Source organism: Azospira sp. MPR-LB4 (assembly GCF_058809525.1).
This window is the reverse complement of the sequence record NZ_CM179521.1, coordinates 1,126,887-1,181,345: the sequence shown is the minus strand read 5'-3', so window position 1 is coordinate 1,181,345 and position 54,459 is coordinate 1,126,887. Positions and strand designations below refer to the sequence as shown.

Annotated in this window: 55 protein-coding genes (1 of these 55 cut by a window edge); 35 read left to right on the top strand and 20 right to left on the bottom strand. The window is 66.9% G+C overall.

Annotation, left to right across the window (positions count from 1 at the left end):
- Nucleotides 1–388: the 3' portion of a dihydrodipicolinate reductase C-terminal domain-containing protein gene (locus AC3QLZ_RS05365; protein WP_287873817.1), read on the top strand. The gene continues 284 nt to the left of window position 1, outside the view; only the last 388 of its 672 coding nucleotides appear in the window; its start codon lies beyond the left edge, outside the window; the stop codon is at nt 386–388.
- 195 nt (nt 389–583) lie between these two features.
- On the top strand, nt 584–1,219 hold the full coding sequence (locus tag AC3QLZ_RS05360) for a carbonic anhydrase (RefSeq protein WP_014238285.1): 636 nt from the start codon (nt 584–586) through the stop codon (nt 1,217–1,219).
- Between the two features lie 81 nt (nt 1,220–1,300).
- Here AC3QLZ_RS05360 and leuE read toward each other — a convergent pair whose 3' ends face one another.
- The 5 genes from leuE to xseA all read right to left on the bottom strand — a co-directional run bounded on the left by leuE (nt 1,301) and on the right by xseA (nt 5,877).
- Complete coding sequence (gene leuE / locus AC3QLZ_RS05355) at nt 1,301–1,948, bottom strand: leucine efflux protein LeuE (protein ID WP_152088832.1); 648 nt, start codon at nt 1,946–1,948, stop codon at nt 1,301–1,303.
- A gap of 17 nt (nt 1,949–1,965) precedes the next feature.
- Nucleotides 1,966–3,081: an ATP-dependent Clp protease ATP-binding subunit ClpX gene (gene clpX / locus AC3QLZ_RS05350; RefSeq protein WP_287873816.1), complete on the bottom strand. Its 1,116-nt coding sequence runs from the start codon at nt 3,079–3,081 to the stop codon at nt 1,966–1,968.
- Entirely contained in the window at nt 3,038–3,715 is a 678-nt protein-coding gene (locus tag AC3QLZ_RS05345; RefSeq protein ID WP_492783453.1) for a 2'-5' RNA ligase family protein, read from the bottom strand. The genes clpX and AC3QLZ_RS05345 overlap by 44 nt, the downstream gene beginning before the upstream one ends.
- 71 nt (nt 3,716–3,786) lie before the next feature.
- Nucleotides 3,787–4,374, bottom strand: a complete 588-nt coding sequence (locus AC3QLZ_RS05340) for a superoxide dismutase (protein ID WP_130458889.1) — start codon at nt 4,372–4,374, stop codon at nt 3,787–3,789.
- Between the two features lie 102 nt (nt 4,375–4,476).
- A complete protein-coding gene (gene xseA / locus AC3QLZ_RS05335; RefSeq protein ID WP_287873814.1) occupies nt 4,477–5,877 on the bottom strand; it encodes an exodeoxyribonuclease VII large subunit in 1,401 nt (466 codons plus the stop codon).
- Nucleotides 5,878–6,274: 397 nt separating this feature from the next.
- Between xseA and AC3QLZ_RS05330 the strand changes: the two genes are divergently transcribed.
- The 8 genes from AC3QLZ_RS05330 to AC3QLZ_RS05295 all read left to right on the top strand — a co-directional run bounded on the left by AC3QLZ_RS05330 (nt 6,275) and on the right by AC3QLZ_RS05295 (nt 13,609).
- Nucleotides 6,275–6,880, top strand: coding sequence for a MotA/TolQ/ExbB proton channel family protein (locus AC3QLZ_RS05330; protein WP_014238279.1), 606 nt, complete (start codon nt 6,275–6,277; stop codon nt 6,878–6,880).
- A gap of 14 nt (nt 6,881–6,894) precedes the next feature.
- Nucleotides 6,895–7,314 (top strand): ExbD/TolR family protein, encoded by a 420-nt coding sequence (locus AC3QLZ_RS05325; protein ID WP_014238278.1) that lies wholly within the window; start codon nt 6,895–6,897, stop codon nt 7,312–7,314.
- A 3-nt stretch (nt 7,315–7,317) separates the two neighbouring features.
- Complete coding sequence (gene lpxK / locus AC3QLZ_RS05320; RefSeq protein ID WP_492783452.1) at nt 7,318–8,409, top strand: tetraacyldisaccharide 4'-kinase; 1,092 nt, start codon at nt 7,318–7,320, stop codon at nt 8,407–8,409.
- Nucleotides 8,360–8,536 (top strand): Trm112 family protein, encoded by a 177-nt coding sequence (locus AC3QLZ_RS05315; RefSeq protein ID WP_014238276.1) that lies wholly within the window; start codon nt 8,360–8,362, stop codon nt 8,534–8,536. Before lpxK ends, AC3QLZ_RS05315 begins: the two co-directional genes overlap by 50 nt.
- 20 nt (nt 8,537–8,556) lie before the next feature.
- Nucleotides 8,557–9,336 carry a 3-deoxy-manno-octulosonate cytidylyltransferase gene (kdsB, locus tag AC3QLZ_RS05310; RefSeq protein ID WP_492783451.1) on the top strand — a complete coding sequence of 260 codons (780 nt, stop codon included), beginning with the start codon at nt 8,557–8,559 and terminating at the stop codon, nt 9,334–9,336.
- A 148-nt stretch (nt 9,337–9,484) separates the two neighbouring features.
- The gene (gene adk, locus AC3QLZ_RS05305) at nt 9,485–10,138 is read left to right on the top strand and encodes an adenylate kinase (protein ID WP_014238274.1); all 654 of its coding nucleotides are present in this window, start codon (nt 9,485–9,487) and stop codon (nt 10,136–10,138) included.
- Between the two features lie 16 nt (nt 10,139–10,154).
- Entirely contained in the window at nt 10,155–11,423 is a 1,269-nt protein-coding gene (locus tag AC3QLZ_RS05300; RefSeq protein ID WP_287873811.1) for a 6-phosphofructokinase, read from the top strand.
- A 116-nt stretch (nt 11,424–11,539) separates the two neighbouring features.
- Nucleotides 11,540–13,609 (top strand): sodium-translocating pyrophosphatase, encoded by a 2,070-nt coding sequence (locus tag AC3QLZ_RS05295; RefSeq protein ID WP_287873810.1) that lies wholly within the window; start codon nt 11,540–11,542, stop codon nt 13,607–13,609.
- Nucleotides 13,610–13,674: 65 nt separating this feature from the next.
- Here the strand turns inward: AC3QLZ_RS05295 and AC3QLZ_RS05290 are convergent, their stop codons facing one another.
- Nucleotides 13,675–14,445 (bottom strand): SDR family oxidoreductase, encoded by a 771-nt coding sequence (locus tag AC3QLZ_RS05290; RefSeq protein WP_287873809.1) that lies wholly within the window; start codon nt 14,443–14,445, stop codon nt 13,675–13,677.
- A 138-nt stretch (nt 14,446–14,583) separates the two neighbouring features.
- Between AC3QLZ_RS05290 and AC3QLZ_RS05285 the strand changes: the two genes are divergently transcribed.
- Together AC3QLZ_RS05285 and AC3QLZ_RS05280 are read left to right on the top strand one after the other, a co-directional pair.
- Nucleotides 14,584–14,976 carry a cupin domain-containing protein gene (locus tag AC3QLZ_RS05285; RefSeq protein WP_287873808.1) on the top strand — a complete coding sequence of 131 codons (393 nt, stop codon included), beginning with the start codon at nt 14,584–14,586 and terminating at the stop codon, nt 14,974–14,976.
- 2 nt (nt 14,977–14,978) lie between these two features.
- Complete coding sequence (locus AC3QLZ_RS05280; RefSeq protein ID WP_287873807.1) at nt 14,979–16,124, top strand: MalY/PatB family protein; 1,146 nt, start codon at nt 14,979–14,981, stop codon at nt 16,122–16,124.
- On the opposite strand, the gene AC3QLZ_RS05275 is transcribed toward AC3QLZ_RS05280, so the two are convergent.
- Nucleotides 16,114–16,743 (bottom strand): YbhB/YbcL family Raf kinase inhibitor-like protein, encoded by a 630-nt coding sequence (locus AC3QLZ_RS05275; RefSeq protein WP_014238268.1) that lies wholly within the window; start codon nt 16,741–16,743, stop codon nt 16,114–16,116. The genes AC3QLZ_RS05280 and AC3QLZ_RS05275 overlap by 11 nt on opposite strands.
- 35 nt (nt 16,744–16,778) lie before the next feature.
- Complete coding sequence (murJ, locus tag AC3QLZ_RS05270) at nt 16,779–18,323, bottom strand: murein biosynthesis integral membrane protein MurJ (RefSeq protein ID WP_287873806.1); 1,545 nt, start codon at nt 18,321–18,323, stop codon at nt 16,779–16,781.
- 171 nt (nt 18,324–18,494) lie between these two features.
- Between murJ and rpsT the strand changes: the two genes are divergently transcribed.
- Nucleotides 18,495–18,761 carry a 30S ribosomal protein S20 gene (gene rpsT, locus AC3QLZ_RS05265; RefSeq protein WP_014238266.1) on the top strand — a complete coding sequence of 89 codons (267 nt, stop codon included), beginning with the start codon at nt 18,495–18,497 and terminating at the stop codon, nt 18,759–18,761.
- Nucleotides 18,762–18,907: 146 nt separating this feature from the next.
- Here rpsT and AC3QLZ_RS05260 read toward each other — a convergent pair whose 3' ends face one another.
- On the bottom strand, nt 18,908–19,201 hold the full coding sequence (locus tag AC3QLZ_RS05260; RefSeq protein ID WP_014238265.1) for a DUF3579 domain-containing protein: 294 nt from the start codon (nt 19,199–19,201) through the stop codon (nt 18,908–18,910).
- A gap of 290 nt (nt 19,202–19,491) precedes the next feature.
- On the opposite strand from AC3QLZ_RS05260, the gene AC3QLZ_RS05255 reads away from it, so the two are divergent.
- Entirely contained in the window at nt 19,492–19,710 is a 219-nt protein-coding gene (locus AC3QLZ_RS05255) for a hypothetical protein (RefSeq protein WP_014238264.1), read from the top strand.
- A 48-nt stretch (nt 19,711–19,758) separates the two neighbouring features.
- On the opposite strand, the gene AC3QLZ_RS05250 is transcribed toward AC3QLZ_RS05255, so the two are convergent.
- Nucleotides 19,759–20,523, bottom strand: coding sequence for a ParA family protein (locus AC3QLZ_RS05250; protein WP_416244059.1), 765 nt, complete (start codon nt 20,521–20,523; stop codon nt 19,759–19,761).
- Between the two features lie 214 nt (nt 20,524–20,737).
- Between AC3QLZ_RS05250 and AC3QLZ_RS05245 the strand changes: the two genes are divergently transcribed.
- Genes AC3QLZ_RS05245 through AC3QLZ_RS05220 form a run of 6 tightly spaced genes read left to right on the top strand, consistent with a single transcriptional unit; the run spans nt 20,738 to nt 25,161 of the window.
- The gene (locus AC3QLZ_RS05245; RefSeq protein ID WP_014238262.1) at nt 20,738–21,910 is read left to right on the top strand and encodes an aspartate aminotransferase family protein; all 1,173 of its coding nucleotides are present in this window, start codon (nt 20,738–20,740) and stop codon (nt 21,908–21,910) included.
- Nucleotides 21,911–21,934: 24 nt separating this feature from the next.
- Nucleotides 21,935–22,858, top strand: a complete 924-nt coding sequence (argF, locus tag AC3QLZ_RS05240; protein ID WP_014238261.1) for an ornithine carbamoyltransferase — start codon at nt 21,935–21,937, stop codon at nt 22,856–22,858.
- A gap of 18 nt (nt 22,859–22,876) precedes the next feature.
- Entirely contained in the window at nt 22,877–24,106 is a 1,230-nt protein-coding gene (locus AC3QLZ_RS05235) for an argininosuccinate synthase (RefSeq protein ID WP_130458878.1), read from the top strand.
- Between the two features lie 12 nt (nt 24,107–24,118).
- Nucleotides 24,119–24,340 (top strand): DUF2788 domain-containing protein, encoded by a 222-nt coding sequence (locus tag AC3QLZ_RS05230; protein WP_014238259.1) that lies wholly within the window; start codon nt 24,119–24,121, stop codon nt 24,338–24,340.
- Complete coding sequence (gene ppnP / locus AC3QLZ_RS05225) at nt 24,340–24,654, top strand: pyrimidine/purine nucleoside phosphorylase (protein WP_014238258.1); 315 nt, start codon at nt 24,340–24,342, stop codon at nt 24,652–24,654. Before AC3QLZ_RS05230 ends, ppnP begins: the two co-directional genes overlap by 1 nt.
- A gap of 12 nt (nt 24,655–24,666) precedes the next feature.
- Nucleotides 24,667–25,161 carry a YajQ family cyclic di-GMP-binding protein gene (locus AC3QLZ_RS05220; protein WP_130458877.1) on the top strand — a complete coding sequence of 165 codons (495 nt, stop codon included), beginning with the start codon at nt 24,667–24,669 and terminating at the stop codon, nt 25,159–25,161.
- Nucleotides 25,162–25,227: 66 nt separating this feature from the next.
- Here the strand turns inward: AC3QLZ_RS05220 and AC3QLZ_RS05215 are convergent, their stop codons facing one another.
- Nucleotides 25,228–25,938, bottom strand: a complete 711-nt coding sequence (locus tag AC3QLZ_RS05215; RefSeq protein ID WP_416244060.1) for a type 1 glutamine amidotransferase — start codon at nt 25,936–25,938, stop codon at nt 25,228–25,230.
- A 70-nt stretch (nt 25,939–26,008) separates the two neighbouring features.
- Between AC3QLZ_RS05215 and AC3QLZ_RS05210 the strand changes: the two genes are divergently transcribed.
- The 6 genes from AC3QLZ_RS05210 (at nt 26,009) to AC3QLZ_RS05185 (ending at nt 31,591) form a co-directional block, all read left to right on the top strand.
- A complete protein-coding gene (locus tag AC3QLZ_RS05210) occupies nt 26,009–26,611 on the top strand; it encodes a retropepsin-like aspartic protease family protein (RefSeq protein WP_492783450.1) in 603 nt (200 codons plus the stop codon).
- Nucleotides 26,612–26,632: 21 nt separating this feature from the next.
- Complete coding sequence (locus AC3QLZ_RS05205) at nt 26,633–26,893, top strand: hypothetical protein (protein WP_014238254.1); 261 nt, start codon at nt 26,633–26,635, stop codon at nt 26,891–26,893.
- Nucleotides 26,877–27,503, top strand: coding sequence for a CoA pyrophosphatase (locus AC3QLZ_RS05200; RefSeq protein WP_014238253.1), 627 nt, complete (start codon nt 26,877–26,879; stop codon nt 27,501–27,503). Before AC3QLZ_RS05205 ends, AC3QLZ_RS05200 begins: the two co-directional genes overlap by 17 nt.
- 168 nt (nt 27,504–27,671) lie before the next feature.
- A complete protein-coding gene (locus AC3QLZ_RS05195; protein WP_014238252.1) occupies nt 27,672–28,592 on the top strand; it encodes a CobD/CbiB family protein in 921 nt (306 codons plus the stop codon).
- A gap of 27 nt (nt 28,593–28,619) precedes the next feature.
- Complete coding sequence (locus tag AC3QLZ_RS05190) at nt 28,620–29,798, top strand: acetyl-CoA C-acyltransferase family protein (protein ID WP_014238251.1); 1,179 nt, start codon at nt 28,620–28,622, stop codon at nt 29,796–29,798.
- Between the two features lie 164 nt (nt 29,799–29,962).
- Nucleotides 29,963–31,591, top strand: a complete 1,629-nt coding sequence (locus AC3QLZ_RS05185) for a methyl-accepting chemotaxis protein (protein WP_492783449.1) — start codon at nt 29,963–29,965, stop codon at nt 31,589–31,591.
- 73 nt (nt 31,592–31,664) lie between these two features.
- Here AC3QLZ_RS05185 and AC3QLZ_RS05180 read toward each other — a convergent pair whose 3' ends face one another.
- On the bottom strand, nt 31,665–33,308 hold the full coding sequence (locus AC3QLZ_RS05180) for a methyl-accepting chemotaxis protein (RefSeq protein ID WP_014238249.1): 1,644 nt from the start codon (nt 33,306–33,308) through the stop codon (nt 31,665–31,667).
- Between the two features lie 244 nt (nt 33,309–33,552).
- On the opposite strand from AC3QLZ_RS05180, the gene AC3QLZ_RS05175 reads away from it, so the two are divergent.
- The 3 genes from AC3QLZ_RS05175 to AC3QLZ_RS05165 all read left to right on the top strand — a co-directional run bounded on the left by AC3QLZ_RS05175 (nt 33,553) and on the right by AC3QLZ_RS05165 (nt 36,863).
- A complete protein-coding gene (locus AC3QLZ_RS05175; protein ID WP_172974662.1) occupies nt 33,553–34,968 on the top strand; it encodes a circularly permuted type 2 ATP-grasp protein in 1,416 nt (471 codons plus the stop codon).
- Between the two features lie 145 nt (nt 34,969–35,113).
- A complete protein-coding gene (locus tag AC3QLZ_RS05170; RefSeq protein WP_014238247.1) occupies nt 35,114–36,058 on the top strand; it encodes an alpha-E domain-containing protein in 945 nt (314 codons plus the stop codon).
- Nucleotides 36,059–36,134: 76 nt separating this feature from the next.
- The gene (locus AC3QLZ_RS05165) at nt 36,135–36,863 is read left to right on the top strand and encodes a proteasome-type protease (protein WP_130458871.1); all 729 of its coding nucleotides are present in this window, start codon (nt 36,135–36,137) and stop codon (nt 36,861–36,863) included.
- A 70-nt stretch (nt 36,864–36,933) separates the two neighbouring features.
- Here AC3QLZ_RS05165 and AC3QLZ_RS05160 read toward each other — a convergent pair whose 3' ends face one another.
- Both AC3QLZ_RS05160 and AC3QLZ_RS05155 read right to left on the bottom strand, forming a co-directional pair.
- Complete coding sequence (locus tag AC3QLZ_RS05160) at nt 36,934–37,401, bottom strand: hypothetical protein (protein ID WP_287873803.1); 468 nt, start codon at nt 37,399–37,401, stop codon at nt 36,934–36,936.
- Nucleotides 37,402–37,415: 14 nt separating this feature from the next.
- The gene (locus AC3QLZ_RS05155) at nt 37,416–37,838 is read right to left on the bottom strand and encodes a ProQ/FINO family protein (RefSeq protein ID WP_152088854.1); all 423 of its coding nucleotides are present in this window, start codon (nt 37,836–37,838) and stop codon (nt 37,416–37,418) included.
- Between the two features lie 253 nt (nt 37,839–38,091).
- Here AC3QLZ_RS05155 and AC3QLZ_RS05150 point away from each other — a divergent pair, with 253 nt between their 5' ends.
- The 3 genes from AC3QLZ_RS05150 to AC3QLZ_RS05140 all read left to right on the top strand — a co-directional run bounded on the left by AC3QLZ_RS05150 (nt 38,092) and on the right by AC3QLZ_RS05140 (nt 45,035).
- Nucleotides 38,092–41,445 (top strand): transglutaminase family protein, encoded by a 3,354-nt coding sequence (locus AC3QLZ_RS05150; RefSeq protein ID WP_492783448.1) that lies wholly within the window; start codon nt 38,092–38,094, stop codon nt 41,443–41,445.
- Between the two features lie 66 nt (nt 41,446–41,511).
- Complete coding sequence (locus tag AC3QLZ_RS05145) at nt 41,512–44,091, top strand: circularly permuted type 2 ATP-grasp protein (RefSeq protein ID WP_014238242.1); 2,580 nt, start codon at nt 41,512–41,514, stop codon at nt 44,089–44,091.
- 2 nt (nt 44,092–44,093) lie between these two features.
- Nucleotides 44,094–45,035 carry a transglutaminase family protein gene (locus tag AC3QLZ_RS05140; protein WP_287873800.1) on the top strand — a complete coding sequence of 314 codons (942 nt, stop codon included), beginning with the start codon at nt 44,094–44,096 and terminating at the stop codon, nt 45,033–45,035.
- A 73-nt stretch (nt 45,036–45,108) separates the two neighbouring features.
- Here the strand turns inward: AC3QLZ_RS05140 and AC3QLZ_RS05135 are convergent, their stop codons facing one another.
- The gene (locus AC3QLZ_RS05135) at nt 45,109–45,576 is read right to left on the bottom strand and encodes an Lrp/AsnC family transcriptional regulator (protein ID WP_014238240.1); all 468 of its coding nucleotides are present in this window, start codon (nt 45,574–45,576) and stop codon (nt 45,109–45,111) included.
- Between the two features lie 163 nt (nt 45,577–45,739).
- On the opposite strand from AC3QLZ_RS05135, the gene leuA reads away from it, so the two are divergent.
- Nucleotides 45,740–47,422: a 2-isopropylmalate synthase gene (gene leuA, locus AC3QLZ_RS05130; RefSeq protein ID WP_205229953.1), complete on the top strand. Its 1,683-nt coding sequence runs from the start codon at nt 45,740–45,742 to the stop codon at nt 47,420–47,422.
- A 75-nt stretch (nt 47,423–47,497) separates the two neighbouring features.
- Here leuA and rlmF read toward each other — a convergent pair whose 3' ends face one another.
- The 4 genes from rlmF to AC3QLZ_RS05110 form a co-directional block, all read right to left on the bottom strand.
- Nucleotides 47,498–48,457 (bottom strand): 23S rRNA (adenine(1618)-N(6))-methyltransferase RlmF, encoded by a 960-nt coding sequence (gene rlmF, locus AC3QLZ_RS05125; RefSeq protein ID WP_287873799.1) that lies wholly within the window; start codon nt 48,455–48,457, stop codon nt 47,498–47,500.
- Nucleotides 48,458–48,714: 257 nt separating this feature from the next.
- Nucleotides 48,715–49,602: a ribosome small subunit-dependent GTPase A gene (gene rsgA, locus AC3QLZ_RS05120; protein WP_287873798.1), complete on the bottom strand. Its 888-nt coding sequence runs from the start codon at nt 49,600–49,602 to the stop codon at nt 48,715–48,717.
- On the bottom strand, nt 49,599–49,934 hold the full coding sequence (locus AC3QLZ_RS05115; RefSeq protein ID WP_014238236.1) for a 4a-hydroxytetrahydrobiopterin dehydratase: 336 nt from the start codon (nt 49,932–49,934) through the stop codon (nt 49,599–49,601). Before AC3QLZ_RS05115 ends, rsgA begins: the two co-directional genes overlap by 4 nt.
- 11 nt (nt 49,935–49,945) lie before the next feature.
- Entirely contained in the window at nt 49,946–51,217 is a 1,272-nt protein-coding gene (locus tag AC3QLZ_RS05110; RefSeq protein WP_130458860.1) for a M48 family metallopeptidase, read from the bottom strand.
- 140 nt (nt 51,218–51,357) lie between these two features.
- On the opposite strand from AC3QLZ_RS05110, the gene orn reads away from it, so the two are divergent.
- Both orn and AC3QLZ_RS05100 read left to right on the top strand, forming a co-directional pair.
- On the top strand, nt 51,358–51,903 hold the full coding sequence (orn, locus tag AC3QLZ_RS05105) for an oligoribonuclease (protein ID WP_287873797.1): 546 nt from the start codon (nt 51,358–51,360) through the stop codon (nt 51,901–51,903).
- Between the two features lie 57 nt (nt 51,904–51,960).
- Entirely contained in the window at nt 51,961–52,629 is a 669-nt protein-coding gene (locus AC3QLZ_RS05100) for a c-type cytochrome (RefSeq protein ID WP_232058827.1), read from the top strand.
- Nucleotides 52,630–52,739: 110 nt separating this feature from the next.
- Here AC3QLZ_RS05100 and AC3QLZ_RS05095 read toward each other — a convergent pair whose 3' ends face one another.
- On the bottom strand, nt 52,740–54,383 hold the full coding sequence (locus AC3QLZ_RS05095; RefSeq protein ID WP_287873796.1) for an ArnT family glycosyltransferase: 1,644 nt from the start codon (nt 54,381–54,383) through the stop codon (nt 52,740–52,742).
- Nucleotides 54,384–54,459: the final 76 nt, after the last annotated feature.

The following is a 54,459-nucleotide window of genomic DNA, read 5'->3' as shown; positions in this document are numbered from 1 at the left end:
CATGGCCATGCTGGAGGCCAGCGGCTATTTCTTCCGCGGCTACGAGATGGAACTGGTGGAGTCCCACCAGGCGAGCAAAAGCTCGGTGCCGGGGACGGCGGTGAATCTGGCGGCTTCCGTCGGCCTGGGTCCGGAGGCGATCCGCTCGGTGCGGGACCCCCGGGAGCAGCGGGAGGAACTGGGCATTCCCGAGGCCGACCTGCCGCGCCATGCCTTCCACCGCCTCAGCATCAGCGACGGTGCCTGCAGCCTGCGCCTGGAAACCCGGGTCCAGGGGGAGGCGCCCTACGCCGCCGGGGTGTCGCGCATCGTCGAGGCGGTGCATGGCAAGGCGCTGGAAAAGCGCCTCTACCCGATCATGGAATTCATCAACCGGGGCTGGCTGTAGTGCCTGCCAACCGGGCGGGGTGGCGGGGCCTACAGGCCTGAACTCCCCGTCGGGCGGCGCGGTCGAAGCGCCGCCGCCATTGCCGCCGCCAACATTGCCGGAGGCGTCGGGCCTGTGGCCCCTGCCTTGTTCCTCCGGCGGCATGGGGGATAATGGCGGCGGTCCCACATTCCCTCAGTTCATGGGTGCTTCCAAGTGCAAAAGATCATTGATGGTTTTCTCAAGTTCCAGAAAGAGGTCTTCCCGGCCCGTTCGGAACTGTTCCGCCATCTGGCCGACGGCCAGAGTCCCAAGGTGCTCTTCGTCACCTGCTCCGACAGCCGGGTGGTGCCCGAGCTGCTGACCCAGCAGGAGCCGGGCGATCTTTTCGTCATCCGCAACGCGGGCAACATCGTGCCCTCCTACGGGCCCGAGCCCGGCGGCGTTTCCGCCACCGTGGAATACGCCGTCTCCGTGCTCAAGGTGACCGACGTGGTCATCTGCGGCCACTCCAACTGTGGCGCCATGGCGGCCATCTCCAGCTGCCAGTGCCTCGACCACCTGCCGGCCGTGGCCCACTGGCTGCGCTATGCGGATGCGGCCAAGGCCATCATCTCCGCCCGGGAATACGCCACGCCCCGGGAGCGGGCCGACGACCTGGTGCGGGAGAACGTCATCGCCCAGCTGGCCAACATCCGCACCCATCCGGCGGTGGCCCTGGCCCTGGCCCAGCGCAAGCTGAACCTGCACGGCTGGATCTACGACATCGAGAACGGCGCCATCGACGCCCTCGACGGTCGTACCATGTCTTTCGTCTCCCTCTCCGACAATCCCGAGGTTAATGCCACCTGAGACCGGCCCTCGGCAGGGAACGAAAAAGGCGCCCGCGGGCGCCTTTTTTCGTGGTGGTGGCGGTCTGCCGGCCCGGCACCGTCAGCGCAGGCTGGCGCCCGCCAGCTTCACTCCGAAGCCGATGAAGAGGCCGCCGACGGCGCCGGTGGCCCCGGCGGAGAGACGGCGGCGCCGGCGGAAGGCATCGGCCAGATAGCTGCCGCCGAAGATCAGGGCGGAGAGGTAGAGGGCGCTGCAGAACTGGACGATGGCGCCGAGGATGAGGAAGGACAGGGCCGGGTGGGGGTAGTCCGGGGAGACGAACTGGATGAAGAAGGAGACGAAGAAGAGGATGGCCTTGGGGTTCATCAGGCTGATGACGAGGGCGGTGCGGAAGGGCTGGCGGGCGTCGCCTTCGCTCAGGCGGCTGGCGGGCGCCTCGATGCCGCGCCAGCGCTGCACCGCGGCCCGCAGCAGGCCGATGCCGAGCCACACCAGGTAGGCGCCGCCGGCGTACTTGAGCACCATGAACAGGGCCGGCACCGCCACCAGCAGGGAGGCGACGCCGGAGGCGGCCAGGGTCATCAGGATCAGGTCGCCGAGGAAGATGCCGCAGGCGCCCCGGTAGCCGGCGGCGATGCCCCAGCGGGAGGCCACCAGGGTGACGTACATGGAATTGGGCCCGGGCAGCAGGACGATGAAGATGGTGCCGAGGATGAAGGTGGCCAGGTCGGTGATGCCGTAGGTCATGGTGGAGCCTTTTGCGCTTACTTGTAGTAGCTGGGGTCTTCGAAGAGGGACTTGATGACCACCTTCTTCACTTCCTTGTGGTCGGGCACGGCGTAGAGCACCGGGGTCAGCAGTTCCTCGAAGATGCCCCGCAGGCTGCGGGCGCCGGTCTTGTACTCGAAGGCGATTTCGGCGATCTGCTGGAACACCGCCGGCTCGATCTGCAGTTCCACCCCCTCGCTTTGCAGCAGCAGGCGGAACTGGTTGTAGAGGGAGTTCTTCGGCTCGGTCATGATCCGCACCAGCATGGCCTTGGAGAGGTCCTGGAAGCGGGCCACCACCGGCAGGCGGCCGGTGAATTCGGGGATCAGGCCGAATTCGAAGAGGTCGGTGGGCTTCACCCGGCTGTTGAGGCGGTCCAGGATGTTCTGGTTGTCGTCCTCGCCGGTGCCGATGTAGCCGAAGCTGTGGCTCTTCTCCATGATCTGCTCCAGGCCGACGAAGGCGCCGCCGCAGATGAAGAGGATGCCCGAGGTGTCGATGCTGCGGTTGTCCGGCAGCCGCACCGGATAGCCTTCCATGATCTTCAGCAGGGCGTGCTGCACGCTCTCGCCGGAAGTGGCCTGGACCCGGGCCGCTTCCCCGGGGCGGGCCTTGAGCTTGTCGATCTCGTCGATGAAGACGATGCCGCGCCCGGCCCGCTCCGTGTCGCCGCCGGCCTTTTCCAGCAGGCGCAGCAGGATGGCCTCGATCTCCTCGCCGACGTACTTGGTCTGGGCCAAGGAGGTGGCGTCGGTGGTGACGAAAGGCACCTGCAGGAAGCGGGAGAGGGTCTCGCACAGCAGGGTCTTGCCGGTGCCGGTGGGGCCGATGATGAGGACGTTGCTCTTGTCCAGGCGCACCGTCTCGCCGGCGGCGGTGAGCTTGCGGTAGTGGGCGTAGACCGCCACCGCCAGCACGCGCTTGGCCTCTTCCTGGCCGATGACGTACTGGTTGAGGTATTTGACGATGGCGCTGGGAGTGGCGTTCTCGGGCAGCACGGTGGTATCCGGGGCAATGACGTTGCCGTGACTGTAATCCAGCCGGGCGCCGGCGACTACCCGGCGGCGGTTAAAGCTGGGTAAAGAGCCCGGCCAGGGCTTGCGCTTCCGCATCCAGGCGCCGCTGCTGCAGGTCGAAACGGGCCACGGTGTGCAGGGGGCCGCCGATGGTGTCGGCGGCGTAGGTCATCAGGTCCAGGTGGCGCACCGGCAGCACCAGGCCCGGTCCCGGGGCGAGGCCCTGCAGCCGCGCCTGCATGGGCGCCAGGGGATAGGCATCGTCGTAGAGGCCCAGGGTCAGGTGGGGGGTGTAGGGGAAGTCATCCCGCTCCGGATGGGAGTCGAGCAGGGCCTGGCGCAGTTGCAGCAGGCTGGGGCCGTCGCCGCCCACCGCCAGGTAGGGGGCCGAGGCGAAGGTGGCGCAGGGGCCCAGTTCCAGGTTGAAGGGCGGCGGTGCTGCCCGCTCCAGGGCCGCCACCTGGGCGGCAAGGCAGGCGGGGCTGTAGTCGTCGGCCCGTCGCCGCGCCGGGGCGGGAAAGCCGCCCAGGGCCACCGTGATGTGGGGCTGGCGCCGGTAGCCGGGCAGCAGCCAGGGTGCCAGCTGCGCCTTGAGGCTGTCCACGGCGGCCGTCAGCGCCGGGGTGTCGGCGGTAATGGCCCACACGGCGTAGCGGCGCCGGCCCTGGTGCCAGTCGCTGAAATCGTCGTGGCGGCAGGCCAGGGTGAAGGCGTCGGTGGCTTGCAGCATAATTGCTAGAAAAATCCGGGCATAAAAAAACGGGACTGTTGCCAGTCCCGTTTTGCGGCCAGATCAGCTGATCAGGCGAAGTTCTGGGCAGCGAAGTCCCAGTTGGCCAGGGAGGCCAGGAAGGTCTCGACGAACTTGGGACGGGCGTTGCGGTAGTCGATGTAGTAGGCGTGTTCCCACACGTCGATGGTCAGCAGGGGCTTGCCTTCGCCGGTCTTCAGGGGGTTGCCGGCGGCGCCGGTGTTGACGATGTCCACGGAGCCGTCGTCCTTCTTCACCAGCCAGGTCCAGCCGGAACCGAAGTTGCCCACGGCGGAGGCGGTGAAGGCCTTCTTGAACTCGTCGAAAGAACCCCACTTCTTGTTGATGGCGTCAGCCAGGGCGCCAGCAGGAGCGCCGCCGCCGGCGGGCTTCATGGAGCTCCAGAAGAAGGTGTGGTTCCACACCTGGGCGGCGTTGTTATAGATGCCGCCGGCGGGAGCCTTCTTGAAGATTTCTTCCAGACCCAGGTTCTCGTACTCGGTGCCCTTGATCAGGTTGTTCAGGTTGGTCACGTAGGCCTGGTGGTGCTTGCCGTAGTGGTAGTCGAAGGTTTCTTCGGAAATGTGGGGAGCCAGGGCGTTCTTGGCGTAGGGCAGGGCGGGCAGTTGATGTTCCATCTTATTCTCCGTTTAGTAGGCGGGTTGGTTGGGGTAACCGTCAATTCTAGACAGTCGCATCGCCACAGACAACGCAAGTCGGCGGCGGTTCCCCGGGATTGTTCAGTTCGCTCCGGCGGCGCTGTCGGATTCGCCCCGCACTTCCACCTGGCGTTCGCCCCGGTGCAGGCGCAGGGTCAGGCGCTGGCCCGCCGCCAGTGCCCCGGCATCGTGGACCGCCTGGCCCTGCTGGTCGAAGGCGATGGCATAGCCCCGGGACAGCACGGCCTCCGGATTGAGGTGGGTGAGGCCGGCGGCGAGGCGCTCCAGCTGGCCGCGGCGGGTCTGCAGGGCGCGCTGCTGGGCGTTGGCCAGGCGGCGCTGCAGGGCGTCCAGGCGGGCGGCCTGGGCCCCCGGCTGGGGCCGGGCCAGGCGCAGGCGCTGGCGGGCCCGCTCCAGATCGAAGCCGGCCCGTTCCAGGCGGCGGCCCAGGGCGTGTTGCAGGCGCTGGCCCAGGGCATGGAGATTCTGCTGCTGCAGGGCCAGGCGTTCGGCCGGGTGCTTGAGGCGGCGGGCGGTCCAGTCCAGGCGCTGCTGGGCTTCCTCCAGGCGGCGGTGCATGCGGCGGGAGAACTGGCCGGCGAGGCGTTGCAGGTGGTCGCGCAGCGCATCCCGGTCCGGGCTGGCCAGTTCGGCGGCGGCCGTGGGGGTGGGGGCGCGCAGGTCGGCGGCGAAGTCGGCGATGGTGAAATCGGTCTCGTGGCCGACGCCGCTGACCACGGGCATGGGGCAGGCGGCGATGGCCCGGGCCACGCCTTCGTCGTTGAAGGCCCACAGGTCCTCGATGCTGCCGCCGCCGCGCACCACCAGCAGCACCTGGCATTCCCGGCGGCTGGCGGCGGTCTCGATGGCGGCGGCGATCTGGCGCGGCGCCTCCTCGCCCTGGACCAGGGTGGGGTACAGCACCACCTTCACATGGGGCGCCCGCCGCGCCAGGGTGGTCAGCACATCGCGCAGGGCGGCGGCCTGGGGACTGGTGACGATGCCCAGGGTGCGCGGATGGGCGGGCAGGGGGCGCTTGCGCTCGGCGGCGAAGAGGCCTTCCGCCTCCAGCTTGGCCTTGAGCCGCAGGAAGCGTTCGTAGAGGTCGCCCTGGCCGGCCCGGCGCATGCCTTCCACATTGAGCTGGAAGTCGCCCCGGGGCTCGTAGAGGGAGACCAGCACCCGGGCCTCCACCTGGAGGCCGTTCTCCAGGCGGAAACCCAGGGTCTGGGCCTTGTTGCGGAACATGACGCAACGCACCTGGGCCTGGGGGTCCTTGAGGGAGAAATAGGCGTGGCCGGAGGCGGCCACGGTCAGGTTGGAGATTTCGCCGCTGACCCAGCACAGGGGAAAGGCGGATTCCAGCCGCTGCCGGGCCAGGCGGTTGAGGCTGCTGACGCTGATCACTTCCCGGCTGCCGTCGGCGGCAAAGGGCTCCTGGCGGGCGGGGGAATAGGCGGGACGGGCAGGGTAGTCGGGCATGGGCGCCATTTTACGTCAGCCGGCCCGCCGCCGAGCCGGGGGGAACGGCGGAAAAATATCCCTTGCCTGTTCTGGATTTATCTTATCTCCATGTTTTTAAATGAATTGTTGTGGAGTGCCCCTTTTTGCGGCAGAGCAAGAAAAACCCTTGTCCCAGCCCGACTTAGACAATTTGATGACAGGCTATCCACAAAGTTATCCACAGGTTTTGTGGATAAGCCGGGATAAGCCCGCCCCGCGCCTGCCATGCCGGTGGAAAATTCCTCCGGGATGCCGGGCCCGGGGCGGGCCGGGCAAAGGGACGATCCGGCGGGGCTGCCGCCGGGCGGGCGGGACTTGCCCGAAGCATGAGGGGCAGGCTAAAGTTGCGGGCTTAAAAAGACCCTTCGGAGGTTCCGTGTTCGCCATCATCCAGGCTGCTGGCTGGCCCATCTGGCCCCTGCTGTTCGCATCCATCATCGCCCTTGCCCTCATCATCGAACGTCTGGTGGCCCTGCGCCGCAGCAAGGTGGCTCCCGAAGGATTGCTGGCCCGGGTCGTCGGCGAAGTGCGCCAGGGAACCGTCAATGAAGCCGCCATCAACGCCCTGGAGCAGGGTTCGCCCCTGGGCCGGGTGCTGGCCGCCGGCCTGCGCAACGTCAAGAGCAGCCGCGAAGTGATGAAGGAATCCATCGAGGAAGCCGGCCGCGGCGTCACCCACGAGCTGGAGCGCTATCTCACCACCCTCGGCACCATCGCCTCCATCAGCCCCCTGATGGGCCTCTTCGGCACCGTCGTCGGCATGATCGAGATCTTCGGCTCCCAGGCGCCCACCGGTGCCAACCCCATGCAGCTGGCCCACGGCATTTCCATCGCCCTCTACAACACCGGCTTCGGCCTGGTGATCGCCATTCCCGCCATGATCTTCTGGCGCCACTTCCGCGCCCTGGTGGACAGCTTCGTCATCGAGATGGAGCAGCAGGCGGTGAAGCTGGTGGAAGTGGTCCACGGCGAACGTAACTGAACGGGCGCCCGATCATGCAATTCCGTCAAGGCCGCCACCGGGAGGAGCCGGAGATCAACCTGATTCCGTTGATCGACGTGCTCCTGGTGATCATCATCTTCCTCATGCTCACCACCACCTACGCCAAGTTCTCCGGCCTGGAAATCAATCTGCCCACCGCCGATTCCTCCCAGAATCCGGAGCAGCCCCAGGAAGTCAGCGTGGCCGTCACCGCCAGCGGCCAGGTGCTGGTCAACAAGTCGCCCCTGAGCACGCCCGACGTGCCGGTCATCGCCGAGGCCCTGCGCCGGGCCGCCGGTAGCCAGAAGGACCCGGTCATCGTCATCAATGCGGACGCCAAGGCCACCCACCAGAGCGTGGTGGACGTGATGCAGGCGGCCCAGAGCGCCGGCTATCCCCGCATCTCCTTCGCCACCCAGGCGCCCCAGAAATAAGGCATGGCCCTAGGCCCGCGACTGCAGAAGTTCTGGTTTCGCGGCGCCTTGCCGCGCCGGGGTGATGGCGCCCCGGCCTGGTTCGACACCCTGCTGTTCAACCTGCTGACCCCCATCTCCTGGCTGTTCCGGGGCCTGACGGCCCTGCGCCGCCTGGCGTTCCGCCACGGCTGGCTGGGGTCGGCGCGCCTGCCGGTGCCCGTGGTGGTGGTGGGCAACATCATCGTCGGCGGTGCCGGCAAAACTCCCCTGACCCTCTATCTGGCCCGGCAGCTGCGGGCTGCCGGCCTGCGTCCGGGCATCGTCAGCCGCGGCTACGGTAGCGTCCAGGAAGGCGTGGCGGCCGTCAGCCCCGAGGCGACGCCCGCACAGGTGGGCGACGAGCCCCTGCTGCTGGCCCGGGAAAGCGGCTGTCCGGTATGGATCGGCCGGGACCGGGCGGCGGCGGCCCGGGCCCTGCTGGCGGCATCCCCCGATTGCAACCTGATCCTCTGCGACGACGGCCTGCAGCACTACCGCCTGGCCCGGGACGTGGAAATCGCCGTGTGCGACGTGCGCGGCCTGGGCAACGGCCGCCTGCTGCCGGTGGGCCCCCTGCGGGAGCCGCGGCAGCGCCTGGCCCAGGTGGATGCGGTGGTGGGCAACGGCATGGCCGCCGAACTGCTCTTCTCCGCCAAGGCGGCGACGCCGCCCCTGTTCCGCATGGACCTGCGGCCCGCATCGTTCCATGGCCTGCAGGACCCGTCCCGGCAATGCAGCGCCGCCGACCTGGCCGGCAAGCGGCTCTACGCCGTGGCCGGCATCGGCCATCCCCAGCGCTTTTTCCGCACCCTGGCCGAACTGGGTCTGACGGTGGAGGCCCGGGCCTTTCCCGACCACCACGCCTACACGGCCGCCGACCTGGCCTTCGCCCGGGACGGCGTGCTCCTTACCACCGCCAAGGATGGGGTAAAATGCGCGGCCATCTACGGGGGCGAAGCCTGGGTGTTGCCGGTGGACGCCCAGCTGACCCCCGACCTATCCGCTTTTGTTCTGGAGAAAATCAATGGACGCACGGTTGCTGGACATCCTGGTCTGCCCGGTGTGCAAGAGTAGTCTGGAGTACCGCAAGGAGCAGAAGGAACTGGTCTGCAAGCCCTGCAAGCTGGCCTTCCCGGTGCGGGACGACATTCCCATCATGCTCGAGGAAGAAGCCCGCACCCTGGGCCAGGACGAAAACTGAGCCCTGCCCGGAATCCCGCCATGCAACGCTTCAAGGTCGTCATTCCCGCCCGCTACGCTTCCTCCCGCCTGCCGGCCAAGCCCCTGCTGGACCTGGGCGGCAAGCCCATGGTGGTGCGGGTGGCGGAACGGGCGGCCCTTTCCGGCGCCGAGGAAATCTGGGTGGCGACCGACCACCGGGAGGTGGAGGCGGCCTGCCGGGCCCACGGCCTCAATGTGCTGCTGACCAGGGACGACCATCCCACCGGCACCGACCGGCTGGCCGAAGTGGTGGCCCTGCGGGGCTGGAGCGACGACACCCTGGTGGTCAATGTGCAGGGCGACGAGCCCCTCATCGAGCCGGAACTGATTTCCGCCACGGCGAACCGCCTGGCCGAGAGCGGAGCCGACATCGCCACCGTGGGTCACGGCCTGTCCGAGGCCGCCGAGTTCTTCAATCCCAATATCGTCAAGCTGGTGTGCAAGGCCGACGGCGACGCCCTGTATTTCTCCCGGGCGCCCATCCCCTACGCCCGGGACCATTTCGCCCGGGAAGGCGGCGGTGAAACCCTGCCGACGGACTTCCCCGCCTACCGCCACATCGGCCTCTACGCCTACCGGGCCGCCTTCCTCAAGGCCTACTCCGGCCTGGCCGTCTCGCCCCTGGAGCAGTTCGAATGCCTGGAGCAGCTGCGGGCCCTGTGGCACGGCTATCGCATCAGCGTGGCCATTTCCGACAGCCTGCCGGCCCCCGGCGTGGATACCCCGGAAGATGCGGTGCGCATGCGCAAATGGTTTGACCGAGAAGGAATTTCCGAGTAATTTTCGCTCCTTAAAAAGAGGGGTGAACACAACCCCAGCGGCTTCCCCAAGGCCGCCGCCAGAACAGCGCCAGACCTGTACAAAAACATAAATTCAATCAACGCACTTCTGACTGACATCACGTCATCGCACACATTCCGAGGACTCCATGCGACTGATTCTCCTCGGCGCTCCCGGCGCCGGTAAGGGCACCCAGGCCCAATTCATCCGCGAAAAATTCGGCATCCCCCAGATTTCCACCGGCGACATGCTGCGTGCCGCCGTCAAGGCCGGCACCCCCCTGGGCATCGAAGCCAAGAAGGTGATGGACGCCGGCGGCCTGGTTTCCGACGACATCATCATCGGTCTGGTGAAGGACCGCCTGCAGCAGGACGACTGCAAGGCCGGCTACCTGTTCGACGGTTTCCCCCGCACCATTCCCCAGGCCGAAGCCATGAAGGCTGCCGGCGTGGCCATCGACTTCGTGCTGGAAATCGACGTGCCCGACAGCGACATCATTTCCCGCATGAGCGGCCGTCGCGTGCATGTGGCCTCCGGCCGCACCTACCACGTCACCTTCAACCCGCCCAAGGTGGCCGGCAAGGACGACGAGACCGGTGAAGACCTGATCCAGCGCGACGACGACAAGGAAGAAACCGTCAAGAAGCGCCTGGACGTGTATCACTCCCAGACCAAGCCCCTGGTGGATTACTACGGCAAGTGGGCCGCCACCGGCGACGCCAACGCCCCCAAGTACCGCAAGATCGCCGGCGTCGGTTCCGTGGAAGACATCAAGAACGCGGCTTTCGCAGCGCTGAAGTAAGGGGAGGCGGATCACCATGGCGGTGAAAAACGCCTTCTACGCCCAGTCCGGCGGGCCCACCGCCGTGATCAACGCCTCCGCCTGCGCCGTCATCGAGACGGCGCGGGCCCATCCGGACAAAATCGGCAAGGTCTTCGCCGGGCGCAACGGCATCGTCGGCGCCCTCACCGAAGACCTGATCGACACCAGCCTGGAGTCCCCCGCGGACATCGCCCGGCTGCGCACCACCCCGGGAGCCGCCTTCGGCTCCTGCCGCTACAAGCTCAAGTCCATCGAAGAGCACCGGGCCCAGTACGAGCGCCTGATCGAGGTCTGCCGCGCCCACGACATCGGCTATTTCTTCTACAACGGCGGCAACGATTCCATGGACACCGCCTGGAAGGTTTCCCAGCTGTCCGAGAAGATGGGCCACCCGCTCATCTGCGTCGGCGTACCGAAGACGGTGGACAACGATCTGCCTCTCACCGACTGCTGCCCGGGCTTCGGCTCCGTGGCCAAGTATGTCGCCACCTCCATCCGCGAAGCGGGGCTGGACGTGGCCTCCATGGCCCGCACTTCCACCAAGATTTTCGTCCTCGAAGTCATGGGCCGCCATGCCGGCTGGATCACCGCCGCCTGCGGCCTGGCTTCCGGCAGCGGGGCCGATTCCGGCCAGCCGCCCCACATCCTGCTGTTCCCCGAAGTGCCCTTCGACGAGGCCGCCTTCCTGGCCCGGGTGCAGCAGTGCGTGGACCGCTACGACTATTGCGCCATCGCCGTTTCCGAAGGCCTGAAGACGGCCGACGGCAAGTTCGTTTCCGAGCAGGGCGGCAAGGATGCCTTCGGCCATTCCCAACTGGGCGGCGCCGGCCAGTGGATCGCCCAGCTGATCAAGGACAAGTTGGGCCACAAGTACCACTGGGCCCTGGCCGACTACCTGCAGCGGGCCGCCCGTCACATCGCCTCCAAGACCGATGCCGACCAGGCCTATGCCCTGGGCAAGGCGGCGGTGGAGCTGGCCGTGGCCGGACGCAATGCGGTGATGCCCACCGTGCAGCGCCTCGCTGACGCGCCCTACCGCTGGGAAGTGGGCGTGGCCGAACTGAAGGACGTGGCCAATGTGGAACGCAAGATGCCGGCGGATTTCATCAGCGCCGACGGTTTCCACATCACCGACAAGTGCCGTGCCTACCTGGCGCCCCTGATCGAAGGGGAGGACTATCCGCCCTACCGGCACGGCCTGCCCGATTACGTCAGTCTGAAGAATATTGCCGTGCCCCGGCAGCTGGGAGAGTTCAAGGTGTAAGACCCAGCATCGCCCCGGCGCGGCAGGAAAGGTTTGTTTCTCTGTAGCAAACCGGACCGTAAGGACGGACCATCGCCCGAACGGCCTGAGCTTTACCACTATCTAGGAGGGAGTTCATGTCATCAGGTCTGTTGTTAGCGCTAGTGTGTGCGGTGCTGGCGGTGCTTTACGGCGCCATTTCCAGCAAGTGGATCCTCAGCCTGCCCGCCGGTAACGAGCGGATGCAGGAAATCGCCAAGGCCATCCAGCAGGGGGCATCCGCCTATCTCAACCGGCAATACACCACCATCGGCATCGTCGGTGCGGTGCTGTTCGTCGTCATCGGCATTTTTCTCGCCTGGAGCACCGCCATCGGTTTCCTCATCGGTGCCGTGCTCTCCGGTGCCACCGGCTTCATCGGCATGAACGTCTCGGTGCGGGCCAACGTGCGCACCGCCGAGGCTGCCCGGGGCGGCATCGCTCCGGCCCTGGATGTGGCCTTCAAGGGCGGCGCCATCACCGGCATGCTGGTGGTGGGCCTGGCGCTCCTGGGGGTGGCCGGCTACTACGCCGTGCTCAAGGCCGGCGCTGCGCCCGGCACGGAAATCCACCACATCGTCGAGCCCCTGGTGGGCCTGGCCTTCGGCGGCTCCCTCATCTCCATCTTCGCCCGTCTCGGTGGCGGTATTTTCACCAAGGGCGCCGACGTGGGCGCCGACCTGGTGGGCAAGGTGGAAGCCGGCATTCCGGAAGATGACCCGCGCAACCCCGCCGTGATCGCCGACAACGTGGGCGACAACGTGGGCGACTGCGCTGGCATGGCGGCCGACCTGTTCGAGACCTACGCCGTGACCGTGGTGGCCACCATGGTGCTGAGCGCCCTCATGCTCAAGGGCGTGCCGGCGGCCAACGACAACCTGGTGGTCTATCCCCTGGCCCTGGGCGGCGTCTCCATCATCGCCTCCATCATCGGCTGCTTCTTCGTCAAGACCACGGAAGGCGGCAAGATCATGGCCGCCCTCTACCGCGGCCTGGCGGTGGCCGGCGTGCTGGCCCTGATCGCCTTCTACCCGGTCACCACCTGGATGCTGCCGGAAGGCGTGCCCCTGGCGGACGGCAAGGTCATCGGCGTCAATGCCATCTTCGGCGCCTCCGTCGTCGGCCTGGTGCTGACCGCCGTGCTGGTGTGGATCACCGAGTACTACACGGGCACCGACTATGCGCCGGTGAAGCACGTGGCCTCGGCCTCCCAGACCGGCCATGCGACCAACATCATCGCCGGCCTGGGGGTGTCCATGAAGTCCACGGCCCTGCCGGTGCTCTCGGTGTGCGTCGCCATCCTGGTCTCCTACGGCCTGGCCGGACTCTACGGCATCGCCATCGCCGCCACCTCCATGCTCTCCATGACCGGCATCGTCGTCGCCCTGGACGCCTACGGCCCCATCACGGACAACGCCGGCGGCATCGCCGAAATGGCCGAGTTGCCCGACTCCGTGCGCGGTGTCACCGATCCCCTGGATGCGGTGGGCAACACCACCAAGGCCGTGACCAAGGGCTACGCCATCGGTTCCGCCGGCCTCGCCGCCCTGGTGCTGTTCGCCGACTACACCCACGCCCTGGAGACGGCAGGCCTCAAGCTTTCCTTCGACCTTTCCGACCACATGGTGATCGTCGGCCTCTTCATCGGCGGCCTGATCCCCTACCTGTTCGGCGCCATGGCCATGGAGGCCGTGGGCCGGGCTGCCGGTTCGGTGGTGGAGGAGGTGCGGCGCCAGTTCCGCGAAGTGAAGGGCATCATGGAAGGCACGGCCAAGCCCGATTACTCCCGGGCGGTGGACATGCTGACCAAGTCCGCCATCAAGGAAATGATCATTCCCTCCATCCTGCCCGTGGCAGTGCCGGTGCTGGTGGGCCTCTTCCTCGGTCCCAAGGCTTTGGGCGGGGTGCTCATGGGTACCATCGTCACCGGTCTCTTCGTCGCCATCTCCATGACCACCGGCGGCGGTGCCTGGGACAACGCCAAGAAGTACATCGAGGACGGCCACTTCGGCGGCAAGGGTTCCGATACCCACAAGGCAGCCGTCACCGGCGATACCGTGGGCGACCCCTACAAGGACACCGCCGGCCCGGCGGTGAATCCCCTGATCAAGATCATCAACATCGTGGCCCTGCTGATCGTGCCCCTGGTGGTGAAACTGATGGCCTGAGGCTTTCCTCCGGCAAGCAAAAGGCGGCTGCGGCCGCCTTTTTTCATGGCCGTGCCGGCGGCGGACTAGCGGCCGCCGGCCACGTCCAGGATGGCGCCGGTGGTGTAGGAGGCGTCTTCCGACAGCAGCCAGAGGATGGCCTTGGCCACTTCCTCCGGTGTGCCGCCCCGCTGCATGGGAATGCCCGTTCGCAGCCGCTCCACCCGGCCCGGCTCGCCGCCGCTGGCATGGATGTCGGTGTCGATGAGGCCGGGAGCCACCGCATTGACGCGGATGCCTTCTGCCGCCACCTCCCGGGCCAGACCCAGGGTGAGGGTGTCGATGGCGGCCTTGGAGGCGGCGTAGTCCACGTATTCCCCGGCCGCGCCCAGGCGGGCGGCGCGGGAGGAAAGATTGACGATGGCGCCGCCGTGGCCGCCATGGCGGGTGGACAGGCGGCGCACTGCTTCCCGGCAGCAGAGGAAGGTGCCGGTGACGTTGGTGGCGAAGATGCGCTGCAGGCGATCCCCGTCCATGTCCTCGACCCGGGTCTGGTGCTCCAGGATGCCGGCGTTGTTGACCAGGGCTGTGAGGGGGCCGAACCGCTGTTCCGCCGCGGCGAAGAGGGCCCGGATTTCCTCTTCACGGCTGATGTCGGCCTGGAAAGCCAATATCGGCGCGCCTTCCCGGCCACTATCCCGGCCACTCTCCCGGGTCACTTCCGCCACCAGCTGTTGCGCCGCCGCCGCATCCTGGCGGTAGCTGAAGCACACCGCGTAGCCGGCCCGGGCCGCCAGGCGCACGGTGGCGGCACCGATGCCGCGGGAACCGCCGGTGATGAGGAGGGTCTTGTGCATGGGCTGACTCCTTGTGTCATGGGGCGGCTATCGCCCCGCCGGCCCAGCTTAGCGGGCCGGACCGGCGGCGTCCATGGGCGTTTCCCCGGGGGGCGGGTCTGTGGCAGCATGCTTCCTCCGCCACGCCCGACTGCCGCCATGAGCCCTGTCTTTCATACCGCCCGCGCCGACATTCCCGCCTACCGCACCAAGGACGGCTCGGAAATCCGCGAACTGATGCATCCCGACGTCCACGGCAACCGCCAGCAGAGCCTGGCCGAGGCCACGGTGCCGCCGGGAACGCGCACCCTGCTGCACCGGCACCGCCTGAGCGAGGAGCTGTACCACGTCACCGCCGGCCACGGCGTCATGATCCTGGGGGAGCGGCGTTTCCTCATCGCCGTCGGCGATACCGTGCATATCGCCCCGGGCACCGCCCATGCCCTGGAGAACAGCGGCGACCAGCCCCTGGTGGTGCTGTGCGCCTGCAGCCCGGCCTACCGCCACGACGATACGGAACTGCTGGAAGCGGAAGCGGGGAGCGGCGTCTGACCATGGCCTTCGATTTCGATACCCCGGTGGAGCGCCGGGGCAGCGACAGCTTCAAGTGGGGCCGCTACGCCGGCCGGGACGTGCTGCCCCTGTGGGTGGCCGACATGGATTTCGCGGCACCGCCGGCGGTGCTGGAAGCCCTGCGGCAGCGGGTGGATCACGGCGTCTTCGGTTACGGCGGGGCCACGCCCGAGGTGACCGGGAGTGTGCTGCAGGCCCTGGACCGGGATTACGGCTGGCAGGTGCAGGCCGAGTGGCTGGTGTGGCTGCCCGGACTGGTCACCGGCCTCAACGTGGCCTGCCGGGGCCTGGCGGGGCCGGGGGAGACGGTGCTCTCGGCAGTGCCCGTCTATCCGCCGTTCCTCTCCGCTCCGGCCCTGTCGGAGCGGCGCCTGGCCACGGTGCCGTTGCACTGCCAGGAGGGGCGCTGGTGCTGGGACTTCGCAGCCCTGGAAGCGGCGCTGCAGGCCGATCCCCGGCCGTCCCTGCTGCTCCTCTGCCATCCCCACAATCCGGTGGGCCGGGCCTGGAGCCGGAGCGAACTGGAGACGGTGGCAGAGCTGTGCGGGCGTTACGACGTGCTGGTCTGCTCCGACGAAATCCACGCCGACCTGCAACTGGAACCCGGCGCCCGCCACCTGCCTTTCGCCTGCCTCGACGCCGAAGCCGCCCGGCGCAGCGTCACCCTCATGGCGCCCTCCAAGACCTACAACATCCCGGGGCTGTCCTGCGCCTTCGCGGTGATTCCCGACAGCGCCATCCGTCGCCGCTTCACCCGGGCCATGGCGGGCATCGTGCCACATGTCAATGTGCTGGGACTGGCCGCCTGCGGTGCCGCCTACGCCCATGGCGAGCCGTGGCGCGAGGCCCTGCTGGCCTATCTACGGCAGAACCGGGAGCGGGTGGTGCAGGCGGTGGCCGGCTGGCCGGGGCTGGAGATGGTGGCGCCGGAAGCCACCTATCTGGCCTGGATCGACGCGCGGCAGAGCGGCCTGGAGGAGCCGGCCCGGGCTTTCGAGGCCGCCGGCGTGGGGCTGTCGGACGGCCGGGAGTTCGGCGCCCCCGGTTTTGTCCGTCTCAATTTCGGCTGCCCCGGGGCCACCCTGGAGGCAGCCCTGGAGCGCATGGGGCGGTTGTTCAGGCCTTGAGGGCAGGGTTGAGGCTGTAGGTGCCGGTCAGCTGGGCCTGGGCCAGGATGTGGCCCTCCATGGCCTGACGCAGGTCGGCGCCGCTGAAGCGGCCCGTCACCGGCAGCTGTTCCACGTCCAGGGCGTAGATGGTGAATACGTAGCGGTGCCGCAGGGCATCGTTCCAGGGCGGGCAGGGGCCATCGTAGCCGTAGTAGTCGCCGCTCATGTCGCCGTCGCCGGCGAACCAGCCGGTGTAATCGTTGATGCCGTGGCGGCTGCCTTCCAGGCTGGCGGGGCCGGGCTTGCCCCGGGGCGTCACTTCGCTGCAGAACTCGCCGGCCCGGATTTCCCGGCGCATGGCGGAGATGTCCGTCAGCACCCAATGGAAGAAATCCACCCGGGGCAGGTCGGCCGGCACGCTGCGGCCTTCCTGGTTCACGTCGTCGCCTGTGGACGGCACGTCGGGGTCGTGGCAGATGAGGGCGAAGGAGCGGGTGCCGATGGGCACGTCGCTCCAGCGGAGGTGGGGGTTGTGATTACCCCCGAGGCAAACGTGGTGCTGGGCGTGGGGGATACAGAAGGCGAATTCCCCGGGAATCGGCTGGCCGTCGCTGAAGCTCTTGCTTTCCAGTTTCACGTTGCACTCCTCCTTGAAAAGTGCCGGTCGTCGGACTATTCCGCGGCCCGGCGTTTGAAGTCCCTCATTCTAAAGCCAAGAGCATAAAGGGTGGCGAAGTAGGCGAAGATGCCGCCGGCCACCAGGGCTCCCAGATGCAACAGGCGTTGCAGGGTGGAATAGAGCAGCCAGTCTGCCTCCCGGCCCATGCCCAGCCACAGGGCGGTGCCGAGCACCGCCAGGGCCGCCAGCAGCTTCAGCAGGAACGGCAGCCAGCCCGCCTGGGGTCGGTAGATGTCGTGCCGGCGCAGGCCCTGATAAAGCAGGAAGGCGTTGAGGCAGGCGGCCAGGCCGATGGAAAGGGCCAGGCCGGCATGTCCCAGGTCGAAGATGACGACAAAGAGCAGGTTCATGGCCTGGGTGGCGCCGAGGGAGGCCAGGGCGATCTTCACCGGGGTGCGGATGTTCTGCCGGGCGTAGAAGCCGGGCGCCAGGACCTTGACCAGGATCAGGCCGGTGAGGCCCACGGCGTAGGCCGCCAGGGCGTCCCGGGTGTGGAACACGTCGGCGCCGGTGAAGGCGCCGTGGTGGAAGAGGGTGGCGATCAGGGGGACGCCCAGGATGGCCAGGGCCAGGGCTGCCGGCAGGGTCAGCAGCAGGCACAGACGCAGGCCCCAGTCGAGCAGGCGGGCATAGTCCTCACCCTTGCCGTCGGCGTGGTACTTGGCCAGGGAAGGCAGGAGGATGGTGCCCAGGGCGGCGCCCAGCAGGCCGGAGGGGAATTCCATGAGCCGGTCGGCGTAGTAGAGCCAGGAGACGGAGCCGCTCTGCAGGAAGGAGGCGAACACGGTGTTGATGAGCAGGCTCACCTGGCTGACCGAGACGCCGAGTACTGCCGGGGCCATCAGGCGCAGGATGCGGCGCACCCCCTCGTCCTTCCAGTCGAAGCGGAAGCGGGGCAGCATGCCGATGCGGCGCAGGGCCGGCAGTTGCAGTCCCAGTTGCAGCACGCCGCCGACAAAGACGGCCCAGCCCAGCACCAGGGCCGGCTGGTCGAACCAGGGCGTGGCGAAGAGGGCCAGGGCGATGAAGCTGACATTGAGCAGCACCGGCGTGAAGGCCGGCAGGGCAAAGCGGCTCCAGGTGTTGAGGATGCCCCCCGACAGGGCCACCAGGGACATGAACAATATGTAGGGGAAGGTGATGCGGGTCAGGGTCACCGTCAGTTCGAACTTTTCCGCCTCGGCGGCAAAGCCGGGGGCGGAGATGTAGACCAGGATGGGGGCGCCGGCAACGCCGAGGGCGGTGACCAGGGTCAGGATCAGGAAGAGCAGGGTGGCGACCCGGTCCACCAGATGGCGGGCCTCTTCCTCGCCGCGGCGATTCTTGTATTCCCCCAGGATGGGGACGAAGGCCTGGGAGAAGGCCCCCTCGGCAAAGAGGCGGCGCAGCAGGTTGGGCAGCTTGAAGGCGACGAAGAAGGCGTCGGTGGCCAGGCCGGCGCCGAAGGCCCGGGCGATGACGAAGTCCCGGACGAAGCCGAGCAGGCGGGAGAGCAGGGTCATGCCGCTGACGGTGACCAGGGCGCGAAGCAGATTCATAGACGGGAAGCGTGGGGCCGGGGTGCCGGCGGCGTGGCGAAGGCGCTATATTAGCCCGTCCCCGGGCCGCGGGCGGGGCGAAAAGGTCAATTGCATGTAGTGCTTGCCTTTTTCCTGACGAACCGGTAAACTCGCGCCCTTTCGATTAACCCCCGTTTTCAGGAAGAATTCATGGCCAACAGCGCTCAAGCCCGCAAACGCGCGCGCCAGTCCGAGAAGCAACGCGCTCACAATGCCAGCCTGCGCTCCACGCTGCGTACGGCTATCAAGCGCGTCCAGAAGGCCGTTCTGGCCGGCGACAAGGCTGCCGCACAAACCGTATTCCAGCAATCCGTCGCCGTTCTGGACCGTATTGCCGACAAGAAAATCATCCACAAGAACAAGGCCTCCCGTCACAAGAGCCGCCTGTCCGCTGCGATCAAGGCCCTGGCTGCCTGATCTCCCGGTCTCCGGATGAAAAAAACGGCACCTGCGGGTGCCGTTTTTGTTTTCTGGCTCCCGGGGAGCCGGTATTCGTGGTCTTGCTGGTGTCGGGTGTGGAGTAAGCGTGCTTCGGCGGCGGGATGCCGGCCGATACCGGAGCGTCAGTTGTGGGGGCGTTCCGCGCCTTCGACGACCTGCAGTTCGTTGTCGTTGGCAAAGTTGAGCATGAACTTGTAGGCCATGGGTTCGAGGCGGCCCAGTTGGGCGTCCACGAACACGGCTTTTTCGCCCTGGAAGGTACAGGGGCCGACGAAGGGGGAGTATTTCATCTTCTTTTCGGCGCCAAAGGCAGACATGACGCCGCACAGGCGTTCAGCCCAGTCGCTGGGGCGAAATTTTCGCCCCTCCCGGGTCAGGCCGACAATGATGAAGTTGGGGGCTGCGTCTGTTGTCATGTCTCCACGTATTCTTATCGACTCGCCGGTGCCTTGTGGGTGCCGGTCGGGGTGGTGTGGATGTCGGGATGATGTCCGACTGCATCGGCGGGGAGGCTCCTCCGTGCGCCGCCAAGCATTCTAGCAGAAATGCCGCATTCGTCGTCGCTGGCGGCGGGCGGATTTTCCCGGGAGCGGGTGTCGGCAGGTTTTGCTTTCGAGAATGTTCAATGAAATTATGGTGGTGCGTTGCATAGTTAAATGTCTGTGCATATACTGCATCCCATCCCATTGAATTAAAGGGGGTCGTCGTGACGCCCGTCTTTTTCACCAAGTTCAGTTTCCGCATCCGCACCCGTACCGGTGCGGTGGTGGATCATCTGACCATTCAGGGACGCGATGAGGGTGAAGCCCAGCGCAAGCTGCGCCAGATGTACCGGGACTGCGAGGTGCTGGAGGCCCGCCGTCTGGCGGTGACCGGCCGGGCCGGGGCCAGCTTCGAGGAGGTGGTGGATTTGCTGTCCGGTTGAGCGGACGGTATTCCGGTAACGAGGGGCGCTGCGGCGCCCTTTTGCATTTCAGAGGAAGTCGCTGCCCCGCAGTTCGTCATGCAGGGCCAGGTAGTCCTGGGCGCCGTTGCTGGCAAAGGAGTGGGTGAACACGTCCTGGTTGAGGGAGGGGCTTTCGGCGACCGCCACGTTCTCGGAGATGGCGGTGCGGCAGACCTCGTCGCCGAAGGCGGCGCAGAGGCGCTGGCGGATGTCCTCGCTCATGCGTCGGCGCCTGTCGAAACGGGTGAGCACGTAGCGCCGCGCCACGCGCCGCTTCAGCACCGGCTCCAGGATGTCCAGGGTGCGGGCCATGTGGAAGGCGGCCTGGAGCGAGAGGAAGTCGGTGGAGACGGGGATCAGCACCCGTTCCACGGCAAAGATGGCGTTGAGGGCCAGGACGCCCACGTAGGGGCAGCAGTCGATCAGGGTGACCCGTTCGCCCTTGCTCTCTTCCAGGTGGTTGAGCCCCAGGCGCAGCTTGTTGAGGATGGTGGGGCCCTTGCCGTAGATGGAGTCCACCTTGATCAGCTGCTGGTGCGAGGGGATCAGGGTGCCGATCTCCGGCCAGGGCAGTTCCAGGTCGCCCAGGGGGCGGTTGTCCTGGTAGAAGGAATAGAGGGTGTGCTCCACCTGGTTGGGGGCGCCGCCGTGGATGCTGGAGAGGTGTCCTTGGGGGTCCAGGTCCAGGAGCAGGGGCGGGCGGTTGTGGCGGATGCTGGCGGCGGCAAGGTTGAGGGTGGTGGTCGTCTTGCCGACGCCGCCTTTCTGGTTGAAGATCGCCAGCCGGGGCATGTTGGAGTCCTGTTCGGTCTAGGTTTTACGGCACTCTCGGGCCGGGTGTCGCCTATACAAGGCGGCGTTTTTCGCTTAGTATTCAACCTTTAGCAACCCCGTATTTCTGGGCTTTTCACTACAGCACAGCACCGGGTACGGGGGCGCCACGGCGGCGGCACTGGCCGCCGTTTGTCATTCTCGCGCCCCTCGCCCGTCACTTCAAGGCAAGGTCATGCCCCACCTGATGAATACCTACGCCCGCCTGCCGGTGGCTTTCAGCCATGGCGAGGGGAACCGGATCTACGATACCGACGGCAAGTGTTATCTGGACGCCCTGTCCGGCATCGCCGTCAATACCCTGGGTCACAACCATCCCAAGCTGGTCAATGCCATCGCCAGCCAGGCGGCTCGGGTGCTGCACACCTCCAATCTATACCGGATTCCCCTGCAGGAGGAGCTTGCCGATCGTCTGGCCGGGCTTTCCCGCATGGAAGAGGTCTTTTTCTGCAACTCCGGTTGCGAGGCCAACGAGGCCGCCATCAAGCTGGCCCGCTTCTTCGGCCATCAGAAGGGCGTCGATGCGCCGGTCATCATCGTCATGGAAAAAGCCTTTCACGGCCGCACCCTGGCGACCCTGTCGGCCACCGGCAACCGCAAGGCCCAGGCCGGCTTCGAGCCCCTGGTCTCCGGTTTCGTGCGGGTGCCGTACAACGACCTGGACGCCATCCGCGCCGCCGCCGAGCTGAATCCCAATGTGGTGGCCGTGCTGCTGGAAATGGTGCAGGGCGAAGGCGGCATCCATGTGGCCGATCCGGAATTCCAGCGCGGCCTGCGCAGCTTGTGCGACGAGAAGGACTGGCTCCTGATGTGCGACGAAGTGCAGTGCGGCATGGGCCGTACCGGCACCTGGTTCGGCTTCCAGCATGCCGGCATCCTGCCCGACGTGGCCACCCTGGCCAAAGGCCTGGGCTCCGGTGTGCCCATCGGCGCCTGCATGACCGCGGGCAAGGCTGCCGGCCTGTTCAAGCCGGGCAACCACGGCTCCACCTTCGGCGGCAATCCGCTGGCCTGTGCCGCGGCCCTGACCACCATCGCCTGCATCGAGGAAGAAAAGCTGCGGGAAAACGCCGTGGCCCAGGGCGAGGCCATCCGTCGCGGGCTCAGCGAAGCCCTGGCCGGTGTCGGCGGCCTGGTGGAGATTCGCGGCAAGGGCCTGATGCTGGGCATCGAGCTGGACCGCCCCTGCGGCGAACTGGTGGCCAAGGGCCTGGAGGCCGGCCTGCTGATCAACGTCACCGCCGAGAAGGTGGTGCGCCTGTTGCCTGCATTGACTTTCAGCGCGGCGGATACCCAGGAGCTGGTGCAGCGCCTGGCCGCCCTGATCAAGGAGTTCCTGACGGCCTGAGGCAGTCGGGGAGGGGAGACCACTATGTCGTCAATCAAGCATTTTCTGCAGTTCAAGGATTTCACCCGGGAAGAGTTCGACTACCTGTTCGCGCGCACCCGCTGGATCAAGGACCAGTTCAAGAACTACAAGCAGTACTGGCCCCTGACCGACCGCACCCTGGTGATGATTTTCGAGAAGGCCAGCACCCGTACCCGCCTCTCCTTCGAGGCCGGCATGCAGCAGCTGGGCGGTTCCGCCATCTACCTCAACACCCGCGATTCCCAGCTGGGCCGCGGGGAGCCGGTGGAAGATGCGGCCCAGGTCATCTCCCGCATGAGCGACATCGTCATGATCCGAACCTTCGAGCAGGAGATCATCGAGCGCTTCGCTGCCAACTCCCGGGTGCCGGTGATCAACGGCCTGACCAACGAATACCACCCGTGCCAGATCATGGCCGACATCTTTACCTACATCGAGCACCGGGGCCCCATCCAGGGCAAGACCGTGGCCTGGATCGGCGATTCCAACAATGTCTGCAACACCTGGCTGCAGGCGGCCGAAGTGCTGGACTTCAACGTCCACGTCTCCACGCCCCCGGGCTACGAGGTGGAAGCGGAACGGGCGGGCCTCTACGGCACCGCCAATTTCGAGCAATTTAGCGATCCCATGGAAGCGGCCAAGGGGGCCGACATCGTCACCACCGACGTGTGGACCTCCATGGGTTTCGAAGCTGAAAACGAGGAACGCCTGAAGGACTTCGCCGACTGGCAGGTCGATGGCGACATGATGCGTATCGCCAAGTCCGACGCCATTTTCCTCCATTGCCTGCCGGCCCACCGTGGCGAGGAAGTGACCGCCGAAGTGATCGACGGTCCCCAGTCCGCAGTCTGGGATGAGGCGGAGAACCGGCTGCACACCCAGAAGGCCCTGATGGAGTATCTGCTCCTGGGCCGCGTCAATTCTTAATCTTTGCAGGGAAGCATCATGAGCGACATCAAGAAAGTGGTTCTCGCCTACTCCGGCGGCCTCGACACCTCCGTCATCCTCAAGTGGCTGCAGGATACCTACCAGTGCGAAGTGGTGACCTTCACCGCCGACCTGGGCCAGGGCGAGGAACTGGAACCGGCCCGCACCAAGGCCCTGAAGTTCGGCATCAAGCCCGAGAACATTTTCATCGACGACCTGCGCGAAGAGTTCGTGCGCGACTTCGTCTTCCCCATGTTCCGCGCCAACACCGTCTATGAAGGCGAGTACCTGCTGGGCACCTCCATCGCCCGCCCCCTGATCGCCAAGCGCCTGATCGAGATCACCAACCTGACCGGTGCCGATGCCATCTCCCACGGCGCCACCGGCAAGGGCAACGACCAGGTGCGCTTCGAGCTGGGCGCCTACGCCCTCAAGCCCGGCGTCAAGGTCATCGCCCCCTGGCGCGAATGGGACCTGCTGTCCCGCGAGAAGCTGCTGGCCTATGCCGAGCAGCACGGCATCCCTGTGGAAATGAAGCACAAGCAGGGCGGTTCTCCCTACTCCATGGACGCCAACCTGCTGCACATCTCCTACGAAGGCCGTCACCTGGAGAACCCCGCCGCCGAGGCCGAGGAAGACATGTGGCGCTGGACCGTCTCCCCGGAGAACGCTCCCGATGCCGCCGAATACCTGGATCTGGAATTCGTCCAGGGCGACCTGGTGGCCATCAACGGCCAGAAGATGAAGGCCCACGAACTGCTGGCCAAGCTCAACGAGCTGGGCGGCAAGCACGGCATCGGCCGCCTGGACCTGGTGGAAAACCGCTACGTCGGCATGAAGTCCCGCGGCTGCTATGAAACCCCGGGGGGCACCATCCTGCTGCGCGCCCACCGCGCCATCGAATCCATCACCCTGGACCGGGAAGTCGCCCACCTCAAGGACGACCTCATGCCCCGCTACGCCAGCCTGGTGTACAACGGCTACTGGTGGGCGCCCGAGCGCAAGGCCCTGCAGACCCTGATCGACCACACCCAGCAGACCGTGAACGGTACCGTTCGCCTCAAGCTGTACAAGGGCAACGTCATCGTCGTGGGCCGCGATTCCAAGACCGACTCACTGTTCGACCCGACCATCGCCACCTTCGAGGACGATGCCGGCGCCTACGACCAGAAGGATGCGGGCGGCTTCATCAAGCTCAACGCCCTGCGCATGCGCATCGCCGCCAACCTGAAGGCACGCAAGGGTTAAGCGGAGGGTTTGGTGGAAAGCACCCTCTTCGGCTTTACGGAAGCCCAGATCTCCGAATTCGGCGTCACTTTCGGGATCGGGGCTTTCATCCTCTACATGCTGTTCATCATCGGCGAGCTGGCCTACAAGTCCAAGGCCGGCAAGGTCGGTACCTTCGTCCTGTTTTTCGTGCTGTCTCTGGGGATGCTCGGCTTCATCTCCAAGACCTTCATCCAGAAATTGTGGGGAATCTGATGTCTCAATTCGATAATGTTTCCGTGGTCAAGGCTGCCAACGTCTACTTCGACGGCAAGTGCGTCAGCCACACCGTGATTTTCGCCGACGGCTCCAAGAAGACCGTGGGCGTGATCCTGCCCGCCAGCCTGACCTTCAACACCGGCGCTCCCGAAGTCATGGAAACCGTGGCCGGTGCCTGCCGCTATCGCCTCAAGGGCGAGACGGAATGGAAGACCTCCGGTGCCGGTGAGTCCTTCAACGTGCCGGGCAATTCCAGCTTCGACATCGAAGTGACCGGCGAGCCCTACCACTACGTCTGCTACTTCGGTTAAGCGAGGATTGTCATGCCGTCTTTCGATTTTTCCTCTGAAGTGGACATGGTGGCGCTGAAGAACGCCGTCGATGCCACCGGCAAGAAGATCGTCGGCCGCCACGACTTCAAGGGCACCACCGCCAAGGTGGAGCTCAACGAGAAGGACAAGGTCATCACGGTCTACGGCGACTCCGACTTCCAGCTCGACCAGATCAAGACCATCCTCTTTCCCGAAATGGAAAAGAAGGAGCCGGACTGCGTCAAGCGCCTGGACCAGCAGGCCGTGCAGAAGGTCTCCGGCGACAAGGTGAAGCAGGACCTGAAGATCAAGATCGGCATCGAGAGCGAGCTGGCGAAGAAGATCGTCAAGCTGGTGAAGGACTCCAAGCTCAAGGTGCAGGCTGCCATCCAGGGCGACACGGTGCGCGTCACCGGCGCCAAGCGCGATGTGCTGCAGGAAACCATTGCCCTGGTGAAGAAGTCCATCACCGACTTCCCCATCAAGTACGGCAATTTCCGCGACTGAACCGGCATTCTCCGCCTGCATGAAAAACGGCGCCCGCGGGCGCCGTTTTCTTTTGCCGTAGTCCTGTCAGCGGCGCAGGTTGGCGATCCAGGCCCCGTACAGGCGGTCGGCCAGCTGCCGCATGGCGGGCAGGCGCCATTCGATTTCGGCCACCATCTGCTCGGGCGTCTGGCCGGCAGGATGCCGGGCGGCGGCCCGGGCTTCGTCCGCCCAGTCGCTGCTCCAGGTGGCGATCAGCTCCGGCGTCATTTCCACATGGCACTGCATGGCCAGGTGGGGCCCCAGGGCGAACATCTGGTTGGCGCAGAAATCGTTGGTGAGCAGGCGCACGGCCTGGGGCGGCAGGGAGAAAGTTTCGCCGTGCCACTGGAAAACGGTGACTTCGCCCCCCAGGCCGTTGAACCAGTGGCCGGGAATTTCACCCTCCTCGATGCGGGCCGTGCCCCAGCCGATTTCCTTGATTGGATTCGGCGTTACCTGGCCGCCCAGGGCTTTGGCCATGAGCTGGCCGCCGAGGCAGTGCCCCAGCACCGGGATGCCGGCAGCGACGGCGCTGCGGATCAGGGCACAGGTATGGTCGATCCAGGGCAGGGGGTCGTTCACGCTCATGGGGCCACCCATGAAACAGAGGCCGGCATAGGCCTCCGGCGAGGCCGGCACGGGGGCGCCGGCATCCACGGGGATCAGCTCCCAGGCGATGCCGTGGCCTTCCAGGAATGTGGCAAAATAGCCCGGACCTTCTGTCGGAGTATGGCGAAAAATGGCAACGGGACGCATGGCAGGGAAATGGGGCGGAAGGATGGCGACGGGGCATTCTAGTCTGGGCTGGCTGTCATGCCTATGTCTTTTGCTGGCAGCGCCCCTGCAGGCTGTCGAAGTCGGCATTGCCGGCGTCTTTCCCAACAAGGCCCTGCTGGTCATCGACGGCGCCCCGCCCAAGGGCGTGGCCGTGGGCCAGAAGACGGAGCAGGGCGTGAAGCTGGTGGCGGTGGAGGACGGTGCCGCCATCATCGAGGTGGACGGCAAGCGGCGCACCCTGCGGGTGGGCCAGAGCGTCGTCTCCCAGCAATCTTCCGACCGCACCCCCACCCTGACCCTGTCTTCCGATGCCAGCGGCCATTTCTACGCCACCGGCAACATCAACGGCGGCACCATCCGCTTCCTGGTGGACACGGGTGCTACCATGGTTTCCATCGGCGCGTCCGATGCCCGCCGTCTGGGCCTCGACCTGCGCAATGCCCAGGTCGGTTATACCCAGACAGCCAACGGCACGGCGCGGGTGTATAAGGTACTTCTGTCCACCGTGCGCATCGGCGACGTCACCCTGACCGATGTGGATGGCCTGGTGCACGAGAGTGACATGCCCATCGCCCTGCTCGGCATGAGTTTTCTCAACCGCATGGAAATGCAGCGGGACGGGCAGCGCATGATTCTAAAAAAACGTTATTGATTCCCCCTGGAGGAACCCCCAATGCCCCAACGTGATCAGGAAATCGCCCTGTTGCGCGAAGAACTGGAACTGCTCATGGGCGAGCGTCACTTGCTGCTGCAGATCGTCGGTGCCGCCGCCAGCCTCATCGCCGGCCTGGACAGCAAGCGCCTGCCGGTCGGCGCCGTGGAGGCCGCCGATCTGGTGGCAACCCACATCAACCGCCTGCCGGAAGAAACCCTGCAGGACGCCCTGCAGGCCGTCAGTGCCGAGATCGAGGAAAGCGGTGCTGAAACCCATTGACGGTCCGGCCGGCGTGGTGGACCTGGAGCGCCTCCGTGCCAGCCTTTCCGCCGAACCCCTGGCGGCCCCGCCGATCCTGGAAGACGGCATCGGCAACGAAACCCTGACGCCGGCTGCTGTCCTCTTTCCCATCGTGCTGCGGGAGAGCCATCCCACGGTGCTGCTGACCCAGCGCACCTCCCACCTGCGGGACCATGGCGGCCAGGTCAGCTTTCCCGGCGGCCGGGTGGAGGAGGTGGACCAGTCCCCCATCCACACCGCCCTGCGGGAGACCGAGGAAGAGATCGGCATGTCCCCGGAGCTGGTGGAAGTGCTCGGCTACCTGCCGGAGTACCGCACCAGCACTGGCTTTCGCGTCACCCCGGTGGTGGGCCTGGTGCGCCCGCCCTTCACCCTGCGGCCCGACCCCTTCGAGGTGGCCGAAGTTTTCGAAGTACCCCTGGCCTTCCTCTTGGACCCGGCCAATCGCCAGCGCCACTCCCGGGAGTGGCGGGGGCGGCTGCGCCACTATTTCGCCATGCCCTATGGCGACTACTTCATCTGGGGCGCCACCGCCGGCATGATCGTCTCCCTGGCCGACCGTCTCGGCTACCCGGCGACACCGCTGTAGGATGCCTGCCGCTCCCGGCTGTCATCTGCAGGCCGGGGCGAAATGTGTTATCTTGGACCTTCTCCGACAGGGGCGCTGGCAAAGCATTTGGCGGTTGCGTGGTTTCCGCGCCGAGCCACCTGCCAGGCGGCTCCCTGCTTCCGATCAACATCGCGCCTCAAGTTCGGGATGAGCCTTTTTTCCCTGATCGCGGCCCTGTTCCTCGAACAGTTCCGGCCGCTACCCAATCGCCTTTTGCTGGAACCGGTGGGTCGCTATGCCGACTTCCTGGAGTCGCGCCTCAACGCCGGCGACTCGCGGCATGGCCTGATCGCCTGGCTGGCCGCCGTGCTGCCGCCGGTGCTGCTGGCGGCCGGCATCTATTACCTGCTCTGCGCTGTGACGCCGCTGCTGGGGTGGGCCTGGAACGTCCTGGTGCTGTATCTGACCATGGGCTTCCGCCAGTTCAGCCACCATTTCACCGACATTCACCTGGCCCTGCGCATGGGCGACGTGCCCCGGGCCCGACAGCTTCTGGCCGAATGGCGGGGCCGTTCCGCCGAAGGGCTGTCGTCCAGCGAGGTGGCCCGCCTGGCCATCGAGGAGGCCCTGGCCGCTTCCCATCGCCATGTTTTTGCGGTGATCCTCTGTTTCGTCCTGCTTCCCGGTCCCTGCGGTGCGGTGCTGTACCGCCTCGCCGGCATTCTGGCCGAGCGCTGGGGCCAGCGGCAGGATGAAGAATTCGGCGACTTTGGCAAATTTTCGCAACAAATCTTTGCCATCATCGACTGGCTGCCCCTGCGGGCCACCGCTGCCGCCTTCGCCGTGGTCGGCGATTTTGAGGATGCGGTCTATTGCTGGCGCACCCAGGCCGGCCAGTGGGCTGACCACGAGTTGGGCATCGTGCTGTCCAGCGGTGCCGGTGCCCTCGGCGTGCGTCTCGGCCAGCCCCTGGTGGAAGGCGGTGAGGTCACCGACCGGGCCGAACTGGGGGTCGGCGAAGAAGCCGATGTGGATTTCATGCAGAGCACGGTGGGCCTGGTTTGGCGGGCCCTGGTGCTGTGGCTGTTGCTGTTGCTGTTGATCGGGCTCGCCACTTGGGTGGGTTGATAAGTCAGTTATAACAAGGAGATGCTCATGAGCAAGGAAATCGTAGTTCTGTCCGCCGTTCGTTCCGCTGTGGGTGGTTTTGGCGGTTCCCTGGCTGGCATGGAGCCCGCCGAGCTGGGTGGTCTGGTCGTCAAGGAAGCCATTGCCCGTGCCGGTGTGGACCCCAAGGCCGTGACCTTTGCCACCGTCGGCAACTGTATCCCCACCGAAACCCGCTACGCCTACGTCGCCCGCCTAGCCACCATCCAGGGCGGCATGTCCATGGATTCCGTGGCCTTCGCCGTGAACCGCCTGTGCGGTTCCGCCATGCAGGCCATCGTCTCCTCCGCCCAGGCCATCATGCTGGGTGACGCCGACTACGCCATCGGCGGCGGCGTCGAAGTCATGTCCCGCGGCGCCTACCTGCTGCCGGCCCTGCGCTCCGGCGCCCGCATGGGCGACACCAAGGCCATCGACGCCATGGTCTCCGTCCTCACCGACCCCTTCGGCGTCGGCCACATGGGCATCACCGCCGAAAATCTGGTGACCAAGTGGGGCCTGACCCGGGAAGAGCAGGACGCCTTCGCCCTGGAATCCCAGAACCGCGCCGCCAAGGCCATCGCCGAAGGCCGCTTCAAGAGCCAGATCGTGCCCATCACCTTCCAGACCAAGAAGGGCGACGTGGTCTTCGATACCGACGAGCATCCCCGCGCCACCACCATGGAGGCCCTGGCCAAGATGAAGGCCGCCTTCAAGAAGGACGGTTCCGTCACCGCCGGCAACGCTTCCGGCATCAATGACGCCGCTGCCTTCCTGGTGCTGGCCGATGCCGCCAAGGCCGCCGCTGCAGGTCACAAGCCCATCGCCCGCCTGGTGTCCTACGCCATCGCCGGCGTGCCCAACGAAATCATGGGCGAAGGTCCGATCCCGTCCTCCAAGCTGGCCCTGCAGAAGGCCGGCCTGACCCTGGACCAGATCGACCTGGTCGAGTCCAACGAAGCCTTTGCCGCCCAGTCCCTGGCCGTGGCCAAGGGCCTGGGCCTGGACCCCGCCAAGACCAACGTCAATGGCGGCGCCATTGCCCTGGGGCACCCGGTTGGTGCAACCGGCGGCGTCATTGTCACCAAGTTGTTGCATGAAATGCAGCGTACCGGTGCCCGTTACGGCATGGCCACCATGTGCATCGGCGGCGGCCAGGGTATCACCACCATCTACGAACGCATCTAAAACAACGGCTTAGGCTGAAAAGCCCGGCGGGAGCCATCCCGTCGGGCTTTTTTTCGTCTACCGGGCACGATCTGTGATTCATGCTAAGGGCAAATGTAATGAAGTTGAGATAACATCGCGAGGCCATCCAAATGAGAGTGGCTCTCAGGGAGTATCAGGGAAACATGAAAAACAATCTTCCCGTCACACAAGTTGAAGCGCCCTTCATCAAGGGCAAGTACATCGTTTCCAAAACCGATCTGAAGGGGATCATCACCTACGCCAACGATACCTTCGTTGAACTGAGCGGTTTCAATCGGGATGAACTGATCGGCAAGAACCACAATCTGGTGCGCCACCCAGACATGCCACCGGCTGCCTTTGCCGACCTGTGGACCTCGGTGAAGGAAGGCCGTCCCTGGAGAGGCATCGTCAAGAATCGTTGCAAGAACGGCGACCATTATTGGGTCGATGCTCTGGTGGTGCCGGTGCGGCAGAAGGGCCAGACCATTGGCTACATGTCGGTGCGTACCGAGCCCTCCCGGGCCCAGGTGCAGTCCGCCGAGGCTCTCTACGCCGAGTTGGGCAAAAGTGGCACCGCCATTCCCCGGCCGGGCAGTTGGCGCAAGGTCAGTCTGCGCAAGAAAATGGCCGGCCTCACCCTGTTCGTCATGGCAGCCCAGCTGCTGACCGGCATCGGCGTCTGGTTCGGCAGCGGCATCGGCTTCTCCGCCGAGAACATTGTCGCCCTGGTGCAGATACTGAGCATCACCGGCTTGGCTGCCGGGGCCGTGCAGATCGGTCTGCAGCAAGGTATCTTCCGCGCCATCGATGCCACCAACACCAGCCTGGACCGGGTCGCCCAGGGCGACCTGTCGGAAGATCTGTGGCACGACCGTCTGGACGAGGTGGGCAAGCTGCAGGATTCCCTGCTCACCACCCAGGCCCACCTCAAGGTCATGCTGGCGGAGATCGCCGAAGCGGCGAACCGGGTCAGCGGCAACACCACCCAGCTCAACCTGGAGATGTCCAGCGTCTCCTCCCAGTCCGAGTCCCAGTCCGACTCGGTGAGCCGCATTGCCGCCTCCATGGAAGAGATGAGCGCCACGGTGGAGCAGGTCTCGGCCGATGCCCAGGAGACGGCCAGCGCCGTTGGCACTACCCGGGAGCGTATCGCCGGGGTGGAGCAGCGGATGATCCAGGGCCGGGAGGCATCCCGGGCCGTGGTCTCGGCGGTGGATACCGCCTCCAACACCATGGCCACCCTGTTCCAGTCCCTCAACCGTATCGGTGTGGTGACCCAGGGTATCCAGGAGATAGCCGACCAGACCAACCTCATCGCCCTCAATGCCGCCATCGAGGCGGCCCGGGCCGGCGAGGCTGGCCGCGGTTTCGCCGTGGTGGCCGACGAGGTGCGCAAGCTGGCCGAGCGCACCCGCCTGCAGACTGCCGAAATCGCCGAAATGGTGACGGAGATCCAGAAAATCACCGAAAGCGCCGTCGGCAGCATCGAATCCGCCGGCGCCCAGGTGGGGCACAACGACGAGGCCATGGGCGAGACCGGGGTCAGCCTGGCCGAAGTGGTCCAGGACGGGCAGCACATCGACGAGATGGCGCGCCACATTGCCCAGGCCACGGTGCAGCAGTCCCAGGCCAGCCAGGACGTGGCCATGAGCGTCTCCGAGATCGCCGCCCTGATCGAGGAAAACGCCGCCGCCATCGGCGAGGCGGAGCGCAATGTGCAGCAGCTGCTGGCCACCGCCGGCGAACTGCGCAACCTCATCGCCTACTTCCAGTTCCAGCCCGGGCGCTAAGCCGGTCGACGAGGTACACAAAAAAAAGCCCGGGGCCGAAGCTCCGGGCTTTTTTCATTGGGCGTTGCCGGCCTCAGGTCTGGAAGCGGTTCACCAGGCCCTTCAGGTTGTGGGCCACCCGTTCCAGGTCCTGGGCAGAGGTCATGGTGTTGTTCATGGTGGTGCTGGTTTCTTCCACCGTCTGGGCAATGGCTTCGACGCGCTGGGCGATGGAGGTGCTGGCGGCGCTCTGTTCGCGGATGGCATTGGCCACTTCCTGGATGTGCTCCAGGGTGCGCAGGGCGCCGGCCTCGATATTGGCCAGGGATTCGGCCGCCGCCTGGGCCAGGCTGACCCCCTGTTCCACCTGGGGCAGGGCGTCGTCCATGGACTGCACCGCATTGTTGGTCTCGCTCTGGATGCTGGCGATCATCTGCTCGATTTCGATGGTGGCGGAGGAGGTCCGCTCCGCCAGCTTGCGCACCTCGTCGGCGACCACGGCGAAACCGCGGCCCGCCTCGCCGGCCCGGGCCGCCTCGATGGCGGCGTTGAGGGCCAGCAGATTGGTTTGCCCGGCGATGTCCTTGATCACGCCGGCAATGGAGGAAATCTGGTTGGCCTGCTGATCCAGGGTGCGGATGCGGGTGGAGCCTTCGGATACCGTGGCAGCGATGCGCTGCATGGCCTCGGCGGCCTGCTCTGCCCGTTCCCGGCCCTGTTTGGAGAGATCCACGGCTTTGTGGGAATCCCCCTGGGTCTCCTCGGCGCTGTCGGAAATGTGGCTGGAACTGACCGTCAGCTGTTCAATGGCGGCGGCCATGGAGGAGGTGGCATCGGCCTGGGCACCGGTGGTGTCGGCCAGCTGGCTGGAGGCGGAGCTGATCGCCTGGGAGTTGCTGGCCAGGGTTTCCGCGTCCTGGCGGATTTCGGTGAGCATCTGGCGCAGGGAGAGCACCATCTGGCTCAGGGCATGGAGCAGGCTGCCGGGCTGGGTCTGGCCGATGGCCGCATGCAGGTTGCCGCCGGCCACCTGCTGCATGATGGCCGTGGCGGCGGCAGGTTCGCCGCCGATCTGCTTGAGCACGCTGCGGGTCACCAGGTAGCAGATGCTGCCGATCAGGGCCAGCACCACCAGGGCCAGCAGGCCCTGGTAGATCAGGGTTTGCTGGAACTCCCGGTCCACTTCGTCGATATAGACGCCGGTGCCGATGATCCAGTCCCAGGCCGGGAATTTCTGGGCGTAGAGCACCTTGGGATACATGGTGGGATCGCCCGCCTTCTTGACGAACTGGGTGTCCATGTAGGTGGTGGCCTGGTTCTGCAGCAGGCTTGCCAGTTCCCGGATGATCAGCTTGCCGCTGCCGTCCTTCACCTGGTCGCCCATGGGCTTGCCTTCCCATTCCGGCTTCAGGGCATGCATGACGCTGATGCCGTCGGGGGTCCAGATGTAGAAATAGTCGCTCTTGCCGTCGGGGCCGTTGAAGCGGATCTGCCGCACGGCCGCCTTGGCGTGGGCCTGGGCCTCGTCGCGGCTGAGGTTGCCGGCGGCTTCCTGGCTTTGATAGTAGGCGACCACGTTGTAGGCGCCCTGGGTGATGGCGCGAATCTGGCCTTTTCTCTCATCCAGCATGAGGGAGCGGGTATTGAAGGCGGCGATGGCCGCCAGTGCCAGGACCCCCAGGAGCGCCACCAGCACCACCGCCAGGAGTCGGGTACGCAGGGAAAGTTGATCAAGCATGGGATTGTCCAAACTATATGAAACATGAAGTGCGCATTATATTTCCGTCACCAGCCATGCCGTGAAGGAAATCACACTTTTCTGCTTCAAATTGGTGCGCCAGCTTCTGCCCATGGTGCATGGTGGCACCGTTTTCTGGCGCCGCTTCCGCCAATTCCCCGGAAGTCCTTTAAGGATCAAGCGATTATGATCCTGGCACAACCCCTGCTATTTGATTGTCGCCCTTCCTCATGGCGCGACCATCATGAACAAGCCCAGCTTCTTCGACGAAATGAACGGTGCCGACGGCGCCGTCCGCTCCCACTACCAGACCTACCGGCGCTGGCTTTCCGAAACCCCTGACGAACGCATCGCCCGCAAGCGGGCCGAGGCCGACATCGCCTTCCGCCGCGTCGGCATCACCTTCGCCGTCTATGGCGAGGAGGCCGGCACCGAGCGGCTGATCCCCTTCGACATCATTCCCCGGGTCATCCCGGCAGATGAATGGAAGGCCCTCAAGGCCGGCCTCAAGCAGCGGGTCAAGGCTCTCAACCTGTTCCTCCACGACATCTACCACGACCAGGAAATCCTCAAGGCCGGGCGCATTCCCCGGGAGCAGGTGGAGGGCAACGCCCAGTTCCGTCCCATCATGCGCGGGGTGGACGTGCCGGCCGGCATCTATGCCCACATCGCCGGCGTGGATCTGGTGCGGGCCGGGGCCGGCGAGTTCTACGTGCTGGAAGACAACCTGCGGGTGCCCTCCGGCGTCTCCTACATGCTGGAAGACCGCAAGATGATGATGCGGCTCTTCCCCGAGCTGTTCTCCAAGCACAAGGTGGCTCCGGTGGAGCATTACCCGGACCTGCTGCTGGAGACCCTGCGGGCCTCCGCTCCCAACGGCGTCTCCGATCCCACGGTGGTGGTGCTGACTCCGGGGGCCTACAACAGCGCCTACTTCGAGCACACCTTCCTGGCCCAGCAGATGGGGGTGGAACTGGTGGAAGGGCGGGACCTTTTCGTCGATAACGACACGGTCTACATGCGCACCACCCAGGGCCCCCAGCGGGTGGATGTGATCTATCGCCGCATCGACGACGACTTCATCGACCCGCAGGTTTTCCGCGCCGACTCCATGCTCGGCGTGCCCGGCATCCTGCAGGCCTACCGGGCCGGCAAGGTGACCCTGGCCAATGCGGTGGGCACCGGGGTGGCCGACGACAAGTCCATCTACCCCTATGTGCCGGAGATGGTGCGCTTCTACCTGGGGGAGGAGCCCATCCTCAACAACGTGCCCACCTACATGTGCCGCAAGCCCGACGACCTGGCCTACACCCTGGCCCACCTGCCGGAGCTGGTGGTGAAGGAAGTCCATGGCGCCGGCGGCTACGGCATGCTGGTGGGGCCGGCCTCCACCCAGGCCGAGATCGAGGACTTCCGCCGGCGTCTTGTCGCCAACCCGGAAAAGTACATCGCCCAGCCCACCCTGGCCCTGTCCACCTGCCCCACCTTCGTCGAATCGGGCGTGGCGCCGCGCCACATCGACCTGCGCCCCTTCGTCCTCTCCGGCAAGGAAGTGACCATGGTCCCCGGCGGCCTCACCCGGGTGGCCCTGCAGGAAGGCTCCCTGGTGGTGAACTCCTCCCAGGGCGGCGGCACCAAGGACACCTGGGTGCTGGAATGAAAAGCTTTGCCACAGAGGGCACAGAGAACACAGAGAAAATGCGATTGCATGACCAAGCCAATTTTTCTAGGCAAGGCCTATCTGCTGCGAGCTTGTCCCTCTGTGATCTCTGTGTCCTCTGTGGCTAATAAATAAGGAGCCGCATATGCTCAGTCGTACCGCCGATCACCTCTACTGGATGGCCCGCTACATCGAGCGGGCCGAGAACCTGGCCCGCCTGCTGGACGTCACCTACCAGATGTCCCTGGTGCCCCAGTCGCCGGAAGCGGCGAACCAGAACTGGAACGCCATCATCGTCCTCAACAGCCTGGAAGAGCCCTTCGCCAAGGCCTACGGCGAGCCCAGCGCGGAAAATGTGCTGCGCTTCATGGTGCGGGACGAAAGCAACTTCTCCTCCATCTACAGCTGCCTGCGGGCGGCCCGGGAAAACGCCCACGCCGTGCGCGGCACCCTCACCACGGAAATGTGGGAGACCATCAACGCCGCCTGGATCGACCTGCGGGCCCAGAGCTTCGAGCAGATCATGGCTGGCGGCATCACCGAGTTCTTCGAATGGGTCAAGCTGCGTTCGGCCCTGACCCGGGGCGTCACCTTCGGCACCCTGTTGCAGGACGAGGCGGCCCACTTCATCCGCATGGGTGGCCTCCTGGAACGGGCCGACAACACGGCCCGCATCCTGGACGTGAAATACCACTTCCTGCAGCCCAACGGTGAAGGGGAGGAAGGCGGTGTCACCGACTTCTACCAGTGGGGTGCCCTGCTGCGCTCCCTTTCCGCCTTCGAGGTGTACCGCAAGGTGTACCGGGACGTCATCACCCCGGCCCGGGTGGCGGAGCTGCTGATCCTGCGCATGGACATGCCCCGTTCCCTGCACCACTGCCTGGACAAGGTGAATCACCTGCTGGGCCTGGTGGGCAACCGCCAGTCCAGCGAGACCCTGCGCCGGGCCGGCCTGCTGCATTCGCGCCTGCACTACGGCCGCATCGACGACGTGCTGGAGGATGGCCTGCACGAGTACCTGACCGAGTTCATGGACGACATCTACGACCTGGGCAACCGCATCTCCCAGGACTTCCTGGTGCCGGCCTGAGGCGCACCAGTCGGGGAGGCGCCGGCGGCAGCTGCCGCCGGCCTTTTTTCACCATCATAAAAACAGCGACGACGACATGACTTACTGCGTGGCAATGCGGCTCGATGCCGGCCTGGTCTTCCTTTCCGATTCCCGCACCAACGCCGGGGTGGACCACATCAACACCTTCCGCAAGATGACCGTGTGGGAGCGCCCGGGGGAGCGCATGCTGGTGCTGATGACCTCGGGCAACCTCTCCATCAGCCAGTCCGTGGTCAATGTGCTGAACGAGCACCTGGCGGCCACTGACAAGCCCAATCTCTACAACGCCCCCAACCTGTTCGAGGCGGCGCGCCTGGTGGGCGACGCCCTGCGCGAGGTGCACCAGCGGGATGCGGCGGCCCTCAAGGAATTCGGCGTCGATTTCGCCGCCGCCTTTATCCTCGGCGGCCACATCCACGGCGAGGAGCCGCGCCTGTTCCAGATCTACGCCGCCGGCAACTTCATCGAGGCGACCCACGACACGCCCTATTTCCAGATCGGCGAATCCAAGTACGGCAAGCCCATCATCGACCGGGTGGTGAAAAAGGCCACCAGCCTGGAGGAGGCCTCCAAATGCGCCCTCATCTCCATGGATTCCACCATCCGCTCCAACCTCTCCGTGGGCCTGCCCCTGGACCTGCTGGTCTACGAGAGGGGGGACTTCAAGGTCACCCACCAGATCAAGATCGGCGCCGACGATCCCTACTTCAACCAGATCCGCACCCAATGGGGCGAGCGCCTGCGCCAGGTCTTCGCCGAACTGCCCGACCCGGCCTGGGACTGAGGCCGGGAGCGGGCCGGCAGGCAACAAAAAAGGCGCCCGCGGGCGCCTTTTGCTTGGGCCGGGAAACGGCTCAGGGCTTGTTCACTTCCACCGCCGGATAGACGTAGGAGAACTTCTCGTTGCCCTTGAACAGTTCCAGGACGAAGGGCTGGGCCAGCTGGTAGAGGTCCAGGCGGGTGTAGTCCTGGCCCGGCACGGCGCCGCCGTTGAGCAGGGAGGTCTCGATGTTGTAGGCGATGGCGTAGAACTCGTCGGCCAGGTCCAGGGCGCCCATCAGGTCGGCGGCACCCAGCAGGCGCTGGGGCGCGGCGCTTTTGGTTGCCGGCTTGGCGGCAGCAACGGGCTTGGTGGCGGGCTTGGTGCTGGCGGCCGGCTTGGCGACGACCGGCTTCGCTGCCGGCTTGGCCACGGGTTTGGCAGCAGCTTTGGCCACGGGCTTGGCTGCGGGCTTCGCTGCCGGTTTGACGGCGGCTTTGGCGACGGGCTTGCTGGCGGGCTTGGCGGCGGTGGCGGCTTTGACGGGGGCTTTGGTGGCCATGGCGGTTTTCCTGTTTATTTGCGGCCGAATTTTTCGGCCAGGGCGGTGAGCTTGGCGGCGCGCTGGGCTTCCGCCTTCTTGGCATCTTCTTCGGCCTTCTTGGCGGCGGCTTCGGCGCGGCGTTGTTCGGCCTGTTTCTTGAAGCGTTCCTTCAGCACTTCGGCGGCGTGCTGGCGGTGTTCCTCGGCCACCTCGCCGGCGGCGTTGCCCTGCAGGTCGTGGCGCTGGGTGGCCTTCTCCATGTTCTTCAGGTAGCGGACCGAGTTGGTGTGGCGGAACAGGCTCACCTTCAGCAGCTTGGGGTCGATTTCCGGATACAGGGCGGCCAGTTGCTGGTTGATGCCGATGGCCAGGGGCAGGTGGTCGCGGAAAACCTGGAATTTTTCGCTCAGTTCGGCGAGGAATTCGCGGGGCGTGCTGAAGGCGGGAGAGGTCATCTGGGTGTTGGGTTGAAATGCGGAAGGGTGGGAGGTTATCACGCAGGGAAAATGCTGCAACTGGGCTGTAACAGGGGGCTGGGGCTCCCGTTCCTGGTGCGCCAGGGGCAGATGTGCTCCGGGATGGTGCGGATGATGGCCGGCGGCCGGCCCGGGGCCCAGTATCCATGCGCTTCTCCAGGGGGTGACCCGTCCTGGGGCATGGCCCGTCTCTTGCTAAATCCGGCTATCGCCCATCGCCCGGAGCCGCCCCGTGTCCATCCACGTCGCGCTGAACCACGTCACCCATTACCGCTACGACCGGCCCATCGCCCTGGGGCCCCAGGTGATCCGGCTGCGTCCGGCGCCCCACAGCCGCACCCCCATCCTCTCCTATTCCCTCAAGGTGACGCCGGGAGAGCACTTCATCAACTGGCAGCAGGACCCCCAGGCCAACTGGCTGGCCCGCCTGGTTTTCCCGGAGAAGACCCGGGAGTTCCGGGTGGAGGTGGATCTGGTGGCCCAGATGTCGGTCATCAATCCCTTCGACTTCTTCCTCGAACCCTATGCGGAGGAGGTGCCCTTCGCCTATGAGGCCTGGCAGCGGCACGAACTGGCACCCTATCTGTACACCCTGCCGGCGACGCCGAAATTTCAGGCATATCTGGCTTCCATCTCCCGGGAGAAGTGCCGCAGCGTGGATTTCCTGGTGGCCCTCAACGCCCGCCTGGCCCGGGACATTTCCTACCTGATCCGCCTCGAGCCCGGGGTGCAGACGCCGGAAGAGACCCTGGCCAAGGGCTCCGGTTCCTGCCGTGACTCGGCCTGGCTGCTCTGCCAGCTGCTGCGCCACCTGGGCCTGGCGGCCCGCTTCGTTTCCGGCTACCTGATCCAGCTCACCGCCGACGTCAAATCCCTGGACGGTCCCTCCGGTCCCGCAGCCGATTTCACCGACCTGCACGCCTGGTGCGAGGTGTACCTGCCCGGCGCCGGCTGGATCGGCCTGGACCCCACCTCCGGCCTCTTCGCCGGCGAGGGGCACATTCCCCTGGCCGCCTCCCCCGAGCCTTCCTCGGCGGCGCCCATCAGCGGCGCCCTGGAGCCGTGCGAATGCGAGTTCGGCCACACCATGGGCGTTACCCGCATCTGGGAAGCGCCCCGGGTGACCAAGCCCTACAGCGAGGAACAGTGGTCCCGCATCGAAGCCCTGGGGCAGACGGTGGACAGCGACCTGGCGGCCCGGGACGTGCGCCTGACCATGGGCGGCGAGCCCACCTTCGTCTCCATGGACGACCCGGACGGGGCCGAGTGGAACACCGAGGCCCTGGGGCCGAAAAAGCGCCTGCTGGCGGCCGACCTGTTCCACCGCCTGCGGCAGAAGTACGCCCCCCGGGGCTTCATGCATTTCGGCCAGGGCAAGTGGTATCCGGGGGAACAGCTGCCCCGCTGGTCCCTCAACTGCTACTGGCGCCAGGACGGCGAGCCCCTGTGGCAGCGGCCCGAGCTGTACGCCGACGAGTCCCGGGACTACGGCGTCGATGCCGCCCGGGCCGGCGCCTTCCTCGGCGAAGTGGCGCGGCGCCTGGGCCTGGAGGAAAAGCATGTGTTCCCCGCCTACGAGGACGCCTTCTACTACCTGTGGCGGGAGCGGCGCCTGCCGGCCAACGTGGATCCCTTCGACGCCCGCCTCGACGATCCCCTGGAGCGGGCGCGCCTGGCCAAGGTGTTCACCCGGGGCCTGGAGCAGGCCGTGGGCCAGGTGCTGCCCCTGGGCAAGACGGCCGCCGGCCGCTGGCAGAGCGGTTCCTGGTTCCTGCGCAGCGAGCGCTGCTACCTGATCCCCGGCGACTCTCCGGTGGGCTACCGCCTGCCCCTGGATTCCCAGCCCTGGGTCAGCCAGTCCGACTACCCCTACCTCAATCCGCCGGACCCGGCGGCGCCCCGGGCGCCCCTGGCCCGCCACGCCGAACTGCGGCGGCAGGTGCCGGGCATTCCCACGAAGGTCATGCCTGGCAGGCAGGCAGCAAGCGCTTCTCCGGGTGGCCTGCCTGGAGAAGCAAGTGGGGAGCGGGCCCCGGGGCATCACCAATCCGCCGCCTGGATCACCCGCACCGCCATGTGCGCCGAGCCCCGTAACGGCGTGCTCTACATTTTCATGCCCCCCGTGGGCTGTCTGGAGGACTACCTGGAAGTGCTGGCGGCGGTGGAAGCCACCGCCGAGGCCCAAGGCCTGCCGGTCATGTTCGAAGGCTACGAGCCGCCCCGGGACCCGCGCCTGGAGGTGTTCCGGGTGACGCCGGACCCGGGGGTGATCGAGGTGAACATCCACCCGGCCAAATCCTGGGACGAACTGGTGGAGCGCACCAGCCACCTCTACGAGGCGGCCCGGGAAACCCGCCTCTCGACCGAGAAGTTCATGCTCGACGGCCGCCACACCGGCACCGGCGGCGGCAACCACTTCGTCCTCGGCGGCGCCACGCCGGCCGATTCCCCCTTCCTGCGCCGGCCCGACCTGCTGCGCAGCCTCATCTCCTACTGGCACAACCACCCCAGCCTGTCCTACCTCTTCTCCGGCCTCTTCGTCGGCCCCACCTCCCAGGCACCGCGGGTGGACGAGGCCCGCAACGACAGCCTCTACGAGCTGGAGACCGCCTTCCGCCAGTTCCCGCCGCCGGGGGAGGGGGGCGCCCCCTGGCTCACCGACCGGCTGCTGCGCAACCTGCTCATCGATGTCACCGGCAACACCCACCGGGCCGAGTTCTGCATCGACAAGCTGTTCTCCCCCGACGGCCCCACGGGGCGCCTGGGCCTCCTGGAACTGCGGGCCTTCGAGATGCCGCCCCACGCCCGCATGAGCCTGACCCAGCAACTGCTGCTGCGGGCCCTGGTGGCCCGCTTCTGGGCCCGTCCCTACGCCCCGGAGCGGCTGGCCCGCTGGGGCACGGAGCTGCACGACCGCTTCATGCTGCCCCACTTCATCGCCCAGGATTTCGCCGACGTGGTGACGGAAATGCAGGCGGCGGGCTACGCCTTCGATCCGGCCTGGTTCGCGCCCCACCTGGAATTCCGCTTCCCCCGCATCGGTGACTTCGCCGTACGCGGCGTCGCCGTGGAGCTGCGCCACGCCCTGGAGCCCTGGCACGTCATGGGCGAGGAGGGCGCCGCCGGCGGCGCCGTGCGCTATGTGGATTCCTCCGTGGAGCGGCTCCAGGTCAAGGTCACGGGCCTGCCACCGGACCGCTACCGCCTCACCTGCAACGGCCATGCCGTGCCCCTGCAGCCCACCGGCACCGTCGGCGAGTTTGTCGCCGGGGTGCGCTACCGGGCCTGGCAGCCGGCCGCCTGCCTGCATCCCACCATCGGTGTCCATGCACCCCTGACCTTCGACCTGGTGGATACCTGGATGGACCGCTCCCTGGGCGGCTGCCAGTACCACGTGGCCCATCCGGGCGGGCGCAATTTCGAGGCCTTCCCGGTCAATGCCTTCGAGGCCGAGAGCCGGCGCCTGGCCCGCTTCTTCCCCATGGGCCACACTCCGGGTCCCCTGGCGGGCCGGGGCCAGGCGGCGCCGCTGCAGAACCCGGAATTCCCGTTTACGCTAGACTTGCGCCGCCAGGGCCGGCCCTAGTCCCTCCCTGGAAAAAACCACCAGCGCGGCGCCCCTTTTCCCCGCCGCGCTTTTTTGCGGAACGCCATGGCGCGCACCCTTCTCTCCATCTATCCCGATTCCGCCGGCCGCTACGACGAAATGCTCGCCGCCGGCGGCGCGGTGCGTCCCCACTGGCAAGCCTTCTTTTCCCACCTGGACGCCGCCTCGCCGGAGCAGATGCGGGCCCGCCTGGCCTTCGTGCAGCGGCGCATCCAGGAAAACGGCGTCACCTACAACGTCTATGCCGACCCCAAGGGCACCGACCGGCCCTGGGAACTGGACCCCCTGCCCCTGATCATCCCCGCCGACGAGTGGCGCCAGCTCGCCGCCGCCGTGGCCCAGCGCGCCACCCTGCTCAACGCCGTCCTGGCCGACCTCTACGGCCCCCAGGACCTGCTGGCCTCGGGCCTGCTGCCGCCGGCCCTGGTGTACGGCCACGGCGGTTTCCTCTGGCCCTGCCGCCAGGTGCGTCAGCCCGGCGACACCTTCCTCCATTTCTACGCCGTGGACCTGGCCCGCTCGCCGGACGGCCGCTGGTGGGCCATCGCCGACCGCACCCAGGCCCCCTCCGGCGCCGGCTATTCCCTGGAAAACCGGTTGATCGTCTCCCGGGTCTTCCCCGACCTCTTCCGCGACCTGAAAGTGGAGCACCTGGCCGGCTTCTTCCGCAGCGTCCAGGAGAGCCTGGCCCACTACGCCCCGGACAGCGGCGAGGGCGGCGAGCCGCCCCTGATAGTGCTGCTCACGCCCGGGCCCTACAACGAAACCTACTTCGAGCACGCCTACCTGGCCCGCTACCTGGGCTTCCCCCTGGTGGAAGGGCCGGACCTGACGGTGCGGGGCGAGACCGTCTTCCTCAAGACCCTCACCGGCCTGAAACGGGTGCACGCCATCCTGCGCCGCCAGGACGACGACTTCTGCGACCCCCTGGAGCTGCGCGGCGATTCCGCCCTCGGCGTGCCCGGCCTGCTGCAGGCGGTGCGGGCCGGCCGGGTGCTGGTGGCCAATGCCCTGGGCAGCGGCGTGGTGGAGTCGGGGGCGTTGCCGGGCTTCCTCCCGGCCATCTGCGAGCGCCTCCTGGGGGAACCCCTGCAGATGCCCTCGGTGGCCACCTGGTGGTGCGGCGAGGCGCCGGCCCTCAAATACACCAGCGAACACCTGGACCAGCTGGTGATCAAGGCGGCCTTCCCCGGTCGCCGCTTCGACCCCATTTTCGGCGCCGACCTGAAGGGTGCCCAGCGGGAGCAGCTGCTGGCCCGCCTGCAGGCCGAGCCCCAGGCCTACGTGGCCCAGGAGCTGGTGCAGCTGTCCCAGGCCCCCACCTGGAGCCGCAGCCACGAGCGGCGCCTGCTGGCCCGGCCGGCGGGGCTGCGGGTCTATGCCGTGGCCACGCCCCAGGGCTACCAGGTGATGCCCGGCGGCCTCGCCCGGGTGGCCGGCGGTGCCGGTGCCCGGGTCATTTCCATGCAGCGGGGCGGCGCCTCCAAGGACGCCTGGGTGCTGTCCGACGAGCCGGTGTCCACCTTCAGCCTGCTCAAACCCTCCATCGGCGCCCGGGACGTGGTGCGGGGCGGTCGCAGCCTCTCTTCCCGGGTGGTGGAAAACCTCTTCTGGCTGGGCCGCTATTCGGAACGCTGCGACCACACCAGCCGCTTCCTGCGGGTGGCCCTGACCCGGCTCATCGACGCCGGCGGCGAGCCGGGGCCGGAGCTGTTTGCGGCCCTGGCGGTGGGCGAGGCCATGGGCCTGCTGCCGCCCCGGGACGAGGCCGGGGAACAGGCGGCGGCCCGGCCGCCGGCCCCGCCCCCGACCCTGGCCGAGCGGCTGACCCGGGCGGTCTTCGACGATGCCTGGGATACCGGCCTGGCGGCGGGCCTGAAGCGCCTGCAATGGTCCGCCACTCAGGTGCGGGAGCGCCTCTCCATGGACCACTGGCACGCCATCAACCGTCTCAATCACGACATGCAGGCCAGCAAGGAAAGCCGGCCCGAGCCCGGCGAGACCCTGGCCTGCCTCGACCAGGCCCTGCTCTCCTGCGCCTCCCTGGCCGGCTTCACCATGGACAACATGACCCGGGACGACGGCTGGCGTTTCCACGTGGTGGGCCGCCGCCTGGAGCGGCTGCACTTCCTGGCCTCGGCCATCGCCGGCTTCCTCGCCCTGGAGGGCAAGGACCGCTCCCAGGGCCAGGGCGGCCTGGAGTGGCTGCTGGAGCTGGCCGACAGCACCATCACCTACCGCTCCCGCTACCTCTCCCAGCCCGAGCTGCTGCCGGTGATCGACCTCCTGGTGCTGGACGAGGACAACCCCCACTCGGTGGCCTTCCAGGCCCAGGTGGTGGGGCGCTACCTAGGCCGCCTGCAACAGTCCCTGGGCGGCGGGGCCGGGGAGGCCGGCGCCCCCTTCACCGACGACCTGGAACTGCTGTTGGCCCGCCTGCGCAGCGTGGACCTCTCCCGCTTCCAGGGCGACGTCTGCGGCGACTGCATCGGCTGCAATGCCTGCGAGGACCTGGCGGCCGTGCTGTGGGCCCTGGCGGCGGCGGTGCGGGAGCTTTCCGACCGCCTGGCCATGCGCTACTTCACCCACGTGGGCGACGTCAGCCATCAGACGGTGGCGGCCTGAACATGCCCTTGCACGATCCTGTTCCGGCCCTGGAGGCGCTCCTGGCGGCGGCCTACCGCATCACCCACGCCACCGAATACCGCTACGGCGCCCCGGTGGCCCTCTCCCAGCAGCTGCTGCACCTGACGCCCCGGCCCCTGCCCTGGCAGACGGTACGGGAACACCGGCTGGAGGTGGAGCCCCTGCCGTCCCTGCGCCTGGAGCGCTGGGACGCCTTCGGCAATCCGGTCACCCAGCTGGCCTTCGACGGTCCCCACGACAGCCTCACGGTGCGGGCCGAGACCGAGATCGAGGTGCTGCCCCGCTTTGCCGGCGAACTGCCCCCGGGCCAGCCCTGGGAAGGCTGGCGCCAGGCCCTGGTGTACCGGGGCGCCCTGCCGCCGCCGGCGGAACTGCTGGAGGCGGTGCAGTTCGCCTTTCCCTCTCCCTTCGTCAGTCTGGGGCCCGCCTTCGCCGCCTATGCGGCGCCGTCCTTCACCCCCGGCCGGGGCCTGCTGGCGGCGGCCCGGGACCTCATGGGGCGCATCCATGCCGAGTTCGAATTCGACCCCCAGGCCACCAGCGTCGCCACCCCGGTGGCCGAGGTGCTGGCCCGGAAGCGGGGCGTCTGCCAGGACTTCGCCCACCTCATGCTGGCCTGCCTGCGCTCCCTCGGCCTGCCGGCCCGTTACGTCAGCGGCTACCTGCTCACCGAGCCGCCCCCGGGCAGCCCCCGGCTGATCGGGGCCGACGCCTCCCACGCCTGGGTTTCCCTGTTCTGTCCCGGCCTGGGCTGGGTGGATCTGGACCCCACCAACGACCTCATTCCCGACAGTCGCCACATCACCCTGGCCTGGGGCCGGGACTTCGGCGACGTTTCCCCCATGCGCGGCGTCATCCTGGGCGGCGGCGCCCACGAGCTGGAGGTGGCGGTGACGGTGCTGCCCCTGGCTGCACCGGCCTAGCCGCCGCAGCCATTGATAAAAAAAGAAGGGGCCCTCGGGCCCCTTCTTTTTTGCCCCGGGCGGGGCTAGGGCCTCAGGCGGCCACGGCCAGGGTGTTGCGGTCGATGACCCGGCGCAGGACGAAGCTGGTATGGACGCCGGTGACCCCGGCGATGCGGTTGATGCGGTTGAGCAGCAGCTCCTGGTAGGCGTCCATGTCCTGCACCGCCACCTTCAGCTGGTAGTCGGACTGCTGGCCGGTGATGAGCAGGCATTCCAGGACTTCGGGCACCTGGGCGATGGCCGCCTCGAAATTGGTGAAGCGCTCCGGCGTGTGCTGGTCCATGGAAATGCCGATCAGGGCCATCAGGGACAGGCCCAGCTTTTTCGCGTCCAGCTGGGCCCGGTAGCCGGTGATGAGGCCCGCCTCCTCCAGGGCCCGCACCCGGCGCAGGCAGGGGGAGGGGGAGAGGCCGATGCGGTCGGCCAGGTCCTGGTTGCTGATGCGTCCGTCCTCCTGTAGCAGCTGCAAGATCTGGCGGTCGTAGCGGTCGATTTCCATAAAATTCCCAGGGTTTGTGAATGTGTGAAATTATTATTGTTCAATAGGTGATTTATCGCAATTAAATTGCTGTAAATGTCATTTTCGGGCTGAAGAACGCAAGCACCTGCGGGGCCGGATTCTCTAACATTGCTCCATCGTTTGATTCATTCAGGAGCCCGCCATGTTGTCCAACCCGTCTAGCAAATATCGGCCTTTCGCCCCGGTGCAGCTCGCCGACCGCCAGTGGCCCAGCCGGGTCATCACTACCCCGCCGATGTGGATGAGCACGGACCTGCGGGACGGCAACCAGTCCCTCTTCGAGCCGATGAATGTCGAGAAGAAGATGCGCATGTTCAAGACCCTCTGCCAGGTGGGCTTCAAGGAAATCGAGGTGGCTTTCCCCTCCGCTTCCCAGACCGACTTCAATTTCGTGCGCAGCCTCATCGAAGACGGCCACATCCCCCAGGACGTGACCATCGAGGTGCTCACCCAGGCCCGGGAACACCTCATCCGCCGCACCATGGAGTCCATCAAGGGTGCCCCCCGGGCCATCGTCCATGTCTATAACGCCACCTCCCAGCCCTTCCGCGACTTCGTCTTCGGCATGAGCAAGGCCGAGGTGGTGGCCATGGCGGTGGAAGCCGTCACCCTGATCAAGCAGTTGGCCGCCGAGATGCCGGAAACCGAGGTGGTGCTCGAGTACAGCCCGGAAACCTTCACCGCCACCGAACTCGATTTCGCCCTGGAAGTGTGCGACGCCGTCACCGCCGCCTGGGGCGCCACCCCGGACAACAAGGTGATCCTCAACCTGCCGACCACGGTGGAAATGGCCACGCCCAACATCTACGCCGACCAGATCGAGTGGATGCACCGCCACCTGGCCCGCCGCGACAGCGTCATCCTCAGCCTCCATCCCCACAACGACCGGGGCACCGCCGTGGCCGCCGCCGAGTTGGGCCTCATGGCCGGCGCCGACCGGGTCGAGGGCTGCCTCTTCGGCAACGGCGAGCGCACCGGCAATGTGGACATCGTCACCGTGGCCCTCAACATGTACACCCAGGGCGTCCATCCCGGCCTCGACTTTTCCGACATCAACGCCGTCGCCCGTACCGTCGAACACTGCAACCAGTTGCCCATTCACCCGCGCCATCCCTATGTGGGTGATCTCGTCTTCACGGCCTTCTCCGGCTCCCACCAGGACGCCATCAAGAAGGGTTTTTCCGCTCAAAAGGCGGATGCGCCGTGGAACGTTCCCTACCTCCCCATCGATCCCGCCGACGTGGGCCGCAGCTATGATTCCGTGATCCGGGTGAATAGCCAGTCGGGCAAGGGCGGCATCGCCTACCTGCTGGAGACGGAGTACGGCGTGGTCATGCCGCGCCGCCTGCAGGTGGAGTTTTCCGGGGTGGTCCAGCAGTATGCCGACAGCCACGGCAGCGAACTCACCGCCGCCGACATCTGGCAGCTCTTCTGCCGTACCTACCTGGAACCGGTGGCGCCGGTGCATTACCGGGAGCACCACCTGTTCGAGCACGGCAGCGCCCAGGGCATCCGTCTCTCGGTGGACATCGACGGCACCGCCCACCTGCTCAGCGGCGAAGGCAACGGCCCCATCGATGCCGCCATCCACGCCCTGCGCGGCGCCGGCATGCAGGTCCAGGTGCGCAGCTACGAGGAGCGCTCCATGGCGCCGAGCCAGGACGGCGGCGAGGCCCGGGCCTGCGCCTTCGTCGAGATGGCCTGCGACGGCCGGGAGTTCTACGGCGTCGGCATTGACGGCAACATCGTCACCGCTTCCCTCAAGGCCATCGTCAGCGGCCTCAACCGCAGCGGCCAGCAGTTCCGCACCCACCAGGCGGCCTGAGGCCGGCGGCCATCGCCGCATGCAAAACGGGGCCCGCGGGCCCCGTTTTTTTTTCGTGCTGCCGGCGCGGCTGCCTTAGCCCCAGCGGGCCAGCATCCACTTCTGCCGCTCGGCCCGGCCGACGAAGCTCCACACCGCCAGGCGGCTCTGCTTCTGTCCCTGGCTCATGGCAATGATGCGGCTGGCGGTGGGCTTGACCTTGGCCAGGGCCGCTTCCACATGGCGCAGGTTTTCCGCCTTGGAGATGAGGGCGGAGAACCACAGGGCCCGCTTGGGGATGCCGGCGCTCTGCTCGATCAGGCGGGTGAGGAAGGCCCGTTCGCCGCCGGGATACCACAGCTCGTTGTCCTGGCCGCCGAAGTTGGAGCCGCCCTTGCCCTGGGTCTGGCCCAGGTTCTTCTGCTTGCGCTCGCTGGCGAAGCGGGCGTCGGCGGCGGAGGCGTGGAAGGGCGGGTTGCACAGCGTCAGGTCGAACTTCTCGCCGGAGCGCAGCACGCCGACGAAGATGTTGTCCGGCACCGGCTGGTGGCGCAGCTCGATGGCGCCGGCCAGGTGCTCGTTGGCGGCGACGATGCGGGCCACGTTGTCCAGGGACTTCTGCTCCGTATCGACGCCGACGAAACGCCAGCCGTATTCGGCGTGGCCGATGAGGGGATAGACGCCGTTGGCGCCGACGCCGATGTCCAGCACCCGCACCCGCTCCCCGGTGGGGATGCGGCCCTCGTTGCCTTCCGCCAGCATGTCGGCCAGGTGGTGCAGCAGGTCGGCCCGGCCCGGGATGGGCGGACACAGGTAGCCGGGGGGGATGTCCCAGCCGGAAACGCCATAGTCCGCTTCCAGCAGGGCCTTGTTGAGGGCCTTGACCGCCTTCGGGTTGGCGAAGTCGATGCTGGGGCTGCCGGCGGGCGTGGTGACGATAAAGCGGGCCAGCTCGGGCGTGATGGCCGCCAGGGTGGCGAAGTCGTAGCCGTGGGCGTGGCGGTTGCGCGGATGCAGGCCGGGCTTGGGGCTGGCGGGGGCGGCGGGATTGGTCATGGGCGATGGGCGGTGAGAGAGGGGGCGAGTATCCCACGGATCGGCGACGGCGCCGGGGAAAGGGTGGGGAAGGCCATGAATGGCCGTTGGGCTGGCGGCGGCAAGAGAGGTGATCGGTTTGAAGCGGGATTTCCGGCCGGGGCGGCGGTTCGGCGGCGGGCCCGGATTCTACCGATACCACCGCCAGGACGCCCGTCCCGCCTGCCTTTCCGTCATGGCATGCCCGGGATGGCCGTCCTGCCTGGCCCCTGGCCTGCCTAGCTGCTGGCGCCCTGGTACAGGGTGCGGAACACGGCCCAGCGGCGCGGGTCGATCTGGCCTGCTTCGAGGGCGCTGCGCAGGGCGCAGTCCGGCTCCCGGTCGTGGCGGCAGTCGCGGAAGCGGCATTGGCCCAGATGGGGCGCCAGTTCGGCGAAGGCGTGCTCGATGTCGCTGCGGGAGAGGTGCCGCAGGCCGAAATCCTGCAGGCCGGGGGAGTCGATCAGGTCGCCGGCTTCGGGCTTGGCCGGGTCCAGGTGATAGAGGCGGGCGTGGGTGGTGGTGTGCTTGCCCGAATCCAGGGCTTCGGAAATTTCCCGGGTGGCGGCGCGCGCTTCGGGAATGAGGGCGTTCACCAGGGTCGATTTGCCCATGCCGGACTGGCCCACCAGCAGGCTGGTGTGGCCGGCCAGGAGCGGGCGCAGGGCCTCGGCCCCGTGCAGGGCGGAAAGCTCCAGCACCGGCACGCCGAGGGCGACGAAGGGGGCCAGGGCCTGGCGGGCCGGGGCGATCTTGTCCGCCAGGTCGCACTTGTTGAGGATGATGCGGGCGGCCACGCCCTGGTCCTGGGTGGCCACCAGGGTGCGGCAGACCAGCTCGAAGCTGAAGCCCGGCTCGGTGGCCACCACGATCAGCACCTGGCTGACGTTGGCGGCGATGAGCTTCTGCCGGTATTCGTTGGAGCGGTAGAGTAGGGAACTACGCGGCGTGATGGCCTCGATGGCGCCCTGGTCCTTGGCCGGACGGCTGATCTCGACCCGGTCGCCGCAGGCGATGTCGCTCTTCTTGCCCCGGGGGAAGCACAGCAGGGTTTCCCCGCTGGCCAGTTCCACCATGTACTGGCGGCCGTGGGCGGCCACCACCTGACCTGGGATGCGCTCGCTCATAGGGCCGCCAGCGCTTCGATCTTGGCGGCGCAGATGAAGTCGTTGCGGGAGAGGCCGCCCACGTCGTGGGTGCCGTAGGTGACGCGCACGGTGTTGTAGTTCACTTGCAGTTCCGGGTGATGGTTTTGCCGTTGGGCCAGCCAGGCGACGCCGTTGGCGAAGAGCATGGCCGCCTCGTAGCCGGTGAAATGGAAAGTCTTGGCGATATGGCCGTCCTCCCGGCTCCAGCCGGGCAGCAGGGGCAGCAGCATGGCCACCGTGGCGTCGTCCAGCCGGTGCTGGGGGCCGGAGAGGTGACGGCAGGTGTCGCGGGCCAGATCGTCCAGAAGCATGGCGCTTTCCTTCAGGCGGTTGCCCCGGCGCCGGTCCGGCGCTGGCTCAGGCGGGTGATGTGAGCGATGCGCAGGGCGGCGGGCGGGTGGGAATCGTAGAACAGGGAATGGAGCGGGTCCGGGGTCAGGGTGCTGGCGTTGTCCTCGTACAGCTTGACCAGGGCGGCCACCAGCTGCTCGCCGTCGGCGTGCTCCACCGCGTAGGCGTCGGCCTCGTATTCGTGGCGGCGGGAGAGCAGGCTGGAAAGGGGCGTCAGCAGGAAGGTGAACACCGGCGCCACCATGAAGAAGAGGATCAGGGCCAGGGCAGTGTTCCGGGCCGAGACGCCGAGACCGGCATAGAACCAGGGCGCTTCCATGAGCTGGCCGAGGAGCCAGAGGAAGCCCAGGGACATGGCAAAGAGCAGGGCGATGCGCTTGACGATGTGGCGCCGCTTGAAATGGCCCAGCTCGTGGGCCAGCACCGCTTCGGCCTCCACCGGGGAGAGGCGGGAGAGCAGGGTATCGAAGAAGACGATGCGCTTGTTTTTGCCGAAGCCGGTGAAATAGGCGTTGCCGTGGGCGCTGCGTTTGGAGCCGTCCATGACGAAGAGGCCGGAGGCGGCAAAGCCGCAGCGGGCCAGCAGGGCCTCGATGCGGGATTTCAGCTCGCCCGCTTCCAGGGGCGCGAACTTGTTGAAGAGGGGGGCGATCCAGGTCGGGTAGATGAACAGCAGCAAAAGATTGAAGCCGGACCAGAAGAGCCAGACGTAGAGCCACCAGTTCTCGCCCATGGAGCCCATCAGCCACAGCACCGCCAGCACCACCGGGGCGCCGATGGCGGCGCCCAGCAGGGTGCTTTTGAGCAGGTCGGTGAGGAACAGGGCCGGGGTCATGCGGTTGAAGCCGAAGCGCTCCTCCAGCACGAACTGGCGGTACCAGGCGAAGGGCAGGTCGATGGCGCCGGAAATGAGGGTGACGCTGCCGATCAGGCCCAGGCCGTAGCCCAGGGGGCTGTCCGGCAGCCAGCCCTGCCACAGGCCGTGCAGGGCCTGGATGCCGCCGCCCAGGGTGAAACCGAGCAGGACCAGGGCTTCCAGGAGGGTGGCGGCCATGCCGAAGCGGTTGCGGGCCACGGTGTAGTCGGCGGCCTTCTGGTGGGCCTCCAGGGAGACGCGGGCGGAGAATTCGGCCGGCACCGCCCCGCGGTGGGCCTGGACGTGGGCGATCTGGCGCCGGGCCAGACCCAGGCGCAGGGCCAGGCTGAGGAGGAGGGCGGCGAGGAATACGAGGGTGAAGGTCACGGCAGGAAAGTCGTCTCGACAGGGAAAAAGCGGATTCGGGGCTGGTCCGGGGCAGGTTCGGCAGGCCGATGATGCAGGAAGGCAGTCAGCCGGCATGAAGCTGTGACAAAATAGAGGCTTCGCAAGTTTCTCCTCGGATTATGGCACAGGACGCAAACCACCTCGTCTGGCTGGACATGGAAATGACCGGCCTCAACCCGGACCAGGATCGCATCATCGAAATGGCCATGGTGGTCACCGACGTCAATCTCAACGTCCTGGCCGAGTCCCCCGTGTGGGCCGTGCACCAGGCCGAGGCGGTGCTGGACGGCATGGACGACTGGAACAAGAACACCCACGGCAAGTCCGGCCTGATCGACCGGGTGCGCGCGTCCGCCACCGACGAGGCCAAGGTCGAGGCCGAGGCCCTGGCCTTCATGGAACAGTGGGTGCCCCGCCGCGCCACGCCCATGTGCGGCAATTCCATCGGCCAGGACCGCCGTTTCATGGCCCGCTACATGCCGGCCCTGGAAGACTATTTCCATTACCGGAATCTGGATGTGAGCACCCTCAAGGAGCTGTGCCGGCGCTGGGCGCCCGAGGTGGCCCAGGGCTTCGCCAAGAAGGGCCTGCACACGGCCCTTTCCGACATCCACGAATCCATCGAAGAATTGCGGTACTACCGCGAAAAATTCCTGCGGGTCTGAGAATCCGCGGAAAAAACATTTACCACGTTGGGAGGAACAATGAGAAAAATTCTGGGAATGGCATTTCCCCTGCCCCTTGCCCTGAGCCTGTCCCTGGGTCTGCTGGCGGCGCCCGCGCACGCCGCGCCGCCCAAGAAGGAAGCCGCCCCGGCCCCCGCCGCCGCGCCGGCCCCGACCACGCCGGAAGAAAAGCTGGCGGCCATGAAGATCAACATCGCCGCCGCCGTCGCCGCCGGCAAGAAGGCCTCCTTCTTCTGCGCCAACTGTCACGGCGAGGACGGCAACAGCAAGTACCCGGAAGTGCCCAACCTGGCGGGCCAGAACCCGGCCTACCTGCTGGAGCAGATCCGCAAGTTCGGCTCCGGCCAGCGCAAGGATGAATTCATGCAGGGCCTGATCAAGGTGCTGTCCGACGACGAGCGGGTGCAGATTTCCCTGTTCTATTCCGAGTCCAAGGTGGTGCCGGGCAATGCGGATGCCGCCCTGGTGCGCCGCGGCCAGGATACCTTCGCCAAGCTGTGCGTGCGCTGCCACGGCGAGGACGCCCGCGGCAATGAGAAAATCGCCCGTCTGGCCGGCCAGCAGAAGGAATACCTGATCCGCTCCATCACCCGTTACCGGGACAAGACCGGCGAGCGCATCGATCCCCTGATGCAGATCGCCACCGCGCCCCTGACCAACGACGACATCAAGGCCGTGGCCGCCTACCTGACCACCAAGCGCTGAGCTGCTTCAGCCCGCGTCTGGCGCCGTCAAAAAGCCCGGGCCCCTCTCCTTTGCAGGAGCAGGGGCCCGGGCTTTTTCTTGTCTGGAAAAAGGCGATCCTTGCGGCGGCCTCAGCCGGCGCGGCGCTGGTACAGACGCAGCCTTTCCGTCTTGTCGCCGGGACGGGCCCCTTCCCAGACCCGTTCCCAGCCGGTGCCGGCGGTGCCGCTGCTCTTCACCGGCACCAGGGCCAGCATCCAGTCGCAGCGCTTGCCTTCGCTGCTGGCCAGGGGCAGGGGACGCAGGTCGCCGAAGATGTCGAGGGAGGCCTTCAGGGCCGGCGACAGTTCGCCCCGCACCGCGACGCAGCCGTGCTTGGTCGGCAGGGCCTGGGTCAGGCCGGCCACCACTGGGCGGTAGCTCTTGCCGTAGTCCACCCAGGGGAACCACAGGGCGGCCACCAGCCCCCACAGCAGGGTGACGCCGGCGGTCCAGTGGGTCAGGCCCCGGTAGGGCGAACGGGGCGAGGAGAAAATGAGCCAGAACCAGGCGGCGCTGAGGGCCAGGGCAAAGAGCACGGGGAACAGGGCGAAGCTGCCTTCGAAGCCCGGCGCCAGCTTGACGAAATTGCGGGCGATCTTGGGCGGCAGGCCGAAGACCATGGCGCTCCAGCCCAGCCAGATGAGGGCGGCGGCCACGGTGAAGGTCATCATGCCGAACCAGTCGAAAAGATTGGTGGCGCCCCGGCGCAGGGTCTTGATGCCGCCGGCGCCGAGCAGGGCCAGGGGGGCCAGCAGGGGCAGGGCGGCCACGCTCTTGGCATCCACCGTGCTGACCACGGTGAGGAAACTGGCGAGGAAGGCCGCCAGGGGCAGCAGCAGGGCCGGGGCGGGGGCTGCGGTCAGCCATTCCCGGCGCCGGGCCCACAGGGTCCACAGGGCCAGGGGCAGGGCCGGCCAGGCGTACCAGGGCAGCATGTTGAGCAGGACCAGGGCGTTGCGCCAGCCGGCTTCCAGACTGCGCAGCTGGGCCAGTTCGCCGTTCCACCAGACGCCGGCCTGGGCCGGGGTCAGCAGCACGGACCATAGCAGGGGACCGGTGGCGGCCAGGGCCAGGGACAGCAGCAACAGGGGGACGACCAGGGTTTTTCGCGGCGCCAGCCAGGGCAGCAGCACCAGGGGCAGGAGCAGACCGGGCAGGGCGGCCAGGCCGGCGGCGAGGAAGGCCGTCAGGGCGCCGCCGCCGAAGACCAGGGTGCCGCTCCAGGGGTGGCGCCGCAGCAGGGTGAGGCCGGCCAGGGTGGCGGCCTGGCCGGCGAGGAAGGCGATGGCCGGCTGGGCTTCGTGGCTATGCACCAGCAGGCCGATGCAGCCGGCCAGCAGCAGGGGGGCGGAGGCGCTTTCGTCGCGGCCATGCAGCTCCCGGCTGGCCAGGGCGAGAAAACCCAGGGTCAGGGCGGCATAGAGGGCGGTGGCCAGGCGCGCCCCGTCGAACCAGGGCAGCAGCCAGGCGAAGGCCTTGGCGGCCAGGGCCGCGGTCCAGTAGTAGAGCGGCATGGCGTCGGGCCAGGCATCCCGCCCCAGTTGCAGGACCAGGCCGCCGTCGCCCTGCAGCAGGCGCCAGACGATGCCCAGGTGGGTGGCGTCCTCGGCCTTCCACGGATCGTGGCCCACCAGTCCCGGCAGCAGGAACAGGGCGAGCAGCAGGAGCAGGGGCAGTCCCCGGAAAGGGACGGGGTAGCGCGTGGCGGGGCCGGGGAAGTGGCGGTCGATCATGGCCGATAGGTGACTGGAGGTAAGGGCGGTCAAAGCAAAAAAGGCAGCCCGTGGCTGCCTTTTTCATTGCGCGGCG

Coding starts and splice junctions, on each gene's coding strand:
- leuE (WP_152088832.1), bottom strand. CDS start 1,948: ATGACCTACGGCATCACCGACCTGGCCACCTTCATCCTCGGCACCATC.
- clpX (WP_287873816.1), bottom strand. CDS start 3,081: ATGCGGAAGCGCAAGCCCTGGCCGGGCTCTTTACCCAGCTTTAACCGC.
- AC3QLZ_RS05345 (WP_492783453.1), bottom strand. CDS start 3,715: ATGCTGCAAGCCACCGACGCCTTCACCCTGGCCTGCCGCCACGACGAT.
- AC3QLZ_RS05340 (WP_130458889.1), bottom strand. CDS start 4,374: ATGGAACATCAACTGCCCGCCCTGCCCTACGCCAAGAACGCCCTGGCT.
- xseA (WP_287873814.1), bottom strand. CDS start 5,877: ATGCCCGACTACCCTGCCCGTCCCGCCTATTCCCCCGCCCGCCAGGAG.
- AC3QLZ_RS05325 (WP_014238278.1), top strand. CDS start 6,895: ATGCAATTCCGTCAAGGCCGCCACCGGGAGGAGCCGGAGATCAACCTG.
- lpxK (WP_492783452.1), top strand. CDS start 7,318: ATGGCCCTAGGCCCGCGACTGCAGAAGTTCTGGTTTCGCGGCGCCTTG.
- AC3QLZ_RS05315 (WP_014238276.1), top strand. CDS start 8,360: ATGGACGCACGGTTGCTGGACATCCTGGTCTGCCCGGTGTGCAAGAGT.
- kdsB (WP_492783451.1), top strand. CDS start 8,557: ATGCAACGCTTCAAGGTCGTCATTCCCGCCCGCTACGCTTCCTCCCGC.
- adk (WP_014238274.1), top strand. CDS start 9,485: ATGCGACTGATTCTCCTCGGCGCTCCCGGCGCCGGTAAGGGCACCCAG.
- AC3QLZ_RS05300 (WP_287873811.1), top strand. CDS start 10,155: ATGGCGGTGAAAAACGCCTTCTACGCCCAGTCCGGCGGGCCCACCGCC.
- AC3QLZ_RS05295 (WP_287873810.1), top strand. CDS start 11,540: ATGTCATCAGGTCTGTTGTTAGCGCTAGTGTGTGCGGTGCTGGCGGTG.
- AC3QLZ_RS05290 (WP_287873809.1), bottom strand. CDS start 14,445: ATGCACAAGACCCTCCTCATCACCGGCGGTTCCCGCGGCATCGGTGCC.
- AC3QLZ_RS05285 (WP_287873808.1), top strand. CDS start 14,584: ATGAGCCCTGTCTTTCATACCGCCCGCGCCGACATTCCCGCCTACCGC.
- AC3QLZ_RS05280 (WP_287873807.1), top strand. CDS start 14,979: ATGGCCTTCGATTTCGATACCCCGGTGGAGCGCCGGGGCAGCGACAGC.
- murJ (WP_287873806.1), bottom strand. CDS start 18,323: ATGAATCTGCTTCGCGCCCTGGTCACCGTCAGCGGCATGACCCTGCTC.
- rpsT (WP_014238266.1), top strand. CDS start 18,495: ATGGCCAACAGCGCTCAAGCCCGCAAACGCGCGCGCCAGTCCGAGAAG.
- AC3QLZ_RS05260 (WP_014238265.1), bottom strand. CDS start 19,201: ATGACAACAGACGCAGCCCCCAACTTCATCATTGTCGGCCTGACCCGG.
- AC3QLZ_RS05250 (WP_416244059.1), bottom strand. CDS start 20,523: ATGCCCCGGCTGGCGATCTTCAACCAGAAAGGCGGCGTCGGCAAGACG.
- AC3QLZ_RS05245 (WP_014238262.1), top strand. CDS start 20,738: ATGCCCCACCTGATGAATACCTACGCCCGCCTGCCGGTGGCTTTCAGC.
- argF (WP_014238261.1), top strand. CDS start 21,935: ATGTCGTCAATCAAGCATTTTCTGCAGTTCAAGGATTTCACCCGGGAA.
- AC3QLZ_RS05235 (WP_130458878.1), top strand. CDS start 22,877: ATGAGCGACATCAAGAAAGTGGTTCTCGCCTACTCCGGCGGCCTCGAC.
- ppnP (WP_014238258.1), top strand. CDS start 24,340: ATGTCTCAATTCGATAATGTTTCCGTGGTCAAGGCTGCCAACGTCTAC.
- AC3QLZ_RS05220 (WP_130458877.1), top strand. CDS start 24,667: ATGCCGTCTTTCGATTTTTCCTCTGAAGTGGACATGGTGGCGCTGAAG.
- AC3QLZ_RS05215 (WP_416244060.1), bottom strand. CDS start 25,938: ATGCGTCCCGTTGCCATTTTTCGCCATACTCCGACAGAAGGTCCGGGC.
- AC3QLZ_RS05205 (WP_014238254.1), top strand. CDS start 26,633: ATGCCCCAACGTGATCAGGAAATCGCCCTGTTGCGCGAAGAACTGGAA.
- AC3QLZ_RS05195 (WP_014238252.1), top strand. CDS start 27,672: ATGAGCCTTTTTTCCCTGATCGCGGCCCTGTTCCTCGAACAGTTCCGG.
- AC3QLZ_RS05190 (WP_014238251.1), top strand. CDS start 28,620: ATGAGCAAGGAAATCGTAGTTCTGTCCGCCGTTCGTTCCGCTGTGGGT.
- AC3QLZ_RS05185 (WP_492783449.1), top strand. CDS start 29,963: ATGAAAAACAATCTTCCCGTCACACAAGTTGAAGCGCCCTTCATCAAG.
- AC3QLZ_RS05180 (WP_014238249.1), bottom strand. CDS start 33,308: ATGCTTGATCAACTTTCCCTGCGTACCCGACTCCTGGCGGTGGTGCTG.
- AC3QLZ_RS05175 (WP_172974662.1), top strand. CDS start 33,553: ATGAACAAGCCCAGCTTCTTCGACGAAATGAACGGTGCCGACGGCGCC.
- AC3QLZ_RS05170 (WP_014238247.1), top strand. CDS start 35,114: ATGCTCAGTCGTACCGCCGATCACCTCTACTGGATGGCCCGCTACATC.
- AC3QLZ_RS05165 (WP_130458871.1), top strand. CDS start 36,135: ATGACTTACTGCGTGGCAATGCGGCTCGATGCCGGCCTGGTCTTCCTT.
- AC3QLZ_RS05160 (WP_287873803.1), bottom strand. CDS start 37,401: ATGGCCACCAAAGCCCCCGTCAAAGCCGCCACCGCCGCCAAGCCCGCC.
- AC3QLZ_RS05155 (WP_152088854.1), bottom strand. CDS start 37,838: ATGACCTCTCCCGCCTTCAGCACGCCCCGCGAATTCCTCGCCGAACTG.
- AC3QLZ_RS05145 (WP_014238242.1), top strand. CDS start 41,512: ATGGCGCGCACCCTTCTCTCCATCTATCCCGATTCCGCCGGCCGCTAC.
- AC3QLZ_RS05140 (WP_287873800.1), top strand. CDS start 44,094: ATGCCCTTGCACGATCCTGTTCCGGCCCTGGAGGCGCTCCTGGCGGCG.
- AC3QLZ_RS05135 (WP_014238240.1), bottom strand. CDS start 45,576: ATGGAAATCGACCGCTACGACCGCCAGATCTTGCAGCTGCTACAGGAG.
- leuA (WP_205229953.1), top strand. CDS start 45,740: ATGTTGTCCAACCCGTCTAGCAAATATCGGCCTTTCGCCCCGGTGCAG.
- rlmF (WP_287873799.1), bottom strand. CDS start 48,457: ATGACCAATCCCGCCGCCCCCGCCAGCCCCAAGCCCGGCCTGCATCCG.
- rsgA (WP_287873798.1), bottom strand. CDS start 49,602: ATGAGCGAGCGCATCCCAGGTCAGGTGGTGGCCGCCCACGGCCGCCAG.
- AC3QLZ_RS05115 (WP_014238236.1), bottom strand. CDS start 49,934: ATGCTTCTGGACGATCTGGCCCGCGACACCTGCCGTCACCTCTCCGGC.
- orn (WP_287873797.1), top strand. CDS start 51,358: ATGGCACAGGACGCAAACCACCTCGTCTGGCTGGACATGGAAATGACC.
- AC3QLZ_RS05100 (WP_232058827.1), top strand. CDS start 51,961: ATGGCATTTCCCCTGCCCCTTGCCCTGAGCCTGTCCCTGGGTCTGCTG.
- AC3QLZ_RS05095 (WP_287873796.1), bottom strand. CDS start 54,383: ATGATCGACCGCCACTTCCCCGGCCCCGCCACGCGCTACCCCGTCCCT.